A 47,620-nucleotide genomic window follows, 5' to 3' on the forward strand; every position below is an offset into this window, starting at 1 on the left:
AGCATGAAGTTGAAGATAAACAACTGTCGCTTCATGAGGTGTGAAGAGAGGGCTCTAAGAGTCCGAACTTAGTACGCCCCTATGGGGCGGAAAACAAAGCCGCCTTCTATGAAGGCGGATTTTTACTGCTGACCTTTTGCCCTCATCGATCCCTGAACCTTATCACTGGTAATCTCCCTCTGAGCCTTTACTATGCTGTGATCCCATTGCAACAAGGAGTACATGGTCATGAAACTGTTTTGCAAAGCAGGAGCCTGCTCTCTCTCTCCCCACATTGTCATGCGCGAATGCGGTCTCGACTTCACTCAGGTGAATGTTGATCTGGCCACAAAACTCACTGAGCGGGGCGATGATTTCCGCCAGATTAACCCTAAAGGCCAGGTGCCCGCGCTGCAGCTCAGCGACGGCAGCGTGCTGACAGAGGGCGTTGCCATTGTACAGTATCTGGCTGACCTGAAGCCCGATCGCCATCTGCTGGCTCCGGTCGGTAGCCTGACGCGTTATCACACCGTGGCGTGGCTCAGCTACATCGGCAGCGAGCTGCACAAAAGCTTTGGGCCGCTGTTTCGCCCGGGTTATTCCGACGAGGTGAAAGCGCAGACGCGCAGTCAGCTGGAAGCGAAATTCCGTTATGTCGATGCGTCATTGCGTGACAGACAGTGGCTGACGGGGATGCATTTCAGCGTGGCGGATGCCTATCTGTTTGTGGTGACGCGCTGGGCAAAAGCGCTGGGACTGGATCTGTCCGGCTTTACGGCGCTGGAGGCGTGGTTTGATCGGGTCGCGGAGCGTCCTGCGGTGCAGGCGGCGCTGAAAGCGGAAGGCTTAGCCTGAGTGAACAGGGCCGGTTAACCGGCCCTGATGCGTTACAGCTTTTCTGCCGTGAAGTGCTGCGTCGGACTGGCGATGGCATCCTGGGCCGCCACCAGCTGCAGCTCATACTCGCCCATCTGATGGGTTTTCAGCATCACCTCATAGACCGCCGCAGTGACGTGCTCCAGCGCATCCTGCAATGATTTACCGTGCAGCAGATTCACCAGCAGCAGACCGCTGGTGAGATCGCCTACGCCGACCGGCTGACGGACGCCGAAATCGACCAGCGGACGGCTGATGTGCCAGGCGTCTTCCGCCGTTACCAGCAGCATCTCAAAGCGATCGCTGCGACGCCCCGCACGCGCCAGGTGCTTCACCAGCACCACGCGTGGTCCCTGGGCAATCAGCGCCCGTGCAGCGTCGACTGCCGCGTCGACGTCGGTGACAGTGCGTTCGCTCAGCATCTCCAGCTCAAGCAGATTCGGGGCAATAATATCGCTGGCCGGCATCGCCATCTTGCAGTGAAACTCCGCGACGCCGGGTGCCACGATGCAGCCTTTCTCGGGGTGACCCATCACCGGATCGCAGAAGTACCAGGCATTTGGGTTAGCCGCTTTGACCTGCTGAACAATCTGCAGAATCTGCTCGCCCTGCTCTGCCGAACCCAGATAGCCGCTCAGCACCGCGTCGCAGGTCTTCAGACGGTCAATGTCTGCAATGCCTTTAACGATGTCGGTTAAATGCGTGGCAGGCATCACCGTGCCGGTCCAGTGGCCATATTGCGTATGGTTGGAAAACTGAACGGTATTCAGCGGCCAGACGTTTGCCCCCAGGCGACGCATCGGAAACTCAGCCGCCGCATTACCGGCGTGACCAAAAACAACGTGCGACTGAATCGCTAAAATATTTTTCACTTGTTTGCCCTGTCCTGCCTTGCCATAAAAAAGGGCCGGAAACCGGCCCTGAAATCTTACTGCCAGTTAATCAGGCAGTAATGTTTCTTGCCGCGACGCAATAGCGTAAAGCGGTTAAACAGTTTGTCGCTGTCGCTGAAGCGGTATTCCGCATCAGACTGCTTTTCACCGTTCAGAGAAACGGCGTTGGAGCCAATCATGGTACGCGCCTGACCGCGTGACGGCACCAGCTCTGCTTTCACCAGCGCCTGCTGCAGATCGTCTTCAGCGCCCAGGGTGATGGTTGGCATACCATCCTGTGCCAGTTGCTCGAAATCCGCTTCAGTCATGTCGCTCACGGAACCAGAGAACAGGCTCGCCGTAATACGCTTCGCTGCCGACAGACCCGCTTCGCCATGCACCAGACGCGTTACCTGCTCAGCCAGCACATACTGCGCACGCGGTGCGGTGCCGCTGTTTTTGTCCTCTTCTTCCAGCGCGTTGATCTCTTCAATGCTCAGGAAGGTGAAGAACTTCAGGAAGCGATAGACATCGGCATCCGCGGTGTTGATCCAGAACTGATAGAACTTGTACGGGCTGGTTTTCTTCGCATCGAGCCAGACTGCGCCGCCTTCGGTTTTACCGAATTTGGTGCCGTCAGACTTGGTGATCAGCGGAACGGTCAGGCCAAAGACCTGGTTCTGATGCAGACGACGGGTCAGGTCGATACCGGAGGTGATGTTACCCCACTGATCGGAACCGCCAATCTGCAGCGATACGCCGTGACGCTCGTTCAGGCAGGCGAAATCATAGCCCTGCAGCAGATTGTAGGAAAACTCGGTAAAGGAGATGCCCTGATCGTCACGGTTCAGACGCTGCTTCACCGCTTCTTTATTGATCATCTGGTTAACGGAGAAGTGTTTGCCGATATCACGCAGGAAGGTCAGCACGTTCATGCTGCCAAACCAGTCGTAGTTGTTGGCGGCGATTGCGCTGTTGCTGCCGCAATCGAAGTCGAGGAAGGGTGCCACCTGCTGGCGGATCTTCTCAACCCATTCATTGACGGTGTCGCTGGTATTAAGTTTACGCTCTGCGGCTTTAAAGCTCGGGTCGCCAATCAGGCCGGTTGCACCCCCGACCAGCGCCACCGGCTGATGGCCGGCATCCTGAAAACGCTTCAGGCAGAGCAGCGGTACCAGATGGCCCAAATGCAAGCTGTCAGCAGTGGGGTCAAAGCCGCAATAGAGCGAAATTGGCCCCTGCGCCAGTTTCTCTGTTAACGCGTCTTCATCCGTCACCTGGGCGATAAGGCCCCTCTCCTGCAATTGTTGTATCAGGTTACTGCTGGTCATCACTGACTCCAAATTGATCAGACTGCACCTATGCTGGTACACAGCTTTCCGCTGAGTTGCGGAATCGAAAAAAATGAGGGCTATAGCATAAAGCGCTGACGCCTTCTGTGCCAGCGCTGATAGGGGGAAATCATGCAGATTCAGGGTGCCAGACGGTCGATTTTCCAGCCGTCGTGATCGCGCTGATAGATGAAACGATCGTGCAGGCGATGTTCGCCTCCCTGCCAGAACTCTACTGTGTGAAATTTCACCCGGTAGCCACCCCAGAAGCTGGGCAGCGGCACGTCGCCCTGCTGGAACTTCTGCTTAAGCTCAAGAAACTTCCCTTCCAGAATGCCACGGGCAGAGATCCGGCTCGACTGCTTCGACACCCAGGCACCAATCTGACTGTCGCGCGGGCGGCTGTGGAAATATTTCAGCACCTCCAGCGGCGACAGTTTTTCCACTTCGCCCAGCACCATTACCTGACGTTCCAGGTAGTGCCACGGGAAGTGCAGGCAAATGCGCGGATTGTGCGCCAGCTGCAGCGCTTTGCGGCTGCCAAGGTTGGTGTAAAACACCATGCCCTGCGCATCAAAGTGTTTCAGCAGCACGATGCGCTGCCACGGCTGGCCCTGCTCATCCACGGTGGCCACGGTCATTGCCGTGGGATCGGGCAGTTTTGCTTCACACGCCTGGCTCAGCCACTGTTCAAACAGGGCTATCGGATCATCCGGCAGATCCTTACGACGCAATCCGCCGCGGGTATATTCGCGCCGCAGATGGGCAATGGTGTGTAGCGTTTCGCTGTCGCTCATAATGCTCGCCTTTTCAGATAAAGAGTCAGCTGGCAGGTTGCAGCTCACAATCATTCACGACGATTTTATCGTTACGTTCGATAAATGCGCCGTTTCCTTTGGACCAGAACACATAGGTGTTGTCGCTGTAGCGCGCGCCGGAGGCGGATGCCGTCTGCTTCAGCGTCAGGGGCTGGCCATCCATGATGAAGCTCACCTGCTCGTTCGCCTCATCCAGCGTCACGGTCAGGGGCAGAGTTCCGCAGCGATAGTGCAGGGTCTGCGGCGACGGTGGCTGTTTATGCATCAGGCTACAGCCCGAGAGCAGCAGCACCGCGGCAACGGTTAATCCTTTCAACATAAGCGGGTCTCCTTTATGAGTGAAGCTGGCATTATAAGAAGGATTTTGCGCGAAGTAAGTGGGAATCCGCGCCAATCTGGTGGATGCTGTCAGGCAGCCTGAATTATTGCGCGTTTTCAGGCGGTTGTCTGAATGCACAGGCCGCGTTCTCAGGCTACGCTCTATAGATCTTAAGCGAGGAAAACCAACATGAAATTTGATAACGAAGATGCATTTAAGCTGGCCGTGGCGTTTATGAACCATAAAGAGAATGCCACCGTCGCCAGCAGCTACTTTAAAACCTTTATCGACACCTACCAGAAATTTGACCGCTGGCTGAGCGCATCCGACCCGGTCAGCGCCATGAAAGCGGAAAAAGCGGCAGCCAAAGCCGGCGAAGACTCCATTCTTTGATCCCCTTCTTCACTGGCCCGGTAGTCATCAGGGTATCGGGCCAGCGGACATGATCAGCGGTTAACGCTGGTGCAGATGATTACCCCTGGGGCGACTCTGGCTTTAACGAACAATATCTGCTCTGGCTGCCGTGCTTATTTCCCCACATTGGCGTCACTTTTATTCCGGCCTGGTAATGCCTCTGCTGAAACGGCATAAACAGCCATGCTCATTTGCAATAAATGCTATTTCCCGCCGTCACTCCCGCAAATAATCGCTACACCCCCCTTTTTTGTCTAAAAAATCGGCAGCGAAGCGTGGCAGGCCCAGCAAACTCTATAAAGCCGTCTATGCTGTAAGCGTCTGGTTATACTTCATGGAGTTGAAAAAAATGAAAATGAAATCCCTGTCAGCCATTGCTTTGCTGGCGCTTTCTTTAGGTACGCTGGCAGGCTGCGCCTCGAATCAGTCGATTAAGACCACTGATGGCCGCACCATTGTCACTGATGGCAAACCGCAGATCGATTCAGATACTGGCCTGGTTTCTTATCGCGATGCTCAGACAGGAAAAACTGAGCAGATCAATCGCAATGAGATCAGTAATATGAGTGAACTCGACAACTAATATAAGGTGAATAAGATGAAAAAAGCGCTGATTTTACCTCTCGCCGCATTGATTGGTATGACCGTATTAACCGGCTGCACCCGTACCAGTTATGCGATTCAGACTAACGATGGACGCACCATTATTAGTGATGGCAAGCCTTCTGAGTCAGATGCCGGCCTGCTGGCTTACACTGACGCCAATGGCGTGAAGCAGCAGATTAACAAAGCGGACGTTAAAGCGGTCTCTGAAGTACCGAAGAAATAAACCTGGCGCTATCGTTCAGTAAATAAAGCCGCCCATGGGCGGCTTTATTTTTGCCTGCGCTTAGCACGACATGTGGCACCCACGAGGTTCCCCGCCACCTGCCGGTTTTAATCAGAAATATCCGTTATTCCTCGGCAATAATATGGCAGGCGGCATGACAGTAATCGTGATTCACCTGCTTATTACTTATCTGAATTTCAGGCAGCCTTTATCTTTTTTAACCAGCTTAATCGCTCAATATGATTTACCCGTAAAACAGATATCTGCTTTTATTCTTTATTATCAGACAGTTATCGCTTCGCTTAAAGGTTCATTTTATTTTTAATAACTTCAACTGCCTTTATCGGCGGTTTCCGATCTTTTAGTCCGGATTGCCTTTAACTAGACTATTCATTTCGTTATTCAATCAGGAGGTCGCTGATGGTTTACCATGATAAATCAATCGGTCATATGATTCTTGGTGAAGCTGCAATCAATCTGGCGTTTGAAGAGCAGGAGATTACACTGGTATCACTGATTCGCCAGCTGGGTGAGATGGCTGAAAACGAACGCAGCGATGAGCGCGTCGCGCAGATTGCTGATGCACGCAACTGGCTCAAAGGCTTTATCAAGGCCTCGACGCGCGACCGCGCCGAATTAAACTGGCTGGTCGAGACCGGACAGGCGCCGGTTTACCTTAAAGATTATCGTTAATGTGCTGAAGGATGACGCCGTCGGTTCAGGGTGCCAGGCCTTGCCTGGTGCCCTTCAGCATTTCTCAGCTCCACGTCAGTTTTGTATTTCCCTGTTTATCGCTAAGTGCTATGTAAATAGCACAAAAACTTCCCTCTTCTGCGCTGAAATAGCTGTACAGGCTCACTTTTTTTGTATAACTTTGCCGCGAACCGATCGCTTTTCCATCACCTGACAGGAAATCACCTATGTACCCGAACCAGAGACTGCCGCGGACGGCAGACGATATTGCCCGTTATTTTAATGCGGCAAGCCTGCCCTCACAGCAGGAAACGCTGGGCCAGGTGGTGGTGGAAATTCTGCATGCGGGCGGGAACGTAAACCGTAAATCGATCTGCACCAAACTTCTTCGTCGGCTGGAAACAGCGTCTACACAGGAAGAAGAGCGCCACTACCATGCTCTCATCAGCCTGCTGTTTGGTCGTTAAGCAGCGGACGCTCTCTGCCAGCGACTTCTGTTAGTGCGTCAGCGGCTCTCCGCTTTCTGTCACCTGCTGTTGCAGCGGGTGTTTCGCTGCGCGGGTTTCAAATCCCCCCTGGGCAGCAAAAACAGAGCAGCCAATAGCGGCTACGAGTGTCAGTAAGATTGAGGTTTTCACGAAGCAGACCTTAATTATTACGCTACAGAATAAAACGTAAAAGCCTGGCACATAAACAGCGTCGGGAAAAGCGTACTGCAAACTTTCTCTGTGCGAAAAACGCGGGCGGAGAAATGCAGGTGTATTGACCCGCCCCGTAACGATTACCCCAGTACTTTTAATGCCAGCGCCAGCGTCTGCTGTTCATTGGTCACATCGCTGACCTTGCCTGCAACCCGCATTCCGTATGCAATGCAGAGGATTAAACCGGCTGCCGCTTCATTGTCCAGCGTATTATCGATTGAGCCATCCCGTTGCCCCAGCTCCAGCAGCGAGACCAGGAAGCGCTGATTACGCCGAACCACCTCATCAATGCGCTGCGCCAGCGCCTGATCCATCGTCTGCAGAGCAATGGCGCTGGCAACGACCAGACAGCCGCGCCGCCCTTCAATGGCACGCGCCGAGTCCAGATAGAACTGCAATAGCTCAGTTATTTTTTCCCGTCCGCTGACACAGGTTGCCAGACGACGGCGCAGCTCGGTATTTCTGAGTAACAGATAACGTTCAAACACCAGCACAAAGAGCGAGCGCTTATCTTTAAAGGCCTTATAGATGCTGCCTGCGGAGAGGTTCATCGCCTCGCCCAGATCGCTTATTGATGTGGCGTGATACCCTTTTTGTCGGAAAACGATCATGGCGTGATCCAGAGCCTGTTCAATATCGAACTCTCTGGGACGTCCCCGCTCTTTGTTTTGTTGCACTGTCGCTGTTGTGATCATTGTTACCGGTCTGGGAAGTTCGTTCCTGTCAGAATCAGCCCGGATTCTATCCCAGGCACGGGTAACAAGTATAGATAGCGGCGATCGACCAGCGGTCTGGCACTGACGGATATCCGTTTCTGTCGCCTGATGATCCAGGGAAGTAACCGGTTGTGTCCTGAAACCCGACACAGGTTACAGGGCGAACCGGTCACGATTCACTCAGATAATAACGCGGTCTCTTTGCGGCGCTCTGCCCGTTGCTGCCTGCGTTGCTGGGCGTTTATTTTGATTAGCCATAACATAAACTGCTTAATGAGCAGACTGGCGTGGTGCTCATTGTCAGCAAAACATAAAAAGAGTCGGGTTTTTATATTGCTGTTGTCGTCGACCACATAAATCTCATAGTCGTCGTGGTGGCGGGATTGAATGATTGCTGTGAAATGTATTGCAGGCCAGAGCATCACTCTGGCTTCAAACTCTCTGAAATCCATTATATTTACCTGGTTATTTTTTTAAAATGCCCGATGAAAAACTACACATCGAGCCAGGTAAAGCATAACTTCCTGTTACTTAAATCGCGTGATAAAAAAAGCTTTTAACAGACGCTGCTACGTCAGCAACAGAGGAAGCCGGAGCCGCGCCTACTTCACCGCAGCTACCGGCAAATCCGTTACCCGTGTGGTATAGGCAGGCGACAGCATCTCGCGCTTCATCGCCCAGGCCTTATTGATCCCCTGCCCGGCAAACCACAGTTTTCCACTGCCGGTTTTGTTAATTGTATCAATCAGCTGCATCAGCTCCTGGCTGTTGCGGCGCGGCTGATGCTCGTCAAACAGATCAAGCTGGGCCACGCCCTGACTGAAAAAATCCCCCAGCACGATGCCCGCCTTGATATAGCGATATCCCTTAATCCAGATGTTATCCAGACACGCCATTGCAACATTGATGATGTCGCGGGTGTCCTGCGTCGGGATCAGCAACGTCTCTATAGACTGATTGCCATAAAAGGGTTCGTCAGTCGCGTGCGGGCTGGTGCGCAAAAATACGCCTATCTGACGGCAGTATTGATTCTCACGACGCAGTTTCTCTGCCGCGCGCTCCGCATAGGAACAGACGGCTTCGCGCATCTGGTCATAGTCGGAGATGCGGCTGCCAAACGAACGGGAACACATGATTTGCTGCTTATCCGGTGTCACTGACTCCAGTTCCAGGCAGGATTCGCCACGCAGTTCTCTGACGGTGCGCTCCATCACTACGCTGAACTGTTTGCGAATGGATTCGGTGCTTTGATCGGCCAGATCTTTCGCCGTTATGACGCCCATAGCGTTGAGCCGTTTGCCGATCCGGTGCCCCACGCCCCAGACGTCAGCCACATCAATCAGTGCCAGCAGCTTTTTCTGTCGTTCGGGGTCCGATAAATCAACAATGCCACCGGTTTTGCTCCACTTTTTAGCCGCAAAATTCGCCAGCTTGGCCAGCGTTTTGGTCTGGGCAATGCCGACGCCGACGGTCAGATGGGTCTCTTTGCGGATCCGTTGTTTGACCTGCCGGCCAAAGGTCTCCAGCGCCATGCAGTTCTGCACGCCGGTGAGATCCATAAACGCCTCGTCAATCGAATAGATCTCCACCGAGGGTGCCATCTCTTCGAGGATGGTCATCACCCGCTCACTCATGTCGGCATAAAGCGCGTAATTGGAGCTGAAGACCTGTACCGCGTGACGCGTCAGCTCTTCGCGCATTTTAAAATAGGGCGCGCCCATTTTTATACCGGCTTTCTTTGCCTCGGCGCTGCGCGCAATCACACAGCCGTCATTGTTCGACAGCACCACCACTGGTTTGCCTTTCAGATCGGGCCGGAAAACGGTTTCGCACGACGCATAAAAGCAGTTCACATCGACCAGCGCGAACATGGTCAGTGCGTCGATTTAATAACAAAGGTCACAACACCAAATACCTCCAGCGCATCTTCGGTCTGGATAGCGATCGGTTTAAATTTGGTGTTCATCGGCATCAGTTGCAGGCAGGGATGAAGCTGAAGACGTTTAACGGTAAATTCACCGTCGACGGCGGCCACCACGATATCGCCATGTGAGGCGGTGAGCGAGCTGTCAACCACCAACATATCACCATCATTAATGCCCGCCTCAATCATCGACTCGCCGCTGACGCGGACAAAATAGGTGGCGCTGGGATGCTGCACCATCAGCGCATTGAGATCGATACGTTGTTCGACATAATCCTGCGCCGGAGAGGGAAATCCGCACGGCACACGTTCGATATAAAGCGGTAAAGGCATAACGGCGCGAATGTCCGCAGGTTTAATGAATTCCACAATTTCACTCCTTGCTCAGATTACTGTATATAAATACAGTAATGGCTAATCCCCCTTTTAATCAAGTGACACGGAACATTTTTAAGTAAAGCAGTTGATGGTAATGCACTTTTTTAACCCTCTTTTTTCTTACTGCTGCGCGAGTAAGCGGAAACGGGTTACTTTTGCCGCAGCACGGGAATATCAGCGTTTTTTTCTTTCAGTAACTAATCTTATAAATTCACCCGCTGATTATTTTTACTTAAGGAAAATCTGACAACGTCTCTGTGGCATTTGCCGAGGTTTGAATATTCAGAGCGGGCTGGTTATTCTGCTTTTTTTAAGGCATGGAGGAGTTATGGCAGACGACGATCGAATTAAACATCTGGAAGAAGCCGTTGCGCAGTTAACGGTTGAGACCACGGTATTAAAAGCGATACTCGGTCAGCAAATTGCGCTGAATAATCTCAACTACAAAGGGAAGTTTGACGATGTGCTGGCCGCGCTGGCGAAAGAATATGCCGAACGCGGTCTGGAGGAAGGCAATAATCAGGCAATCCATGACGCCCTGCGTCAGTATATTAAATATGAGCCACCCGCGATGGAATAGGACTTTCCGGCAGCGTCCGCTCACCGGACGTTACCGGCTCCTGAACACTGCCATCTTCTGACCCGTCCCGGCAGCAGCCTGAGGCGCTGCGGGTTAGTCTTTAAGCCTGGCTATCACTCTCCAGCGCATCCTGAATCGCATCAGCCAGATTACCAATTTCATTCGCCACGGCCTGCAGGTCCCAGGAAGCTTTTGAACCGGTTGCTGATGTTGAAGCGCTGACTGACTCCTTTGCCACTGACAGCGCCGCTGCCACAGCCACTGAACGTTTATGTTGTTCCTGCGTCACGCCCGCAGGCGGAATCGCAAAATAGTCGTGAACCATGATCATTTCCTTGTGATGAATAAGGGCTCAACCTTAGCCTTCTGCATCAGGCGTGGGAAGTGAATTATGTGGCATGACCTGTCAGGCGGACAGGATTGCAGCAGCCGTGTTGCGTTGTCTGCTTTTCCTGCGCAAAAAACCTGTACAGGCTGTACAGGTTTTTTTGCTGAAATAACTGCCTGAACCGCTGTTGTATCATTTTTGCAGAGCCGCAAAGAAGAGGCGTTACGCACCAGCGGACGCTCTCACCCTGCAAAAATAATCCTTTAACTCTCTGAATTAAATCATATAAACACTAAAAACCCGACACACTTCCGTTGTCTGCCTGCCCCTCAACACCTCTGACCAGTGATTTTTTGTCAAATTCTATTGTACAACTTTGCCGTCTTTGTATAACTTTATCTCGTGATGTTAAATCACTTGTAACGAGGGTGCTTTGCACCGCATCTGAAGGTGTTGTGGATTTCCACCTTCAGATGCAATTTTTTTGCGTCAGCCGGTTACCGGATCTGAATCGACGCATTCCTCCCCAATTTCTTATGAGGCCTGACATGCAAACAACGATGAATACAGAGTCTCAGATTTCTGATTACTTCATGAACTCTGGTACAGCGCTGACCACTGAAAAACAGGTCATCGCCGCGGTCCATACTGAACTCGCGCGAGCCAAAGCCCATGTCTCCGATAAAGACATTGTGCTGGGCCTGATTCACCGCCTGGAGAGCGAGCGCGATGTGGTTAAGCAGGATATTTACCGTCAGGCTCTTGAACATGTTCTGCAGCGTGCAACGGCTACCAGCGAAAGCTAAAAACCTGTGTCTGTTATGACGGAACGCGAATTAGCACGGATGCTTTTCCACTACGGAATCGGCCCCTTTTAAAGGGGCTTTTTTATTTCTGCTGCACTGCATCACCCGCCTCTTTTTCATCTCACGCATTGCCTGCCCTGCCGGGCCACATATAGCTCTACTATTCACCTTTTTTGCCGCTTATTTCACCTTAAATTGCGATTAATTGCTCTCGGTTCGCTTTATTTATCCGATATCTGTGTCCAGGCTTTTTCTGCATCCACTGCAAACACAGACGAGGAAAATAACCATGTTTCATCATTCATCAAAACTTCAATTCCCGGTTCGTGTAGAGAAGCCCGATCCAGAGTTTGCCATGCTGTTACAGCAGGCCATCGGCGGCGTCGAGGGTGAGATTCGTGTAGCGATGCAATACTTTTTCCAGGCGATGGGCGCGCGGGGTGATGCGCGGATTCGGGATCTGCTGATCTCTACCGCCACCGAAGAGCTGAGCCATATCGAAATGCTGGGCTATGCCGTAGCGCTGAACCTTGAAGGCGCACCGCTCTCTTATCAGGAAGCGTCAGCGAAAGATCCGGTGGTTAATGCGATTCTGGGCGGCATGAATCCGCGCCATATTCTCTCTTCCGGTCTGGCAGCCATGCCGGTGAACGCCAACGGCATGCCGTTTGACATGAGCCACATCTACGCCTCCGGCAACGTAGCCGCCGATATGCTGGCTAACGTCACTGCAGAAGCCACCGGCCGCGTCCTCGCCACCCGCCTCTACAACATGACCGAAGATAAAGGCATGAAGGATTTCCTTTCCTTCCTGATCGCCCGTGACACCATGCACCAGCAGCAGTGGCTGGCGGTAATCGAAGAGATGGGTGGCCTGAACGCATCATTGCCGATCCCGAACAGCTTCCCGCAGGAACATGAGGCGCAGGAGCACTCTTACTACTGCCTGAATACCTCACTGGATAAACCGCTGCCGGAAGGACGCTGGAGCAGTGGCCCGGCTTACGATGGTCATGGTCAGTTCAGCGCGAAACAGCAGCCCGAGATTCTGGGTGATGAGCCGCTGCTCGGCAATGCACGTCCCGGCTCCGGTGCGCAGTCAGAGCAGATTGACGGCATCACGCCACCGAAACCTTAATTGCCCGCCTGTCAGGGAACGATGCCCTGACAGGTTTTTCCCATCTTTTTATGGAGGAGTCGTCATGTCATCCACTCAGCGTCCACAACCCCCTTTCGAAGAGCAGCAGCAGACGTGGCCTGGCAGTACCGCCGCGATGCAGCCACAGCCCGATCATGGTGAAGAGAGTTATCAGGGTTCAGGCCGTCTGGCGGGTAAAAAAGCGATTATTACCGGCGGCGATTCCGGCATTGGCCGGGCCGTGGCGATTGCTTTTGCCCGGGAAGGTGCTGACGTGCTGATCTCTTATCTTGATGAGCATGAGGATGCGCAGGATACCGCCCGACTGGTTGAGGCCGCCGGTCAGAAAGCCGTCCTGGTGCCTGGCGACATTACCGATGCGTCACACTGCAACGCGCTGGTCGATAAAGCCGTTGAAGCCTTTGGTGAAATTAACATTGTGGTGAATAACGCGGCGTATCAGATGACGCGCGAATCGCTGGATGAGATCGGTGACGACGAGTTTGATCGGACGATGAAGACTAACCTGTACGCGATGTTTTACATCACCAAAGCGGCCACTAAACATATGCCTGCAGGCGGGTCGATCATTAATACAGCCTCGATCAATGCTGACCAGCCGAAACCGAAACTGCTCGCCTACTCCGCGACTAAAGCCGCCATCGTTAACTTCTCCGGTGGCCTGGCAGCCCTGCTGGCGGAGAAAGGCATCCGTGCCAATGCGGTCGCACCCGGTCCCATCTGGACACCGCTGATCCCGTCGACCATGCCGGTTGAACAGGTGAAAAACTTTGGCAGTGAAGTACCTCTGCAGCGTGCCGGTCAGCCTGCTGAGCTGGCACCCACCTATGTGATGCTGGCCAGTGATGAAGCCAGCTACATTTCCGGGGCGACCATCGCCGTCACGGGCGGCGTGGCGATTATTTAACGTTTGCCGATTCCCTGGTCGCTTCGGCCAGGGGATTCCTTATCAGCTTCTGCGCTATCCCCCACTGATAAAGCGGTTCCCGCGCCAGATTTTTCATTTTCACTTCACACATGATGTCGAAAGCCTGAAACGACAACGCCCAGCCATTCAGCGTCGGATTGAAGAAGAAGTCTGAGTGCGCCCGCAGTTTGCTTTTGCTCACGCCCAGCTGCTGCTGATCGGGCCAGCCCTGTTCGGGAATCATCCCCTCCTGTGAAATCGAATAGTGAAGCACCGGTCGCACGCCGCGCCAGGAGTCGATGACCCTGGCCACACGCGCGTCATCCGGCTGAATAAACTCACTCTCTTTCACCCAGTGATGGTGGATATCCAGCACGACCGGACAGAGCGATGCCGCCTGCAGCACATCATCCAGCGAGCAGGAGATCTCATCATTCTCCACCGTCAGCATCAGCCGTGCCTCCGGGCTGAGCTGATTAAATGACTGTTTAAAGCCGTCGAATCCTGCCTTACCATTCATATGGATGTTGATTTTAAAATCCTGGAAGGTCTTGCCGTAGCCCATCAGACAGGCGCAGAGCGTGTGATACTCCACATCCTCCAGAGCACGCACCACGACATCGGGATTATCGGAGGCCAGCACGGTATATTGGCCCGGATGGAAGGAAAGCCGGATGTCATGCGCCCGCGCCAGCTCACCACAGCGGGCAAACAGCGGATAGAGTTCAGGCAGGAATTCCGCAAACAGCGGCGTCGCTTCGGGCACCGTATAAAGCGGCAGCAGATCGCTGCCGATACGCATCATTCGCAGCGGCGCGGGTAACGTAGCCAGATGCTCAAGCGTCAGGTAGAGATTATTGAGATTGGTAACGGTGATCTCATGAACCAGCTGATGACGTTCAGCGTGCGGTAAACTCAGAAATCGTTTACGGGTCGTCGCGCGAAACGGGAAAAACTGTTTGCCGTCGCTGTTGAGATACTTACATGCAAAGCCTAATTTCATGACTGCTCCTGATTGATGCTTATCAGAAGTGTAACAGGCCTCTGGCGACCAGCCAGTCGCGGGCCACAGAGGCAGAGTGAATAATGACAGGGAGAGAGACTATGCAGGGTCACGCGATCCAGCGCATCGCTATCGACGCGGCTGAAAGGCTGCCCGCCGCCGAATCGGGCTATCCGTTCGGGCCGGAACATCAGGTTTTTAAAGTGTGTGGAAAAGTGTTTTTACTGCTGACCGAACTGCGGGGCGTGCCAATTATCACCCTGAAATGCGAACCGCAACAGGCGGAGCTGCACCGGGTCATCTATCCCTCGATCACTGCCGGTTACCATATGAATAAGCGCCACTGGATTACGGTTTATCCCGGCGACGGCCTCTCGCCAGGTCTGATTCAGCAGCTGGTTGAGGAGTCATATCAGCGGGTGGTGCGCGGCATCCCCGCCTCACGCCGCCCGGTGTGGGTGGGATGAAGGCGGCCGGATGGGATGAGCATTATCCCGCGTCAGAGAGAAAGTGTGTTTGATGGCAGGAATAATCTATAGCAGGACCAGAATCAACGCCTGCCATCCTTAGTCAGTCAGAGGGAAATCTGAGGATTTTCAACGCCACAGGCGCGGGCATAGCGGGCGAGTGTTTCAACTGTGGCTTTATCTGCGCGACGTTCGGTGCGTGAGACTGCAGAGGGACTGACACCGAGTGCCTCTGCGACCTGGGCGCTGGTCATTCCCGCGCTTTCCCGCCATTTGGCTAACTGCTCGCGCAGGTGCTCTGCCCGAACCTCAGCCTCATAATGCTCGCGAACAACCGGATCAGATAAAATTTCTTTGCGGGCCGTCGTCCACGCAACTGATTTTTTACTCATCGTTTAACATCTCCTCTAAACGGTGCGCCGCTGCGATCATGACTGCTGCTGGCGTTTTTTTAGTCTCTTTCACAAAAGCTTTCAGGATAAAAATACGTCTGCCTTTCTGATAAACATACACCGCTCGCCCAATCTCATTTGCCTTCGCCCTGAGCTCAAAAAAACCCGACCCTAATGGTTTGGTATCAGGCTCTCTCAAATCAGTTCCACGGGTAGCCAGTTTATCTATTTGCCGGGCTAGCTTAGCCCGGAGCATCTCTGGCATTGCCTTAATTTCAGCGAGCGCTTCCATGTGTATCGTTATCTCAAACATAAATCCTCCGTTGGCGTTAAGTTAACTCATGAGTTAACTTAACTCAAGGATCTATATCTTTCACAGACGGGGTAAATGAATGCAGTCGCCATCTTTGCAAAAGAGCCCTGAATCGTGAGTCATCCTATCCCGCACGGCACTCAGTGGTGCAACATCTCATCCACCACCTCTGCATTCATCATCTGGTAGGGATAATAGGTCGGCCAGTTGTCCATCTCCGCCAGCAGGGCCTGCTGAGACGCGTTACCCATAAAGATATGGAAATGGGCGGACTTACGCGGCCCGATGGTGTGATCGCTGAACTGCACATATTTCGGTGCCTTGCTGCTGGCGTCCTGACACTCGAACAGGTAGCGCACCCCTTTCTTCCCGGACGTATAGGTCAGGATTTTGTGGCCTGCATAGTGATAGTGGCAGGCGCTGACCTTATCGCCGACATGGAACTCCATCACGCCATTTTCGATCCCAATGGTATCGACGTCGGTGGCGTAGCCTTTGCGATAGTAGGCCTTGTACTGCTCTGCCGTTTTACTCTTGTCCTGCTGCGCTTTCTTCTGCCAGACCGGGTCCAGTTCGCCACTTTGCAGCAGGGGATAGACCGACTGCCAGATTCCATCCCAGTCAGAGAGCGGACGATCTTTCACATCGCCGTCAGCGAAAACCCCTTCCGCCGCCTTCTGCTCCATCGCTGACAGCGGTTTGCCATGTGAATGCGTGCCGTGTGCCAGCGTCTGCGGGCTGATTAGCAGCGCGCCCACGATCCCAATCCATTTACCTGCGTGTTTCGTCAAAGCCAGATCCTCAGTCAACGTTACAAAATGAAATGTTATGATATAACATTTCTTATATCAACGTAAAATCTTGCCTGACTCTATTAATTTTATTTATTGGTTAGTGACCTCGTATGGCACATCACACGCGCCTGCAACGGGCAAAGCTGGCGTGGTATCAAAACGGGTTGCCCGCATAGCAGGCGCGGGCTGACAAGCCGCTAAGCCAGACGGCACAAGGTATGAATAAGCGAAGCGAGAATAAGCATTCAGTGATAAGCCCGGTTTTGCTGTCGGATGAAACAGGCGCTGTTACGACGGTTAAATAGCCGAATTAGCCTCAGTATTGTTCAGGTTGTTCTATATTTAGTGTCGCCGAACGTAAAATAACAGCTGGAGCATGGAATAATGTCGAAAGAAACCGAGAAGAAACCCCTGAGCGAACGCGCGCCGACCACCGGCCCGGAATCATCAGAGCCGGGGCTGGGATCGCTGGCACCGAAAGATGGTTCACATCAGCCCCCAGCCGAACCGACCCCGCCAGGCAAGCAGCCTACCGCCCCAGGCAGCCTGAAAGCGCCACAGACACACAACGCCAAACTTGACCAGCTTGAAGCCAGCCGTAAAAACGGCACCGACCGCGCCCTTACAACCAACCAGGGCACACGCATCGCCAACGATCAGAACTCACTGCGTGCCGGTTCGCGTGGTCCGACGCTGCTGGAAGACTTTATTATGCGTGAGAAGATCACGCACTTTGACCATGAGCGTATCCCGGAGCGTATCGTGCATGCCCGTGGCTCTGCCGCACACGGCTATTTCCAGCCGTATCGCTCCCTGAAAGATCTGACTAAAGCGCAGTTCCTCAGCGATCCCGAGCAGACGACCCCCGTCTTCGTGCGTTTCTCCACGGTTCAGGGCGGTGCAGGATCTGCCGATACCGTGCGTGATATTCGCGGTTTCGCCGCCAAGTTCTACACCGAAGAGGGGGTGTTTGACTTGGTCGGCAACAATACGCCGGTATTCTTCATTCAGGATGCGCACAAATTCCCTGACTTTGTGCATGCCGTGAAGCCAGAGCCGCACAACGAAATCCCGCAGGGCCAGAGTGCCCATGACACCTTCTGGGATTACGTCTCTCTGCAGCCGGAAACCATGCACAATGTCATCTGGGCGATGTCTGACCGCGGTATTCCACGCAGCTATCGCACCATGGAAGGTTTTGGTATCCACACCTTCCGCCTGATTAACGCCGAAGGCAAAGCGACCTTTGTCCGTTTCCACTGGAAGCCGGTGGCCGGTAAAGCCTCGCTGTTGTGGGACGAGTCGCAAAAACTGACCGGTCGCGATCCCGATTTCCATCGCCGCGATCTGTGGGAAGCGATTGAAGCGGGCGATTTCCCGGAATATGAGCTGGGCCTGCAATTGATCCCGGAAGAAGATGAGTTCAAATTCGATTTCGATATTCTGGATGCCACCAAGCTGATCCCGGAAGCCCTGGTGCCGGTGGAAATTGTCGGCAAGATGGTGCTTAACCGCAACCCGGACAACTTCTTTGCCGAAACCGAGCAGGTCGCGTTCCACCCAGGCCATATCGTGCCGGGTCTGGATTTCTCCAACGATCCGCTGCTGCAGGGGCGTCTCTTCTCCTATACCGACACGCAGATCAGTCGTCTGGGCGGACCGAACTTTCATGAAATCCCGATCAACCGTCCGACCTGCCCGTACCATAACTTCCAGCGTCAGGGCATGCATCGTCAGGATATCGACACCAATCCGGCAAACTACGAGCCGAACTCAATTAATGACAACTGGCCGCGCGAAACGCCACCTGCTGCAACAGGCGGCGGCTTCGAAAGCTATCAGGAGCGGGTTGAGGGCCACAAAGTGCGCGAGCGCAGTCCGTCATTCGGCGAATATTATTCCCAGCCGCGCCTGTTCTGGAACAGCCAGACTGAAGTTGAGCAGCAGCACATCATTGGTGCCTACTCGTTTGAGCTGAGTAAAGTGGCGCGCGCCTATATCCGTGAGCGTGTGGTCGATCATCTGGCACGCATTGATACCAAACTGGCGCAGGGCGTGGCGGATAACCTCGGACTTGCCCTGACTGATGAGCAGCGCAATCTCCAGCCGCCGGCTGCGGTGAACGGCCTGACCAAAGATGACAGCCTGAGCCTTTACGCTATCCCGGATGGTGAGATTAAAGGTCGTCAGGTGGCGCTGCTGCTGAGCGATGGTGTGAAAGCGGCTGATGTGCTGGCGATTTTGCAGGCGCTGAAAGCGGAAGGTGTGCATGCCAAACTGCTGGCACCGCATATGGGCCAGGTGCGCGCGGATGACGGTTCAGTGCTGCCGGTTGATGCCACCTTTGCCGGTCTGCCTTCTCTGACCTTTGATGCAGTCATCGTGCCGAATGGCAATATCGATGCTCTGCTGTTAAGCGGCGATGCCCGTTACTTCCTGCTGGAAGCCTACAAGCACCTCAAGGTGATTGGTCTGGTGGGCGACGCGCGCCGCTTTAAAGCGCAATTCGGCCTGGAAGATGCCGATCAGGAAGAAGGCATTGTACAGGGCGACTCGGCGGAGATCGCACTGATGTCGGATTTCACGCAGGCGATGAAAGCGCACCGCGTCTGGTCCCGCAGCCAGAAGGCACAGTCCGTTCCGGCCTGATGCGTTGAGTAAATAAAAAACCGCCTCCAGGGGCGGTTTTTTTATGCCGGAAAGCGTAGCACAGTCGCGTGCGCGGTGATCCGTCAGACGTTCCGTTATCAGAAGGTCTGCCAGTTCTCATTGTCCGTCACAGCAGCAGGCTGACGTTTTGGCACAGCAATCGCCTTCGCAACCGGTGTGGCGGAGAATGCCGTATGCAGACTGCCGGTTTTAAATACCGATACCGTTTTACGCAGGTAGCTCGCCTGCTCTTCCAGCGAGGCGGCGGCAGTGGCGGACTCCTCCACCAGCGCGGCGTTCTGCTGCGTCACCCCATCCATCTCAGAAACCGCAATGCAGACCTGCTCAATGCCCCGCGTCTGTTCGGTCGAGGATGCCGCAATCTCTTCAATCAGCTGCGTCACACGACTCACCGACTTCACGATGCTCTCCATCGCGGTGCCCGCCTGCGCAGCATGACCAGCACCGGTTTTGATCCGCTCGGCTGAGCGGTCGATCAGTCCGCGAATTTCCTGCGCGGCGCTGGCGCTGCGTCCGGCCAGCGAGCGCACTTCACCCGCCACCACCGCAAATCCACGCCCCTGTTCACCGGCACGCGCGGCTTCAACCGCAGCGTTCAGCGCCAGAATATTGGTCTGGAAGGCGATGCTGTCGATAATGGCGATAATACCGGCAATTTGATTCGAGCTTTCGCTGATCTGATCCATGTTGGCAATCACCCGGGCAACGGTCTCGCCACCCTGCAGGGCCGTCGCTGACGCCTCTTTCGAGACCGTGGTCGCCTGCTGCGCATTGTCTGCGTTGAGTTTTACCGTCGAGGTAAGCTGCTCCATGCTGGCGGCGGTCTGTTCCAGAGCAGCTGCCTGCTGTTCGGTTCGCGAGGAGAGATCGGTGCTGCCGGCGGAAATTTCCGCTGCACCGGTGAAGATAGAGCGGGTTGCGTCATCGACCGAGGTAATGGTGACCACCAGCGCATCACGCATCTGCTGCAGCTCCTGAATCAGCTGGCCCATCTCGTTGCGGCCTTCCTGCTGAATCGCAGAAGTTAAATCCCCTGCCGAGATAGCGCGCATATGCGCGGTCAGCCTGGCCAGCGGGTTAATCAGCAGCTTCTGCAGTCCTATCCAGACAGCAACCCCAATCACGCCGGTGATCAGGCCGATGGTCAGCAGCGCCCAGAGTGCATCCGTCAGGCTGCGCTGATTGTGCAGAGAGGTATCTTTCATCAGCTGGATGTTCACCGCACGCCAGGCCTCATAGGCCGTGTCGAGCTGATCCTGCGCCGCCTGCGCTTCGAGGTTGCCATACGCCGGGTAGTTGCCCTGCTTCAGAAAGGTAATTGAGGCCAGCATAGTGTCACGCATCTGCTGATAAGCCGTCTGAACCTGCGTTGACTGGGCGTCGCCCTGTCCTGCTTTACGCGGCATTGCCTGCCACGCTTTAAAGTCTGCATCCGCGCTTTCCGCTGACTGACCCGCCTGCTCCAGCAGCGCAGCCATCGCCGCAAGGGATTTTGGGTCCTGCTGATTTTTCAGGAAACGGATTGCCACGCGATTGATGGTAACGCGGGTTTTAATCAGGGTTTTCACCGCATCGCTCAGGTGCTGCTGCTGCAGCGTCAGCTGCTCGGCCGCCACGAAGTTTTTGTCGGCTTTTGACACGCCGTTGTAGAACAGAAATCCGGTCAGGGTCAGTAACGTAATAAAGACGGCAAGCACCGCCAGAATACCGTGAGTTATTTTAAGATTTTTAAGCATGTCCGCAGACTCATATCAGAGGAGGTAAAACGGTTATCGGCCAGCAAGACATTTATCTGAGTGCAGTTGCAGAGAAGCCTGCTCTCCGCAACACGCCGGATGCAGCCAGCACGCCGTTTACGGCAGAAAAACGGGGCCGACGGAGCCTGGACGCATTCGGTGCTTAACAAGCGCCCCCGTGCTGTGGTTGAATTCGCCCCTTACATTTTTCGCACGTGGTTAACATGCATTACATTCAGAGTCTGATGAGTTTTATTGAGGGAAACCGGGTGCTGTCGATCGGCTTCAGCCTGCTGCTGCTGATTATGGCGGGGATGGTCACTCACCTGATCTGCAAATTTTTCATCGTCAAAGTGATCAGGAAGGTCTTTTTCAGCAGTCATAAAAAAGATGTTCCGCTGGATAAAGATGTCCGCCTCTCTCAGAAGCTGTCAAATTTTGTGCCGGTGATTGTGGTCTACAATTTCCTGCAATTCATGCCGGGCCTGCCTGAAAACCTGAAAGTGGCGATTCAGACCATCTGCGGCATTCTGTTTTTTGTCTATCTGTCGATCTTCTTCAACGAAGTGCTGGAGATTGTTAACAACTCCTACTCACGCAAATCGAAGCGCAAGAATCACTCGATCAAGGGCTATATCCAGATTGGCAAAATCCTGGTGCATATTATCGCTGCGATCATGATTCTGGCGATTATGTCCAACAAGTCGCCCGCGATTATTATCTCCTCGCTGGGTGCGGTCGCCGCGGTGCTGATGCTGATCTTCCAGCATACGCTGCTGTCGCTGGTGGCGAATATTCAGCTCTCCTCCAACGATGTGCTGCAACTGGGCGACTGGATTGAGATGCCGGACAGAAATATCAGCGGCGAGGTGATCGATATTGCGCTGCATACCATCACTATCCGCAACTGGGATAACACCATTTCGCGTATCCCGACCAAGAACTTCCTGACCGAAACCTACACCAACTGGCAGGCGATGTTCTCCTCGGGCGCGCGCCGCATCATGCGCAGCTTTTATCTTGACCAGAAATCGATCAGCTTTGTGAATCAGGAGATGCTGCAGGCGATGAGCCAGATCCGCCTCGCGGGCGAAACGATCACTGAGCTGCTGGATGGACGGGATATCAATGCCGTCGGCGACCGCTGGTTTATGGAGAACGGCATCACTAACCTCATGGTGTTCCGTAAATTCCTGAGTGCCTGGCTGGCCCAGCGTGATGATATTAAGAAAGAGATGTATATCGTGGTGCGGCCGCTGAAACCGTCGCCGGATGGGTTGCCGGTAGAAATCTACTGCTTCACCTCATCCATTTTCTGGGCCGATTATGAAAATACCCAGGCGGCAATTTTTGAGTATATCTATGCCATGGCCCGGTTATTTGAATTGCAGATTTACCAGCATCCTGCCGGTTCTGATTTCGCCCGTCTGGCGCAGCCGCGTCCCATTAGCGGGGATGCAGAGCCCAACGGCATGCCGTAACCGGCGACCTGCTGTGGCGGTCCCGCACCGCCACAGCAGGTCATTAACTCTTACTCAGCGCATAGTTCAGCACTTTGTCATTCTTCATCTGCACGGTCAGCGTCTGCCCTTCGGTGGTATTCAGGGTGCGCGCCTCACTGTAGGTCAACTTCAGCAACCGCTGACCGTCCGGGTAAGGCGTCTCACTGTCAGGCTGACCAAACAGCGCGATCAACTGGGCTTTGGTCGTCTGACCCGCATGAATCTGCTGCAGATTACGGTTGTCCAGCCGATGTCCGACCCGGTTAGAACAGGCGGAAACCAATAGCAGCAGCGTGACTAACAGAACGCGTTTCCTCACGTAATATCCTTTTGAAATGTTCAGCGCCGCAGATCCTCCAGCGTGACCTGCGCGATCGCGCTTAAGCTTATAGTGAATCCGCGCCATCCGGCAGGATTTTCTGGGCCAGCCCCCCATGATTTTCCCCTGCCAGAGGCCGATTCAGAGCAATTAACGCAAATTAATGCGCCTGAACCGCCTGCCGCCCTGCGACTGCAACATCTTAGTCTATGATTACTCTCTGTATGCCGCGTGGAAGCGGTCTCACTTTTTCTCTTCCCGCCGCATCACGCTGAATACCAGTCCAGCTTCCTGGCTGAAGAGGCGCGCCAGCCCACCTGGCATCCGGGTCTCACTGATAGCTTTACGATTTTTTGACGCTTGCGTCATCGACATCCTATTCGCGCGGTGGTCACCATCGCGTATTTCCAGGCTAAATGAGGCAACTGAATGGAATCCAAATCTTTTTCTAAAAGTTGGGGCGCTGAACGGGTTGCCAGTGACGAGGTGCGTTTCCGCCTCTGGGCAACCGGTCAGCAACGCGTGACGCTGCGTCTCGCCGGTAAAGACATTGAGATGACACCGCAGGCTGACGGCTGGTTTGAAGCCCGGGTCGCCGGTGTGGCTGCGAATGCCGAATATGATTTTGTGCTGGCGGATGGCACGGCAGTGCCCGATCCCGCCGCCCGCGCCCAGAAAGCGGAGGTCAACGGTCCCTCACTGGTGATCGATCCTGACGCGTATCAGTGGCAGAACACGAGCTGGAAGGGGCGTCCGTGGACAGAGTCAGTGGTCTATGAACTGCACATCGGCACCTTTACCCAGGAAGGCACCTTCCGGGCGGCGATTGAGAAATTGCCAATGCTGGCTGAGACCGGCATCACCATGATTGAAGTGCTGCCGGTGTCGCAGTTTGGCGGTAATCGCGGCTGGGGCTACGATGGCGTGCTGCTCTATGCACCGCATGCCGCCTACGGCTCACCCGATGATTTCAAAGCCTTTATCGATGCGGCGCACGGTCACGGCCTGTCGGTGGTGCTGGATATTGTGCTGAACCATTTCGGCCCGGAGGGCAACTATCTGCCGCTGCTCGCGCCAGACTTCTTCCATAAAGAGCGTCAGACGCCGTGGGGCGCCGGTATCGCCTATGACGTTGATGCGGTACGCCGCTATATCGTGGAAGCACCGCTCTACTGGCTGCAGGAGTTTAATCTGGATGGCCTGCGCTTTGATGCCATCGATCAGATTGATGACCCGAGCGAAAAGCATGTGCTGGTTGAGATTGCCGAGCGCATCCGCGCCACTATTACCGACCGCCCCATTCATCTCACCACCGAAGATTGCCGAAACGTTACCTTCCTGCATCCGCGCGACGAAAACGGAGACGCTCCGCTGTTTACCGGCGAATGGAACGATGACCTCCACAACGCCGTGCATGTGCTGGCAACCGGTGAAACTCACGCTTATTACCAGGATTTTGCTGACCAGCCGGCGCAGCGGGTAGCGCGAGCGCTGGCAGAAGGCTTTGTCTATCAGGGCGAAGTCTCAGCACAGTCGGGCGAGCCGCGCGGCGTGAAGAGCAGCAGCCAGCCGCCGGTCGCCTTTGTCGACTTCATCCAGAACCATGACCAGACGGGCAACCGCGCGCAGGGCGAACGGCTGGTCTCGCTGGCGGGTGCAGAGCGGACGCAGGTGCTGCTGGCCATGCTGCTGGTCTCGCCACACATTCCGCTGCTGTTTATGGGCGAAGAGTATGGCGAAACCCGACCGTTCCTGTTTTTCACCGATTTCCACGGCGATCTGGCTAAAGCGGTGCGTGAAGGTCGCGCCCGGGAGTTTGAAGGCCATGCCGGTCACGGCGAAACCGTGCCGGATCCTAACGATATCACCACCTTTGAACAGTCGAAACTCGACTGGCAGCGTACAGAAACGCCGGAAGGTCAGCAGTGGCTGGCGCTGACACGTCATCTGCTGGCGCTGCGTCAGGAACATATCGTCCCGCTGCTGCAGACCGCCGGCGGTGATGCCGGTCAGGTGGTGAAAACCGCAGACGATTTCCTGGCGGTGCGCTGGGACTTCCCGCAGGGCACGCTGTCACTGGCGCTGAACGTCGGCGACAGCACGCAGCCGATCCCCGATTTGCCGGGTGAAACGCTGTTTGCCTGGCCGCAGACCGCAACCGAACTGATTCCCAACGCTATCGTGGTGCGTCTGGCTAAGAGAGAAGCAGAATGACTATTCCAACCGCAACGTACCGCATCCAGTTCCGTAACGGCATGACCTTTGACCGTGCGGCGGCGCTGGTGCCCTACCTGAAACAGCTTGGCATCAGCCATCTTTATGCCTCGCCGGTCTTCAGCGCCACCGCTGAATCAACCCACGGCTATGACGTAACCGACGTTAACCAGATTGAGCCATCGATTGGTGGCCGGGAAGGTTTTGACCGCATGGTGGCCGCGCTGAAAGCGGCCGGGCTGGAGCTGATCCTCGACATCGTGCCGAATCATATGGCCGCCTCGCTGGAGAACCCGTGGTGGCGCGACGTCATTGAACATGGCGAACAGAGTCGCTATGCCACTTATTTCGATATCGACTGGTCTCGCCGCCTGACGCTGCCGTTCCTCGGTGACACCTTTGAGGCAGTACTGGAAAACGGTGATATCAGCGTGCAGCGCGATCCGCAGACTGGCAAACCGGCGCTGGCCTACTTCGACAATTTCTATCCGCTGAAACCTGAGACCTGGCAGGATCGGGAAGAGGCGGTGCTCGCCCTGCGCGATGCCGCAGAGATCGCCGAACTGCACGACCAGCAGCCGTGGCGACTGATGTCCTGGCGCGACGCGCCCAACGACCTCTCCTACCGCCGTTTCTTTGAAGTGACCGGTCTGGTGGGCGTGCGCGTGGAAGACAAAGCCGTCTTTGATGCCGCCCATCAGCTGATCCTCGAACTGGTTCACAGCGGCGCGGTGCAGGGATTGCGCGTCGACCACGTGGATGGCCTGGCCGATCCGCGCGGCTATCTGGAGCAGTTACGCCAGGCTGCCGGTCCCGACTGCTATCTCACCGTGGAGAAGATCCTCGGCGACAATGAACAACTGCCTGAAGAGTGGCCGGTTTCCGGCACTACCGGCTATGAGTTTATGGCCGCGCTTGCCAATCTGCTGGTCGACAGCGATCGCCTGAGCGGACTGCGTAAAGCCTATCAGGCCGTGATTGGCAAAAGCGTCGACATGAAAGCGGAGCTGCGTGCTGCCAAGCTGCTGATGGCGAACCGCAACTTTGCTGGCGAATTTAACCGGTTACTGCAACTGGCACTGAAGATTGCTGAGGCAGAAGGCACGACTCAGCCGGAAGCGGAGCTGAAAAATGCCCTGCGTGAGCTGCTGGTCGCCTTCCCGGTTTACCGCACCTATGGCACGCCGGAAGGCCTGACGCCAGCCGATACTGCACTGCTGGACCAGGTGGTCAGCGACGTAAAAGCCAGCGACCACGCGCCTGATACGCAGGCGCTCGACTTCCTGACCCGCATTCTGCGTGCAGAGGTGGGTGATTCCGCCCGTGACGATGCCACGCAGTTCCGTACCCGCTTCCAGCAGCTGACCGGCCCGCTGATGGCGAAATCGGTAGAGGACACCCTCTTCTTCCGGCAGCACATGGCGCTGGCCTTAAATGAGGTGGGTGCTGAGCCGCTGGCGCGCCACTTCTCGCTGGATCAGTTCCACGCGGAGATGCAGGCAAGGCGTGAGCATCAGCCCGATGCGCTGTCGGGCACCTCAACGCACGATACCAAGCGCGGCGAAGATGCCCGTGCGCGGCTCTATACCCTGACCGAAGCGCCACAGCGCTGGGCGGAGTGCGTGAGCCGCTGGCGGGAGATGAACGAGGATCACGTCGTACGCCTGAAAGATGGCCCCGCACCGGAACCGGCCGTGGAATGGATGCTGTACGAAGCGCTGGCCGGCGTCTGGCCGACCACGCTGCAGCCGCAGGATGCGGAAGGTCTGGCGGCGCTGGAAGCCCGCTTTGTGGTCTATGTTGAGAAAGCGATGCGTGAAGCCAAACTGCGCACCGACTGGGCCGACAATAACGATGACTATGAAGAGGCGGTGCTGAGCTATGCCCGTCATCTGCTTGCGCCCGGCAACCGCACCTTCCTGACTGATTTCTGTCAGTCGTTGCAACCCTTTATGCGCGCCGGACTGGTCAACAGCCTCACCCAGACCGTAGTGAAGCTTACCGCACCAGGCGTACCCGATATTTATCAGGGCAGCGAGGCGCTGGACTTCAGCCTGGTCGATCCCGATAACCGCCGCGAGCCTGATTTCGACGCGCTGGCGGCGATGCTTAACGCGCCACAGCACGATGACAGTGAGACGCACTGGCTGCGCGGTCAGGTCAATCAGCAGGCGATTGTGAAACTGCTGGCGCTACGACAGCAGCAGCCTGCGCTGTTCCGCTACGGTGACTACCTGCCGCTGTCCGCAGAAGGGGCGCAGCAGGATAACGTGCTCGCCTTTGCCCGCACCCGTGAGGATCAGGCAGTCATCGTGATTGTCTCACGCCGGGTCTTTAACGCATTGCCAGAGAATCTCGATCAGCCGTCTGAGGCACGCTGGGCTGATACGCATATCGCTCTGCCCGCGGCACTCGCTCAGCGCGGCTATCAGGACGTGCTGAGCGGTAAAACCTTGAATGCAGGTGACCAGCTGCCGCTTACCGCACTGGCGTCGCAGTGGTGCGCCGTGCTGGTGGCACAGTGAAGTCGGGAAGAATTTTGTTTATTACGCGTCAATCTGTTCATTGAATAACGAGGCATAAATGTCAAACAGTCAGCGTTTTGAAATTACGGCGGGTTACAGCCATGTGCTGGGGGCCAATTTTGATGGCCAGGGCGTAAACTTCGCCCTGTTCAGCGCCCACGCCGAGCGGGTTGAACTCTGTCTGTACGATCCCAGCGGCAAAACGGAAATTGCCCGGCTGGAGCTGCCGGAATATACCCATGAAGTGTGGCACGGCTACATTCCGGGCCTGAAGCCCGGCGCGCTCTATGGCTATCGCGTCTATGGCCCTTATGACCCGGAAAATGGTCATCGCTTTAACCCGAACAAGTTGCTGCTCGATCCCTACGCCCGTGAACTGGCGGGCGACATCGCCTGGAACGAGGCGCACTTCGCGTACGATCTCTATCACGATGATAAAGATCTGACGTTCGACACCCGTGACAGCGCGCCGTTTACACCTAAGTGCCGGGTAATCGACCCTGATGAATTCGACTGGCAGGATAAAAACCGCCCGAATGTGCCGTGGCCGAAAACCGTCATCTATGAAACCCACGTGAAAGGTTTTACGCAGCTCAACACCGCACTGCCACCGGAGCTGCGCGGCACCTTTGATGGTATGGGCCATAAAGCGACCGTCGACTACATCAAAAGTCTGGGCATTACCTCCGTCGAGCTGCTGCCGGTGCACTGGTTCCCGGACGATCAGCACCTGCTGGATAAGGGGCTGAAAAACTTCTGGGGCTACAACACGCTGGGCTTCTTTGCGCCCGCGACCCGCTACTTCGGGCCGCGCGGCATTCAGGGCTTCCGTGACATGGTGCGCGCCTTCCACGACGCCGGTATTGAGGTCATCCTCGACGTGGTCTACAACCACACCGCCGAGGGTAATGAGCTGGGTCCGACGCTGTCATTTAAAGGCATCGATAACTTCTCCTATTACCGTACGATGCCCGACCAGCATCGTTACTACATCAATGATACCGGCACCGGCAACACCGTGAACACCTCACATCCGCGCGTGCTGCAGATGGTGCTCGATTCGCTGCGCTACTGGTCTGAGTCGATGCATATCGACGGCTTCCGTTTCGACCTCGGTACGATTCTGGGGCGCGAACCGGATGGTTTCGACCCGCGTGGCGGCTTCTTCGATGCCGTGATGCAGGACCCGATCCTGTCGCGGAAAAAGCTGATTGGTGAACCCTGGGATATCGGTCCCGGCGGCTATCAGGTGGGCAGTTTCCCGCCAGGCTGGGCAGAATGGAACGACCAGTATCGCGACACGGTGCGTGACTACTGGAAAGGTAACAACGTCTCTACCGACTTCGCCGCCCGCCTGCTGGGTTCCGGTGACCTCTACGACCAGCACGGTCGGCGTCCGTGGGCCAGCGTCAACTTCATTACCGCCCACGACGGCTTCACGCTCAACGATTTGGTGTCGTACAACGACAAACATAACGATGAGAATGGTGAAGATAACAACGACGGTCACAACGACAACCGCTCTTACAACTATGGCGTTGAAGGCCCGACCGATGACGAAGGCATTAACGCGGTGCGCGAGCGACAGAAACGCAACTTCCTCGCTACGCTGATCTTCTCCCACGGCACGCCGATGCTGCTGGCAGGCGACGAGTTTGGCCGCAGCCAGATGGGCAACAACAACGGCTACTGCCAGGACAGCGAAATCTCCTGGGTACACTGGGATAACCTGCCGGAATCCGCAGAGGCGCTGCGCGAGTTCACCCGTCAGATCCTGACATTGCGTGCTCAGCAGCCGTTGCTGCGCCGTGAAAACTGGCGCGACGGCATGGATATTAAGTGGTTTAACGCCGGTGGCGGCTTCCAGCAGAGTGAGCAGTGGGATGAAGGCTCAACGCTGGGCGTCTATATCGGCCGACCGGATCTGCAGACCGAGGAAGGCATCTGGCATGACGTCCTGATGCTACTTAACCCGTTCGAAGGCAATGTGCCCTTCCGCATTCCGCAGTTTGGCGAAGGCGGCTGGGTGCTGGAGCTGACCACCAGCGACGTGACGAAGCGGGGTCTGGTTATCACCAAAGAAAAAGATTTCGAGCTGGAAGGACGCAGCTTCGCCCTGTTCAGACGTCCCTAGTCGCTGAACAGGTTAACGATCAGGCATCAGGCGCAGCGCATTTCGCGCTGCGCTTGTTTTTTTGCCGATCGCTGCCAGGCTTAACCGGTTGTTAACAGTAAGGATTGATGCTGATAAGGAGGCATAATGTCCAGATTTACACAGAAAGTTGTGGTTGTGACAGGTGCCGGATCCGGCATTGGCGAAGCCAGCGCAAAGCGCTTTGCTGAAGAAGGGGCATCCGTGGTGCTGGTGGGACGCACCCGACAGAAACTGGAAGAGACGCTGGCTGAAATGACGGCGGGCGATCACCTGGTGGCGGCCTGCGACGTCTCAGAAGCCGAACAGGTTAAACAGCTGTCAGAAACGGTACTGAAGAAGTATGGCCGTGTAGATGTGCTGGTAAATAATGCGGGCGTTATCGTGCAGGGCCGCATCCATGAAGTCGACCTCGACGCATGGAAAACCCTGATGAAAACTGACCTCGACGGCGTTTTCCACGGTGTTCACTACTTCATGCCAGCGCTGCTGAAGAGCAAAGGTAATGTCGTCAACATTTCCTCCGTTTCCGGCTTAGGCGGTGACTGGGGTATGAGCATCTACAACGCCGCTAAAGGGGCGATTACCAACTTCACCCGTGCGCTGGCGATGGATTACGGTGCGGATGGCGTGCGGGTCAATGCCATCTGCCCTGGCTTCACCTTTACCGATCTGACTGAAGATGCCAAACAGGATCAGGAACTGCTGGAGCGTTTTTACGATCGTATTCCGCTGCGCCGTGCCGGTGAAGCGGATGATATCGCTCACGCGATTCTCTTTATTGCCAGCGATGAAGCCAGTTATATTACCGGCGTCAATCTGCCGGTTGATGGCGGCATTACCGCCTCAAATGGCCAGCCTAAACAGGCATAAGTATCAGGGCAGCGTATTACGCTGCCTTTTTTATTTTCGACGCCCCGCCCAGTTAATTCCCTTTATTCTCTTTTACTGCTGCCATTTAATTTCAGTGAATTAATGTTTTGGCGTGTGACGGGTTGGCGTGGCCGCCCGGGCCGGTTTAATTGCCGTGCTGGTCGTGGTCGGGCAAATAAAGGTGCTCAGGCAGGCATTACACAATATGGCATTGGCGTGATGGACTTTCGCCACCGCCAGCGCCTGCTGTCGGGTATAAAGCGAACCAATAAAAACGCGTTTATCGTTCTTTGACAGATTAACGCAACCTTCTTTGTGTAAAATCCATCCACCCATGGGACGCGGGCACAGATAATAATAGCTGGCTTTGAGCATGGTAGTCATCCTGATAGTTGCTGTATGTATCGTAAAAAACGAACCAAAATTCGTAAGAGTTTTTATTTGTAATCTGAAGTTTTATTAAACTAACTGAGAATTATCCCTAAAACCACTTTATTGCGTAACTCAAACCGACTTTGAGAATATGCCCTTTTCAGCCACGATTATCGCTTCAGGCATTCAGCGCGCTTAAACTTCCCGTCCCGCTTTACAGCTCCGCTTACATTTAGGGTTCTAATGCATCAATAAAAAAACAGCAGCCAAAAAAAGCATTATAAAATAATTACTTATAAATTTCCCTGCTGTAGCCAGCCTGATATGTCACGGTCGTTATGATTAGAGCCACAACAAACGACATTAACCGCCGCAGGGGTACTTATGAGTATTGATAAACTGAGGCTGATAAAGCGTGAAAGCGGCAGAGCGCCTCTCTTTTAGCGAAGCGGTGAGACAGGCAAAGTCAGGGGTTTATCAATAACGGCGGGAGTAATTAACCGTAACTGGCTTGAAAAAGTAAAACGATCGGTTTACTTTTAAGAAATGAAAAAGAGAGACGATATTCTTCAGGCCGCCGAGCGGCTCTTCTATACCCATGGCTTCCACGCCACCAGTACCGATCAGCTCTGTCGCGAAGCGGGCGTCTCAACACGCACGCTTTATCATCATTTCGCCTCTCGCGAAGCACTTACCGCCGCGGTGCTTAACGCCCGCGAGCAGCGTTTTATGGCGGCGCTGCTGCCAGCGCAACAGCCTGAGGCAATCGCGCATCTGTTTGCCGTGCTGGTTGAGTGGACGATATTAAACGGCGCGCGTGGCTGCTTCTTTCTGAAAGCCTGGGGAGAGTATGCCGAGCGGGATAGTGAGCTGGCATCTCAGGCACTGGCCTTTCGCGCCACGATGCGTGCTTACATTACGCAATGCGTGACGCATCTGCGCGGCGACGTTAATCAGCAGCTGAGTGATGCCATCTGGATACTGTTTGAGGGGGCGATTACCACAGCGCTGATTACCGGTCCTGCCGCTGTGCGGCAGGCGGAACAGGTCGCCAGCCAGTTATTGAAGTGTGGTGCGGTCAGATGAGGTCACCCGCCGCGCTGGCGCTGACCGGCTTTAGCCTGATTGCTGTGACTTACGGCATGGCGCGCTTCTCGTGGGGGTTGATGCTGCCTTCGATCTCAGCAGATATTCCGTTCAGCCCGCAGCAGGCGGGATTACTGTCAGCCTGTAGCTTTGTGGCCTACTGCCTCACTATTCTCACCGCAGCCGCACTGGCAGACCGCTATGGTGCCCGACTGACTGCGCTGCTGGCGGCCCTGAGTGCAGCGTCAGGGCTGCTGCTGCTCGCCTGTGCCTCCTCACCGCTACTGCTGGCGACAGGTCTGTTTGTTGCCGGATTGAGTTCAGGGCTGGCATCGCCCGCTCTGGCCGCGGCAGTCAGTAACCGGATTGCGGCTGCCGATCAGCCGCGCATCAATACCCTGATCAACGCCGGCACCAGCGCAGGTATCATTCTGACCGTGGTGATCCTGAGCGTGCTACCTGGCGGCTGGCGTGCCGCCTGCCTGCTGTTCGCCCTGCTGTCCCTGGCCTGTCTGCTGCCGGTGATGCGCGTGCTGTCGGTTCATGCGGCTGGTCGCGCCGCCCGCGTCAGCCGCGGGTTCCCGCGTCTTTACGGTCACGCTATGCGGCGACTGATGGGCATAGCGCTGGTTTCAGGGCTGGTCAGTGCAGCCTGGTGGAGCTTTGGGTCGGCGCTGCTGCGCCAGCATGTCGGCGTTGATGCAGAGACCGCCCGTTTACTCTGGCTGGTTGCCGGAGGTGCAGGCATTGTGGGTGCCGCAACCGGCCCGGTCGCTGCCCGTATCGGGCTGAACGCAGTTTATCGGCTGTCATTGTGCGGGATGGCATTGCCACTGCTGGTTCTGGCCTTCAGTCACGGTGAATCTGCCGGTTTACTGATTGCGGTGGCCTGTTGCGGCGCAGGTTACGTCACGCTGTCGGGCGTCTTGCTGGTATGGGGAGCACAGGCCACGGCGGAAGAGCCGGCGACAGGCGTCGGTATCCTGTTTTTTATGCTGGCAGTCGGTCAGGTTGCGGGATCGCTGCTGTTTGGTCAGCTTTACGCCGCGCTGGGTGCCATTACGGCTTTAGCGCTGTTTGCACTCAGTGCCCTGATCCTGCTGTTTATTACACCGTCGCAGAATAGTGACGCCTCAGATGAATAAGCCGTAAATAACGCACAGCATCGTAAAGCGTGGCGGGAATTAACTGATGATGTTATTTACCAGACAGCGTGAAACATAACTGTCCGGCTCATCAGGAATGATCATGTCAGTTTTATAATTAAATGGATAAAGGCAGCACCGAAGCTTTTCAGATCGCGCGGATATTGTTAATCCGTGGATTGACCTTCTGCTGAAGTAAATCTTCATCGGGCCCCAGATAATAAGGCACCGCACACTGTTTACCATCTTTGGTAAAAATAATCTGATTATCCTGCAGGAATAACGCCGTAAAATGGCCCAGTACTATCCCATTTAATTCGAAGCAATGATTTCGTGCTGCACGCAGCCCCTGCTTACTATTCAGAAAATCAACAAATCGCATCACGCTGCGCCTCCCGTCAATTAATTAACTCTATCGGAACGGCACAGATAATAGCCTTAAGCCCGGGACGGATCATCCGGCTGACGCTGTTTTCAGAATAGGCTTAACCGCCATTCAGTAGCGGGACTCAATCGGCAGGAAGGCGTCTCTCTGTTTCGCCAGGCGTTCTCCTGGAGGAAGCGCCCATAATAAAATTGCTAACGCGCACGAGAATTATATTGCACGCTCTGAGCGCCCGCTATACCGTTGTTTTCCAACAGGTGCAGACGATCAGGGCAAAACCACATGATGGAAATTTTTGATGCAGATGAACGCCATATCCCGGCGATACAGCAGATCTACGCCTGGCATGTCCTTAACGGCACCGGCTCATTTGAGACCGTGCCCCCGGACGCTGTAGAGATTGGCGAGCGGATGCGCAAGATTCAGCAGGCGGGGCTGCCGTGGTTCATCGCTGTCAGCGACGGCGACGTACGTGGATTTTGCTATCTCGCACCTTATCGCCCGCGCTACGCCTATCGGCATACGCTGGAAGACTCGATTTATACCGATCCCGGTTTTCAGAAGCGTGGTGCCGGCTCCCGTCTGTTAGATCATGCCATTACGTGGGCTGAACAGGCAGGGTTTCGTCAGATGATCGCCAACGTGGGCGACAGCGAGAACCGGGGTTCGATTGCTGTGCATCAGGCAGCAGGTTTTGAGATGACAGGCATCCTGCGATCGGTGGGGTTTAAACAGGGCCGCTGGCTGGATACCGTTTTCATGCAACGTTCTCTGGGAACCGGCGATACCACGCCGCCAGTTGATTAAAATAATAGCGTCATAATAAGAAAGTCATACTGGCCCTCGTTTTCCCCAGGAGAAGCTTCTGGTAAGGTGCCTTAACAAAAAGATAAAAAATTCCGGAACCCTTTATGTTGTCGACACTCATCTATCGCAGCCACATCACTGAACATGTGCAGCTCGAGACCCTGAATGATTTGGCGCGAAAAGCGAATAAAATCAATAAATCGTCCGATGTCACCGGAATTTTACTGTTCAATGGCACGCATTTTTTCCAGCTTCTGGAAGGCCCGGAGGCCGCCGTGAAGGCGGTTTATAGCCGGATTTGCCAGGATCCGCGCCACCACAATCTGGTCGAACTGCTGCGCGATTACGCCCCGGCGCGACGTTTTGGTCATGTTGGTATGGAGCTGTTCGATCTGCGGCTGCACGATCAGGAAACCGTGCTCGAGTCAGTGCTGGAAAAATGCACGACGAAATATCAGATGACCTATGCCGATCGCGCGCTGCAATTCCTGCGCACCTTTGTTGAAGCGCGCGAAAAAGAGAACTATTTCGAAATCCCTGCCGCCAGCGGCTGGACGTTTATTCGTAACGAGACAGAGCAGCGTGAAGGCGATGCGGCGCTGGTGGCTGCGGATGAAGTCAGCTTTGCGTTTCAGCCTATTGTTGATCCCTTCGCCTGCGAGATCGTTTCGCTGGAAGCACTGCTGCGCGGTCCGCAGGGGGAATCGCCGCTCGACTATTTTGCCCGCCTGACACGCGAACAGCTTTATCAGGTCGATCTTCGGTCAAAAAAGATCGCCTTCGCTCAGGCGAAGAAGCTGGGGATTGAGGGGATGACCCTGTCGATCAATCTGCTGCCGATGACGCTGGTAGAAGTGCCCGACGCTGTCTCCTTTTTGCTGGATGAGATGGCGGCCCAGGGACTGGTGCCAGAGCAGGTCATGGTTGAGTTCACTGAGAATGAAATCATCTCACAGCCGGAGGCATTTGAAGCCGCCATCAGACAACTGAAAGCGGCCGGGATCAGCCTGGCGCTGGATGATTTCGGTGCCGGTTTTGCCGGGCTGTCGCTGCTGACCCGCATTCAGCCCGACAAGATTAAGATTGACCGTGCCATCATCTCTGACGTGCATAAAAGTGGGCCCAAACAGGCGATCATTCACGCCATTCTGAAATGCTGCGCCTCTCTGGAGATCGGTGTGATCGCCGAAGGCATAGAACAACCGGAAGAGTGGATGTGGCTTGAAGCCGCGGGCGTGACCCAGTTTCAGGGCTTCCTGTTCTCTGAGCCTGAACTGAATGGCGTTGCGGCCGTCGCCTGGCCGGAGCTGATTTAACCCCTGCGATTTGGATGAATTTACACTTCCCTGCCTTGCTGGATCATCCGGCTGCTGCTAAATAATTTACAGCGCCGGAGGATCATCTTTCTGTCATCTCTCCGCGTCACAGTCAGTCATGAACCCATCAGTGATTAAATGTTTAGCAGTCAGATGTTCAGTGTTTAGGCCAGCGCTACGCGCCATTACGTGCGACGTGACTCCAGGGACAGCATTTGAGGAACTGAATGAAGCAAATCATCCGCGGTGATAAAGAACCCTCCCATATCCTGGCAGCGACCCGTGCGCTCGAAGCGCACTACGCCCGCTACGGAGAAGGTAATAAGTACCACCCCATCATCTATTCCATCGCCTACCGCAGCCGGTTTTATCAGGTTGAGGTGATTACCCGACGTGAAACCATGGTTGCCACGGTGATTACCGGGGTTCGTAATCTGACACATCTCTCCGGTGCCGCCTGACGGCCGCCTGTAACATCAGGGGGCAAAACCTGCCCCCGACCTCCCGCTTAGCGTTGATAGAGAACGTTGGCCGGATAGATTGCGCCAATTACGCTTTTTTCCCGTGCGCCTGTCACCGCAGGCAGATTGCCCGGCAAGCCGGAGAGCGTGCGAAATGCCAGCCACGCAAACGCCAGCGCTTCCATATCATCACCACTGATACCCGCCGCATCGGTGGTCGCCACTTCCGTTCCGGGAAGGTGCGCCGCCAGCCGCGTCATCAGCAGTGGATTGCGACTGCCGCCGCCGCACACCAGCAGACGATCGCAGCCATCATTGAGTAACACCTGCTGTGTGATGGTGATAGCGGTCAGCTCCACCAGCGTGGCCTGCACATCCTGCGGTGCCAGACCCGGAAAATAGCGCAGATGTTGCTCCAGCCAGCCCAGGTTGAAGTGTTCGCGCCCGGTGCTCTTCGGCGGCGGCAACGCAAACCAGGGTTCACGTAACAGCGCCTCCAGCAGTGCCGGGATCACCGATCCGCTGCGCGCCCACTGCGCATCTCTGTCATAAGGCTGCCTTTGATTCCGCCAGATCCAGGCGTCGAGCAGCATATTGCCGGGACCGGTATCAAAGCCACGTACCGCCTGACCCGGGATCAGCAGCGAGAGATTGGCAATGCCACCAATATTCAGCACCATGCGGCGTTCCGTGGCATCCATCAGCAGCGCCTGATGAAAAGCGGGTACCAGCGGCGCGCCCTGCCCGCCCAGCGCCATATCACGACGGCGGAAATCGCCCACCACGGTGACGCCGGTTACCGCGACAATCTGGTTATTGTCACCAATCTGCAGCGTGTTCGGCGCGTCACTCTGGGGCTCATGCCAGACGGTCTGACCATGACAGCCAATCGCTGTGATATCGCTGGCCTCCAGCGATTCGCGCTTCATTAATGTCACCACAGCTTCTGCAAACAGCTGGCCGAGGCGGGTATCAAGCTGGCCGAGCTGTGACAGCGTCAGGGATTGTCCCTGGCAAATCCCCAGAATGGCCTGACGCAGCGCAGGTGGCATCGGATGGCAGTAACTCGCCTGCTGCGCCACCATATTCTCATCAATGGCGGCCAGCACAACATCCACGCCATCCAGGCTGGTGCCTGACATTACCCCGATATAGCGTCCTGATTTCATAACCATTCCTTACTTCCGGCGGGAAGTGCGATTCATCTGCGGCTAGCCTGACAAATAATGATCGCTAATTCTATGATTAAATTCTTTTTATCCGAACGTGCTAACCCGTAACGTTGCGGGACTATTTTTAAAAGACAATTGAATTATTGTTGATCTTACATAGTCTATGCTTCGTCCAACCGTGTTTTATTCGGACAGGGATTAATTTGCCAGTTTTGTGTCTTATACTGTGTGCAGGATACAGCGATAAACGTGGCGCCTTCTCGACTAAAGGAGTTTCAAATGATTAAGCGTGTAATTGTGGTCGCTCTGGCCGGTGCGATGCTGGCAGGTTGTAGCAATACCAGTACGCTGTCGGGTGATACCTACAGTGCCAGTGAAGCGAAGCAGGTGCAGAGCGTGTCGTACGGTACTCTGGTCTCTGTGCGTCCGGTGAAAATCCAGGGCGGTGATGAGAGCAACGTCATCGGTGCAATCGGTGGTGCGGTGCTGGGTGGCTTCCTGGGTAACACCATTGGTGGCGGTAGCGGACGTAGCCTGGCGACAGCCGGTGGTGCGGTTCTGGGCGGCGTAGCAGGCCAGGGCGTACAGGGCGCAGTCAATAAAACCGATGGCGTTGAGCTGGAAATCCGCAAGGATGATGGCAACACCATCATGGTAGTTCAGAAGCAGGCTGCCTCACGTTACTCCGTTGGCCAGCGTGTAGCGATGGCGTCCAACGGCAGCCAGGTGACGGTTTCACCTCGCTAAGGCTGCAAAACAAAAAACCGACGCGCAGGCGTCGGTTTTTTTATTTCTCTTTGTGCTGAAGTTCGAGAATGTTTTTCTCAAGTCGGGCAATCAGCGTCACCATCTGACTGATCTCTTCCCGACTGATGCCGGACAGGATGTCATCCCGCGTCTCATCAATCACACTCTCAACCTGTTCAATAATCGGCTCAGCCTGCTGCGTGAGCTTAATGCGTTTAGCACGACGATCGTTGGCGCAGGTCGAACGGGTAATCAGTCCTTTCTCTTCCAGCTGATCCAGCGTCCGCACCAGAGAAGGCTGTTCAATACCAATCGCCTTGGCTAACTGAATCTGCGACTGTTCGGGCGGCAGTTGATGAATATTATGCAACGTCACCCAGTGAGTCTGAGTCAGCTCAAGCGGTTTGAGCCGCTGATCAATCAGCGCGCGCCAGATGCGCACCAGGCGAGATAAATCCGTTCCGAGAGGCGTATCCATTTCATCTCCTTATAATTAGCTTGCTAGCTATCAAGCCAGATTTTACACTATTCTGCGAGTTTACAGGACAAATTACAAATCCCGGACCAGGCTACGATTACGCGGTAGCGCGTTCAGTCTGCCGTTTGGGTTAACGAAGGATGTTATCACGTGATCACTCCTGCTTTTTCAGGTGCGAAACCGCTAACCGAACTGGTCGTGGGCGCCTCGCTTTTTTTCCCCCCGATATTCAAAGCGGTACTGCTCGGCTTCTTTTTCTGGCTGCTGATTCACCCGCTGGTGCGCGGCTGGATCTACTCCGGTGATGTCTGGCATCCCACCCTGTTTGATCTCTCCCTGTTTGTGCTGTGCGTTACCGCCGCACTCTGGCTTATCGGTCACGGATAATCGATATGAAATTTAACGCGATAAAATATTTCTCAACGCTGATTGTTTTTGCGCTGGCGCTGCTGGCTGCTGGCTGGCTGTGGAACTACTACATGCAGTCGCCCTGGACGCGTGACGGGAAAGTACGGGCAGAGCTGGTGGATATCACGCCTCAGGTGTCGGGCCGGATTACGCAGCTGAAGGTCAAAGATAATCAGTTCGTGCATCAGGGCCAGCTGCTGTTAACGCTGGACCCGGTGCCATGGCAGATTGCGCTCGACAACGCTGCCGCTCAGCTTAGCAAAGCGCAGGCGGACCTGGCGAAAGCCCAGCATGAATATAACCGGCGCAGCAGCCTGCCGCGCAACATCATCTCCGCTGAGGATCTCGATGCGGCACGCTTAAGCGCGGAAGCCGCCGCCGCCAGTGCCAAAGCCGCACAGGCGGAGCTGGAGCGGGCGCGCTGGAATCTGCAGCAGACGACACTGACCGCACCGACAGATGGCTGGATCACGAATCTTATGCTTCGTCCCGGCAACTATGCGACGGCGGGATCGCCCCTGTTTGCGCTGGTCGACACTCACTCTTACTACGTCATGGGCTATTTCGAAGAGACCAAGCTGCGCCATATTCACACCGGGGCGGCGGCTCAGGTGGTGCTCTACAGTAATGGCATGCGGCTGCAGGGCCAGGTGGACAGCATTGGCCGCGCTATCTATGACCAGAGCATTGAGACTGACAGCGGCCTGGTACCCGATATCAAACCCAATGTGCCCTGGGTGCGGCTGGCGCAGCGGGTGCCTGTGCGCATTCGTCTCGATACGCTACCGGCTGATGCCGATCTGGTGGCCGGCACCAGCTGCACCATCACCATCCAGCCATGAATTTTCAGTGGCTGGCCTGGGATCAACTGCCCTGGATTAAGGCGAACGCCGGTCAGTGGCGCTATGCGTTGCGAAATGCTATCGCGATGTGTCTGGCGCTGAGCATCGCCTATGGGTTGGATCTTGATGAGCCTTACTGGGCGATGACCTCTGCCGCCGTAATCAGCTTTCCTACCGTGGGCGGCGCAATCAGTAAAAGTCTGGGCCGCATCGTCGGCAGTCTGCTCGGGGCCAGCGCCGCCCTGCTGATTGCCGGACATACCCTGAATGAACCCTGGCTGTTTACCTTTGCGATTGCCGGCTGGCTCGCGCTCTGCACTGGCATTGCAAACCACTACCAGAACAACGTCGCCTACGCCTTTTCGCTGGCGGGCTACACCGCCGCTATTATCGCCTTCAGCAGCGTCAATATCACTGATATCACCTCATTGTGGACCATCGCCCAGGCACGCGTCTGTGAGGTGATCTCCGGTATTCTGTGCGCCGGTTTGATGATGATGGTGCTGCCGAGCACCTCCGACGGCGAAACGCTGATTACCTCACTGAAACAGATGCATGCGCGATTGCTCGAACATGCGCTATTACTGCTGCAGCCCTCGGCCAGCGACACTATTCGCACCGCACATGAAAACGTCATCAGCCAGATCCTGACCATGAACCTGCTGCGGATTCAGGCGTTCTGGAGCCATTACCGTTTTCGCCGACAGAACAACGTCCTGAACTATGTGCTGCACCAGCAGCTACGACTTACCAGCGTGCTCTCCAGCCTGCGCCGCATGTTGCTGAACTGGCCCGACGCGCCTGAGGCGCTGTTTGAGGCAGTGCAACAACTGCTGGCGGAGCTGGCGAAACCGGCGTGTGATAAATATCGTCTGGCGCAAATTCTGCGCAGCGTGACGCCTGCGGCAGATGGGGACTACCGGCAGCGTGCCTTTTGTCAGCGGCTGCGCTACTTCTGCTGGATGTACCTCAACGTGCTGCGCTGGATCCGTCTGCTGGAGCGCGCCGATGCCGATACCCGCTTTCAGCCGCCGCCGGTTCCGGCGCTGGCGCGTGACAGTGACAGTGCCGAAGCGGGCTGGAGCGCCCTGCGCACTTTCTGTGTGATTGTACTGGGCTGCGCCTTCTGGATTAACACGCAATGGTCTTCCGGTGCCTCGGCGCTCACTCTTACCGCCATTGCCTGCGTGCTCTATGCCTCTGCCCCCTCACCTGGCGGCAGCGTCACGCTGCTGCTGAAAACGCTGCTGTGGCTGTTTGCATTTAGTTTTGTGATGAAGTTTGGCCTGATGGTGCAGATCGGTCAGCTATGGCCGTTTTTACTGTTTCTGTTTCCGCTGCTGGTGACGCTGCAACTCTTCAAGCTGCAGCAGAAACAGCGCGCCGGGATGTGGGGGCAGTTCATCGTATTTATGGGCTCGTTTATCGCGGTGACGAACCCGCCCACCTGGGATTATCAGGACTTTTTTAACGATAACATCGCCAAAGTCTGCGGGGTGCTGCTCGCCTGGCTGGCGTTTCAGATTCTGCGGCCCAGCTCCGATGCACGGCGCAGCCGGCGGCATATCCGGGCGCTGCGGCTGGCGTTTCTCGATCAGCTGCGGCAACGGCCACGGCTCAGCGAGAGCCGCTTTGAATCGCAGATTTATCATCGCATCAGCCAGCTCAGCCATAGCCGGGATGAGCAGGCGCGCGTCTGGCTTCTGCGCTGGGGCGTGGTGCTGCTCAACTGTTCGCATATCGTCTGGCAGTTACGTGAATGGCGTGCCAGTTCGGTAACGCTGATGACATTTCGCGATAACAGCCTGCAGAATTTACAGCAGATTATGAGCAGCCGCGGCGTACGGCACAATTCACTGGATCAGATGCTGTCGGAACTGGAAGCGACGATTACCGCGTTGCTGGCACTGGAGAACAACGAAGCCAGCGAACTGGCGGGGATTATCTGGCGGTTACGCTGTTCGCTGGCCCAGCTGAAGCAGGCTGTGCCAGCGTAATTACTGGCAGTATTGCTGTTGCTGCCGGTTAAAATCATCCTGCAGCTGTTGCAGCGTTTTGTGGCCCTCGAAGCGGGTTTTATCCATCTCGGTCATCGGTTCAATCACCAGCGCTTTCTCATCAGGTGAGAAGATAAAACGGCGTGTCAGTTCGCTGCCGGTAAAACTCTGACCGTGAATGCCACCGCACACCATGGTCATGGTGCGGCGATAGATCGTGGTGTCAGTGAAATTGGTTTCAGTGGCACTGCGAAAGACCTGATCGCACCCCTGCGCTTCCAGCTTGCGCACCATGTTGCGGCTGAGCCATTCACGACCTTTGGCGATCTTTTCACAGGTGACACGCATCTTGCTGGTATCAATGGTGCGCTGAAGTTCCCGTCCGGTTTCAGTGACCAGTTGCGTATCATTGGGTTTATCGCATCCCACCAGCAGCAGACACAGCAGTAATGCGCCCTTGAATTTCATTTTCCTGCTCCTTCCCCATCACGCTTTCTTACCTGAATCAATATCATAGGGTGGAAATGACGGGGATGGTATAACAATTCATAAACAGGCGGGATAAAAAAGGGCGGCTATCGCCTGCCGCCCGGTAATTCAGATAACGCCGCAGGCATAACGCGCCCCGCCGCCGCCCAGCGGTGCAGGATGATCGGCATGATTATCCGCGCCGGCATGCACCATCAGTGCTTTACCTTTGATCTCTTTTAAGGACTTCAGCCGTGGTGCCAGCACCGGATAGGTGGCGTTGCCTTTCTCATCAACATAAATCGCGGGCAGGTCGCCCAGGTGACCTTCAGCATAAGGCCCCAGATGTTTGCCGCTGTTCGCCGGATCAAGGTGACCGCCAGCCGCACCGGCGACGACCACTTTGCCTTCAGATTCGCCTGGCTCACAGCTGCCTTTAGCATGAACATGAAAACCGTGAATGCCTGGCTTAAGTCCCTGCAGATCCGGCGTAAACTGCAGACCATACCGGGTCTCGTCAATCTTAACGGTACCCAGCGATTTTCCAATCCCTTCAGCGGTAACCTGATGGATCGTAACCTGCTCACTGGCAGCCTGCGCTGAGCCGCAGGCGATTAGTGCAAAAAGCGCAACTGCTTTCATTTTCATGGTGTCTCCATTTGTCTCCCAGGGTTTGAGATAAGTCTGGCCGCTGTTGCACTATTTTGCCGAAGATTGACGCAGTTTTACGCTTCAGGGAACATCAAATCCCAGCGCCGCTTTGCGAATACGGAACCACTGCTGCCGGGACAGGGATAAATTCAGTGACCCGGCGGCTTCAGTGACCCGCGCAGCTTTGCCTGAACCAATGATGGGCAACGGTTGCGACGGCAGCATCAGTATCCAGGCATAAACCACCTGTTCCAGACTGGTCGCACCGGTTTCCTGCCGCACCACCTCCAGTTCGTTACGCAGTGGCTGGAAGTGAGGATCGTTAAACAGACGGCCGCCGCCGAGACAGGACCATGCCATCGGACGAATGCGCAGTTGCTGGCACTGATCCAGGGATCCATCCAGCAGCACGCTTTGCTGCACGGGTGAAATCTCCAGCTGGTTAGTGACCAGCGAGAACGGCAGACGCGATTGCAGCAGTGAAAACTGGGATGGCGTGAAATTCGAGACGCCAAAATGCAGCACTTTTCCGCTTTGATGAAGTGCCATAAAGGCTTCAGCTACTTCGTCAGCCGCCATCAGCGGATCGGGGCGATGGATCAGCAGCAGATCGAGACGATCGGTATGGAAATGGCGAAGCGAGTTTTCAGCACTCTGCACGATATGATTTTTGTCGGTAATGTAGTGCCCAATATGATGCTCAGGCCGGGCGCGGGTGGCGATGCCGCATTTGGTCACAATCTGTAGCCGATCGCGCAGTCCGGGAGCCAGCTTCAGCGCCTCACCAAAAGCTGCCTCACATTGGTAGTCGCCGTAAATGTCCGCATGATCAACGGTGGTAATGCCAAGCCTCAGATGGTGCTCAATAAACGCAACCCGCTCCTGCGGCGACATGCCCCACTCCATCAGACGCCAGTACCCCATAACCAGCGGTGAAAAATCGGGGCCCTGTAAAGCGATGGCTTGCAGTTCTGACATGACGTTCTCCCTGTTGCGCGTTGGCTGTAATTAATGTGTCAGAGAGTATAACGGAAAGCGGAAAGTCGTCAGAATAACTCCGGCTGTTGTGGCTCTGGTGGCTCGTCGCTTTTCTGCTGCCGCAGCAGGCGCAGACGACGCTGCTGACAGAGACGAATGACCTCCCGCTTTTGCGCATCGCTGAAGCGAAGCCAGTTAAACCGCTCATCGCGGCTGCGTAAACATCCCAGGCAGTAGCCGCGCGCATCCGTCTGGCAGATGCCGCGACAGGGGCTGGGAACCGGGAAAAACTCAAGCTGCTCGGCCACCATGACTCCGGATTAACAGAATAAACAGACCAGTAAAAAGCGTAGCCTGGATGCGCAGGAATTAAGCTATGCCCCGTCAGAATTATCCTTTTCTCTCACGGGTGAGTGAACACTCTGTGCCAAATGTACGGTGCAGCGTTGCATTAGACCAACCGGTCTACTACTCTCTCTGCCATGAATAAGACGCTACAACGCAACGAAACCCGCGAACACCTGCTCCAGACAGGTGAACAGCTCTGTCTGCAACGCGGCTTTACCGGAATGGGACTCAGCGAACTGCTGACGCAGGCGGCGGTGCCCAAAGGCTCCTTCTACTACTACTTCCGATCTAAAGAGGCGTTTGGCGTGGCGTTACTGGAACGCTACTTTGTGCGTTATCTGCAGGATGTTGAGTTACAGCTCAACCAGACAGACGGCACGCCGCGTGAACGTCTGCTTAACCATTTTCGTGCTGCCGTTGAGCTGTTTGTGCAGCAGGGACATATTGTCGGTTGTCTGGGCGTGAAAGTTTCTGCGGAGGTCTGCGACCTTTCAGAGCCGATGCGTGATGCACTGCAGCAAGGTGCAGCAAAGATTACCGCGATCTATGCCCGGACGCTGGTTGCCGCAGAGCAGCAGGAGTCACTGAGCCTGCCGCATCCCCCCGCGCAGATGGCTGAGTTACTGTCGCTGCTGTGGCTGGGTGCCAGCCTGCAGAGTAAAATTTCCCGCGAGGCGCAGCCACTGCGTCTGGCACTGAGTACCATCGAACAGTGGCTTAAATGCCACTGATTTTTAAAAAACATGTTTGTAGACGACTGGTCTACTAATCAGGAGCTATTATGGCGAGTACCCAGCTGTTTCGTCCGCTGAAAGTCGGCGCAATTACCGTCCCAAACCGCGTATTTATGGCACCGCTGACCCGTCTGCGCAGCATTGAGCCTGGCGACATCCCTACCCCGATGATGGCGGAATATTACCGTCAGCGCGCCACTGCTGGTCTGATCATCACTGAAGCGACCCAAATCTCTTTCCAGGCAAAAGGCTATGCCGGTGCGCCAGGCCTGCATACTCAACCGCAGATTGCGGCATGGAAAGCGATTAACGAAGGTGTCCATCAGGCGGGCGGTCATACCGCAGTGCAGTTATGGCACACCGGTCGTATCTCTCATAACAGCGTACAGCCGGAAGGCAAAGCACCGGTTGCACCATCCGCCATTGCTGCGGGTACCCGTACCTCACTGCGTGCTGAAGATGGCAGCGTCTATCGCGAAGACACGTCTGTACCGCGCGAACTGACAGTGCCAGAGATTCAGCAGATCGTGGCTGATTTTGGTCAGGCTGCGGCGAACGCACGTGAAGCAGACTTCGACCTGCTTGAGCTGCACTCCGCGCACGGCTACCTGATGCACCAGTTCCTGGCACCGGGTTCAAACCAGCGCACCGACGAATATGGCGGCAGCATCGAAAAACGCGGTCGCTTTGCGCTGGAAGTGGTCGATGCGGTGATCGCCAACTGGTCAGCCGATCGCATTGGTATCCGTGTCTCGCCTATCGGCAGCTTCCAGAATCTGGACAACGGTCCGGACGAAGAAGAAGCAGCGCTGTGGTACATCGGCGAGCTGGCAAAACGCAACATCGCCTATCTGCATCTCTCAGAACCAGACTGGGCCGGCGGCAAGCCTTACACCGACGCATTCCGTCAGAAAGTACGCGATCTCTTCCCGGGTGCCATCATTGGTGCCGGTGCTTACACCGTTGAGAAAGCGGACGATTTGATTGGTCGCGGTCTGATCGATGCGGTTGCGTTTGGTCGTGATTACATTGCTAACCCGGATCTGGTTGAGCGTCTCCAGCAGGATGCCCCACTCAACCCACAGCGTCCGGAAAGCTTCTACGGCGGCGGCGCGGAAGGTTATATCGACTACCCGACGCTGTAATCCGTTTGGGCTGCCGTCCGGGACGATGACGGCAGCCATTATTCAATGGCGATTTTCGTCGCTATACTTAGCGCCTGGGTCATCCGGCGATGGCGTTTTATTTAAAAGAGGATGTTATGCGTTTACTTCATACCATGCTGCGCGTTGGCGATCTGCAACGTTCAATCGATTTCTACACCCGCGTGCTGGGCATGCGCGTGCTGCGTCAGAGCGAAAACACCGAATATAAATATACCCTGGCATTCGTGGGCTACACCGACGAAAGCGAAGGTGCTGTGATCGAGCTGACCTACAACTGGGGCGTTGACAAATATGACCTCGGCGATGCTTATGGCCATATCGCGCTGGGCGTCGATGACGCAGCAGCAGCCTGCGAACGTATCCGCAAAGATGGCGGCAACGTGACCCGTGAAGCGGGCCCGGTCAAAGGCGGCTCCACCATTATTGCCTTTGTTGAAGATCCCGATGGTTACAAAATCGAGCTGATCGAAAACAAAGATGCCGGTAACGGCCTGGGCAACTAAACCTGCCTCTCAGTCCGCCTGAACAGGTGGGCTGAATCCCTTCTCTGCGCTTCATCTGCTGCACCCGGCCCTGTTTTTTGCCATAATACGCGCTGCCCTTTTCCTGCAACGAGATCCTGATGTCTGAATCGAATTCCCCTAATGCACTCAATCAACGTTTCCGTGGCTTCTATCCGGTGGTGATCGACGTTGAAACCGCTGGTTTCAATGCGCAAACCGATGCGTTACTGGAGATTGCCGCTATCACGCTGAAAATGGATGAAGAGGGATGGATTCAGATTGACCAGACGCTGCATTTCAACGTCGAACCCTTTGTCGGCTCGCTTTTGCATCCGGAAGCGCTGGCCTTTACCGGTATCGATCCGAATAATCCGCTGCGCGGCGCAGTCAGTGAATATGAGGCGCTGCATGCCATTTTCAAAATGGTTCGCAAAGGCATTAAAGACAGCGGCTGCAATCGCGCCATTATGGTGGCCCACAATGCCACGTTTGACCTGAACTTTATGTCAGCAGCAGCAGAACGTGCCAGCCTGAAGCGCAATCCATTTCATCCGTTTGCCACCTTTGATACCGCGGCGCTGAGCGGACTGGTGCTGGGTCAGACGGTGCTGGCGAAAGCCTGTATTGCGGCGGGAATGGAGTTTGACAGTACGCAGGCGCATTCTGCGCTGTATGACACTCAGCAGACAGCGACACTGTTCTGCGAGCTGGTAAACCGCTGGAAACGGTTAGGCGGCTGGCCACTCCCCTTTGCCGAGGGCGACGCAGACGCCTGCGCCTCCGCATAAGGGATGCCGTAACGAAAAAGGCCGACATTGCGTCGGCCTTTTTTTATTCTGTGACCCGTCCTGAATAGCGTTGACACATTTACCCGGTGTTTTCAGGAGAATGTGATGAAACAGTATGTTAAACGTACACAACGCGATTACTCTCTGTCTTTTAAACTGGCTGTCGTTGAGCAGGTTG

General features: G+C 55.3%; 55 protein-coding genes. 30 read left to right on the forward strand and 25 right to left on the reverse strand.

Going from position 1 to position 47,620, the window contains the following annotated elements:
* Window positions 1–228: 228 nt before the first annotated feature.
* Window positions 229–834 (forward strand): glutathione transferase GstA, encoded by a 606-nt coding sequence (gene gstA, locus F3I44_RS21710; protein WP_150012922.1) that lies wholly within the window; start codon window positions 229–231, stop codon window positions 832–834.
* Between the two features lie 32 nt (window positions 835–866).
* Here gstA and pdxY read toward each other — a convergent pair whose 3' ends face one another.
* From pdxY to F3I44_RS21730, 4 genes are all read right to left on the reverse strand, one after another.
* The gene (pdxY, locus tag F3I44_RS21715; RefSeq protein ID WP_150019634.1) at window positions 867–1,727 is read right to left on the reverse strand and encodes a pyridoxal kinase PdxY; all 861 of its coding nucleotides are present in this window, start codon (window positions 1,725–1,727) and stop codon (window positions 867–869) included.
* A gap of 56 nt (window positions 1,728–1,783) precedes the next feature.
* On the reverse strand, window positions 1,784–3,058 hold the full coding sequence (tyrS, locus tag F3I44_RS21720; RefSeq protein WP_150012918.1) for a tyrosine--tRNA ligase: 1,275 nt from the start codon (window positions 3,056–3,058) through the stop codon (window positions 1,784–1,786).
* A gap of 140 nt (window positions 3,059–3,198) precedes the next feature.
* The gene (pdxH, locus tag F3I44_RS21725) at window positions 3,199–3,855 is read right to left on the reverse strand and encodes a pyridoxamine 5'-phosphate oxidase (RefSeq protein WP_013357759.1); all 657 of its coding nucleotides are present in this window, start codon (window positions 3,853–3,855) and stop codon (window positions 3,199–3,201) included.
* 25 nt (window positions 3,856–3,880) lie between these two features.
* The gene (locus F3I44_RS21730; protein ID WP_150012916.1) at window positions 3,881–4,195 is read right to left on the reverse strand and encodes an MliC family protein; all 315 of its coding nucleotides are present in this window, start codon (window positions 4,193–4,195) and stop codon (window positions 3,881–3,883) included.
* 189 nt (window positions 4,196–4,384) lie between these two features.
* On the opposite strand from F3I44_RS21730, the gene F3I44_RS21735 reads away from it, so the two are divergent.
* The 5 genes from F3I44_RS21735 (at window position 4,385) to ycgZ (ending at window position 6,598) form a co-directional block, all read left to right on the forward strand.
* Window positions 4,385–4,588, forward strand: a complete 204-nt coding sequence (locus F3I44_RS21735; RefSeq protein WP_061062381.1) for a hypothetical protein — start codon at window positions 4,385–4,387, stop codon at window positions 4,586–4,588.
* 370 nt (window positions 4,589–4,958) lie between these two features.
* A complete protein-coding gene (locus tag F3I44_RS21740; RefSeq protein ID WP_010245442.1) occupies window positions 4,959–5,192 on the forward strand; it encodes a YgdI/YgdR family lipoprotein in 234 nt (77 codons plus the stop codon).
* Window positions 5,193–5,207: 15 nt separating this feature from the next.
* The gene (locus F3I44_RS21745) at window positions 5,208–5,438 is read left to right on the forward strand and encodes a YgdI/YgdR family lipoprotein (protein WP_010245445.1); all 231 of its coding nucleotides are present in this window, start codon (window positions 5,208–5,210) and stop codon (window positions 5,436–5,438) included.
* Between the two features lie 420 nt (window positions 5,439–5,858).
* A complete protein-coding gene (locus F3I44_RS21750) occupies window positions 5,859–6,131 on the forward strand; it encodes a hypothetical protein (RefSeq protein WP_150012914.1) in 273 nt (90 codons plus the stop codon).
* 227 nt (window positions 6,132–6,358) lie between these two features.
* Complete coding sequence (ycgZ, locus tag F3I44_RS21755) at window positions 6,359–6,598, forward strand: regulatory protein YcgZ (protein WP_150012912.1); 240 nt, start codon at window positions 6,359–6,361, stop codon at window positions 6,596–6,598.
* A gap of 30 nt (window positions 6,599–6,628) precedes the next feature.
* Here ycgZ and F3I44_RS21760 read toward each other — a convergent pair whose 3' ends face one another.
* The 5 genes from F3I44_RS21760 to umuD all read right to left on the reverse strand — a co-directional run bounded on the left by F3I44_RS21760 (window position 6,629) and on the right by umuD (window position 9,841).
* Entirely contained in the window at window positions 6,629–6,769 is a 141-nt protein-coding gene (locus tag F3I44_RS21760; RefSeq protein ID WP_223811730.1) for a hypothetical protein, read from the reverse strand.
* 143 nt (window positions 6,770–6,912) lie between these two features.
* On the reverse strand, window positions 6,913–7,443 hold the full coding sequence (locus F3I44_RS21765) for a TetR/AcrR family transcriptional regulator (protein ID WP_223811731.1): 531 nt from the start codon (window positions 7,441–7,443) through the stop codon (window positions 6,913–6,915).
* Window positions 7,444–7,724: 281 nt separating this feature from the next.
* Complete coding sequence (locus F3I44_RS21770; protein ID WP_150012908.1) at window positions 7,725–8,000, reverse strand: hypothetical protein; 276 nt, start codon at window positions 7,998–8,000, stop codon at window positions 7,725–7,727.
* Between the two features lie 150 nt (window positions 8,001–8,150).
* The gene (gene umuC, locus F3I44_RS21775; protein ID WP_150012906.1) at window positions 8,151–9,419 is read right to left on the reverse strand and encodes a translesion error-prone DNA polymerase V subunit UmuC; all 1,269 of its coding nucleotides are present in this window, start codon (window positions 9,417–9,419) and stop codon (window positions 8,151–8,153) included.
* Window positions 9,420–9,421: 2 nt separating this feature from the next.
* Window positions 9,422–9,841 (reverse strand): translesion error-prone DNA polymerase V autoproteolytic subunit, encoded by a 420-nt coding sequence (gene umuD / locus F3I44_RS21780; RefSeq protein ID WP_013357748.1) that lies wholly within the window; start codon window positions 9,839–9,841, stop codon window positions 9,422–9,424.
* Between the two features lie 337 nt (window positions 9,842–10,178).
* Here umuD and F3I44_RS21785 point away from each other — a divergent pair, with 337 nt between their 5' ends.
* Window positions 10,179–10,430: a hypothetical protein gene (locus tag F3I44_RS21785; RefSeq protein ID WP_033779254.1), complete on the forward strand. Its 252-nt coding sequence runs from the start codon at window positions 10,179–10,181 to the stop codon at window positions 10,428–10,430.
* A gap of 100 nt (window positions 10,431–10,530) precedes the next feature.
* On the opposite strand, the gene F3I44_RS21790 is transcribed toward F3I44_RS21785, so the two are convergent.
* Window positions 10,531–10,755 carry a hypothetical protein gene (locus tag F3I44_RS21790; RefSeq protein ID WP_033732545.1) on the reverse strand — a complete coding sequence of 75 codons (225 nt, stop codon included), beginning with the start codon at window positions 10,753–10,755 and terminating at the stop codon, window positions 10,531–10,533.
* 551 nt (window positions 10,756–11,306) lie between these two features.
* Here F3I44_RS21790 and F3I44_RS21795 point away from each other — a divergent pair.
* The 3 genes from F3I44_RS21795 (at window position 11,307) to F3I44_RS21805 (ending at window position 13,630) form a co-directional block, all read left to right on the forward strand.
* Window positions 11,307–11,564, forward strand: coding sequence for a biofilm development regulator YmgB/AriR family protein (locus F3I44_RS21795; RefSeq protein WP_150012904.1), 258 nt, complete (start codon window positions 11,307–11,309; stop codon window positions 11,562–11,564).
* A 289-nt stretch (window positions 11,565–11,853) separates the two neighbouring features.
* Window positions 11,854–12,702, forward strand: a complete 849-nt coding sequence (locus F3I44_RS21800) for a manganese catalase family protein (protein ID WP_150012902.1) — start codon at window positions 11,854–11,856, stop codon at window positions 12,700–12,702.
* 64 nt (window positions 12,703–12,766) lie between these two features.
* Window positions 12,767–13,630, forward strand: coding sequence for a glucose 1-dehydrogenase (locus F3I44_RS21805; protein WP_135908952.1), 864 nt, complete (start codon window positions 12,767–12,769; stop codon window positions 13,628–13,630).
* Here F3I44_RS21805 and F3I44_RS21810 read toward each other — a convergent pair.
* Entirely contained in the window at window positions 13,623–14,633 is a 1,011-nt protein-coding gene (locus F3I44_RS21810; RefSeq protein ID WP_150012900.1) for a UV damage endonuclease UvsE, read from the reverse strand. The genes F3I44_RS21805 and F3I44_RS21810 overlap by 8 nt on opposite strands.
* A gap of 101 nt (window positions 14,634–14,734) precedes the next feature.
* Here F3I44_RS21810 and F3I44_RS21815 point away from each other — a divergent pair, with 101 nt between their 5' ends.
* Window positions 14,735–15,100, forward strand: coding sequence for an MmcQ/YjbR family DNA-binding protein (locus F3I44_RS21815; protein ID WP_150012898.1), 366 nt, complete (start codon window positions 14,735–14,737; stop codon window positions 15,098–15,100).
* A 107-nt stretch (window positions 15,101–15,207) separates the two neighbouring features.
* On the opposite strand, the gene F3I44_RS21820 is transcribed toward F3I44_RS21815, so the two are convergent.
* From F3I44_RS21820 to zinT, 3 genes are all read right to left on the reverse strand, one after another.
* A complete protein-coding gene (locus F3I44_RS21820; protein WP_150012896.1) occupies window positions 15,208–15,492 on the reverse strand; it encodes a helix-turn-helix transcriptional regulator in 285 nt (94 codons plus the stop codon).
* Window positions 15,485–15,805, reverse strand: coding sequence for a type II toxin-antitoxin system RelE/ParE family toxin (locus F3I44_RS21825; RefSeq protein ID WP_150012894.1), 321 nt, complete (start codon window positions 15,803–15,805; stop codon window positions 15,485–15,487). The genes F3I44_RS21820 and F3I44_RS21825 overlap by 8 nt, the downstream gene beginning before the upstream one ends.
* 140 nt (window positions 15,806–15,945) lie before the next feature.
* Entirely contained in the window at window positions 15,946–16,596 is a 651-nt protein-coding gene (gene zinT, locus F3I44_RS21830) for a metal-binding protein ZinT (RefSeq protein ID WP_150012892.1), read from the reverse strand.
* A gap of 387 nt (window positions 16,597–16,983) precedes the next feature.
* Here zinT and katE point away from each other — a divergent pair, with 387 nt between their 5' ends.
* Window positions 16,984–19,248, forward strand: coding sequence for a catalase HPII (gene katE / locus F3I44_RS21835; protein WP_150012890.1), 2,265 nt, complete (start codon window positions 16,984–16,986; stop codon window positions 19,246–19,248).
* Between the two features lie 98 nt (window positions 19,249–19,346).
* On the opposite strand, the gene F3I44_RS21840 is transcribed toward katE, so the two are convergent.
* Window positions 19,347–21,005, reverse strand: a complete 1,659-nt coding sequence (locus F3I44_RS21840) for a methyl-accepting chemotaxis protein (protein WP_150012888.1) — start codon at window positions 21,003–21,005, stop codon at window positions 19,347–19,349.
* Between the two features lie 224 nt (window positions 21,006–21,229).
* Between F3I44_RS21840 and F3I44_RS21845 the strand changes: the two genes are divergently transcribed.
* Window positions 21,230–22,486 carry a mechanosensitive ion channel family protein gene (locus F3I44_RS21845; RefSeq protein ID WP_150012886.1) on the forward strand — a complete coding sequence of 419 codons (1,257 nt, stop codon included), beginning with the start codon at window positions 21,230–21,232 and terminating at the stop codon, window positions 22,484–22,486.
* Between the two features lie 43 nt (window positions 22,487–22,529).
* Here the strand turns inward: F3I44_RS21845 and F3I44_RS21850 are convergent, their stop codons facing one another.
* Window positions 22,530–22,826, reverse strand: a complete 297-nt coding sequence (locus F3I44_RS21850; protein WP_150019635.1) for a hypothetical protein — start codon at window positions 22,824–22,826, stop codon at window positions 22,530–22,532.
* A gap of 243 nt (window positions 22,827–23,069) precedes the next feature.
* Window positions 23,070–23,195, reverse strand: a complete 126-nt coding sequence (locus F3I44_RS24165; RefSeq protein WP_255467298.1) for a hypothetical protein — start codon at window positions 23,193–23,195, stop codon at window positions 23,070–23,072.
* A gap of 60 nt (window positions 23,196–23,255) precedes the next feature.
* On the opposite strand from F3I44_RS24165, the gene treZ reads away from it, so the two are divergent.
* From treZ to F3I44_RS21870, 4 genes are all read left to right on the forward strand, one after another.
* Window positions 23,256–25,040, forward strand: a complete 1,785-nt coding sequence (gene treZ, locus F3I44_RS21855) for a malto-oligosyltrehalose trehalohydrolase (RefSeq protein ID WP_150012882.1) — start codon at window positions 23,256–23,258, stop codon at window positions 25,038–25,040.
* Entirely contained in the window at window positions 25,037–27,565 is a 2,529-nt protein-coding gene (gene treY / locus F3I44_RS21860; protein WP_150012880.1) for a malto-oligosyltrehalose synthase, read from the forward strand. The genes treZ and treY overlap by 4 nt, the downstream gene beginning before the upstream one ends.
* 58 nt (window positions 27,566–27,623) lie before the next feature.
* Window positions 27,624–29,699: a glycogen debranching protein GlgX gene (gene glgX / locus F3I44_RS21865; protein WP_150012878.1), complete on the forward strand. Its 2,076-nt coding sequence runs from the start codon at window positions 27,624–27,626 to the stop codon at window positions 29,697–29,699.
* Between the two features lie 126 nt (window positions 29,700–29,825).
* Window positions 29,826–30,590 (forward strand): SDR family NAD(P)-dependent oxidoreductase, encoded by a 765-nt coding sequence (locus F3I44_RS21870; protein ID WP_150012876.1) that lies wholly within the window; start codon window positions 29,826–29,828, stop codon window positions 30,588–30,590.
* A 99-nt stretch (window positions 30,591–30,689) separates the two neighbouring features.
* Here the strand turns inward: F3I44_RS21870 and F3I44_RS21875 are convergent, their stop codons facing one another.
* Complete coding sequence (locus tag F3I44_RS21875) at window positions 30,690–30,965, reverse strand: hypothetical protein (RefSeq protein ID WP_033732518.1); 276 nt, start codon at window positions 30,963–30,965, stop codon at window positions 30,690–30,692.
* A 543-nt stretch (window positions 30,966–31,508) separates the two neighbouring features.
* On the opposite strand from F3I44_RS21875, the gene F3I44_RS21880 reads away from it, so the two are divergent.
* Window positions 31,509–32,048 (forward strand): TetR/AcrR family transcriptional regulator, encoded by a 540-nt coding sequence (locus F3I44_RS21880; RefSeq protein ID WP_150012874.1) that lies wholly within the window; start codon window positions 31,509–31,511, stop codon window positions 32,046–32,048.
* Window positions 32,045–33,193, forward strand: a complete 1,149-nt coding sequence (locus F3I44_RS21885) for an MFS transporter (RefSeq protein WP_150012872.1) — start codon at window positions 32,045–32,047, stop codon at window positions 33,191–33,193. The genes F3I44_RS21880 and F3I44_RS21885 overlap by 4 nt, the downstream gene beginning before the upstream one ends.
* Before the next feature lie 148 nt (window positions 33,194–33,341).
* Here F3I44_RS21885 and F3I44_RS21890 read toward each other — a convergent pair whose 3' ends face one another.
* Window positions 33,342–33,575 carry a hypothetical protein gene (locus F3I44_RS21890; protein ID WP_150012870.1) on the reverse strand — a complete coding sequence of 78 codons (234 nt, stop codon included), beginning with the start codon at window positions 33,573–33,575 and terminating at the stop codon, window positions 33,342–33,344.
* Between the two features lie 288 nt (window positions 33,576–33,863).
* Here F3I44_RS21890 and F3I44_RS21895 point away from each other — a divergent pair, with 288 nt between their 5' ends.
* The 3 genes from F3I44_RS21895 (at window position 33,864) to F3I44_RS21905 (ending at window position 36,162) form a co-directional block, all read left to right on the forward strand.
* Window positions 33,864–34,385 (forward strand): GNAT family N-acetyltransferase, encoded by a 522-nt coding sequence (locus tag F3I44_RS21895; protein WP_150019637.1) that lies wholly within the window; start codon window positions 33,864–33,866, stop codon window positions 34,383–34,385.
* A gap of 104 nt (window positions 34,386–34,489) precedes the next feature.
* Window positions 34,490–35,701: a diguanylate phosphodiesterase gene (locus F3I44_RS21900; RefSeq protein WP_150012868.1), complete on the forward strand. Its 1,212-nt coding sequence runs from the start codon at window positions 34,490–34,492 to the stop codon at window positions 35,699–35,701.
* A gap of 227 nt (window positions 35,702–35,928) precedes the next feature.
* The gene (locus tag F3I44_RS21905) at window positions 35,929–36,162 is read left to right on the forward strand and encodes a DUF4060 family protein (RefSeq protein ID WP_013357724.1); all 234 of its coding nucleotides are present in this window, start codon (window positions 35,929–35,931) and stop codon (window positions 36,160–36,162) included.
* 47 nt (window positions 36,163–36,209) lie between these two features.
* On the opposite strand, the gene anmK is transcribed toward F3I44_RS21905, so the two are convergent.
* Window positions 36,210–37,331, reverse strand: a complete 1,122-nt coding sequence (gene anmK / locus F3I44_RS21910; protein WP_150012866.1) for an anhydro-N-acetylmuramic acid kinase — start codon at window positions 37,329–37,331, stop codon at window positions 36,210–36,212.
* 282 nt (window positions 37,332–37,613) lie between these two features.
* On the opposite strand from anmK, the gene slyB reads away from it, so the two are divergent.
* Window positions 37,614–38,081 (forward strand): outer membrane lipoprotein SlyB, encoded by a 468-nt coding sequence (gene slyB / locus F3I44_RS21915; protein ID WP_150012864.1) that lies wholly within the window; start codon window positions 37,614–37,616, stop codon window positions 38,079–38,081.
* 40 nt (window positions 38,082–38,121) lie between these two features.
* Here the strand turns inward: slyB and slyA are convergent, their stop codons facing one another.
* Window positions 38,122–38,559 (reverse strand): transcriptional regulator SlyA, encoded by a 438-nt coding sequence (gene slyA / locus F3I44_RS21920; RefSeq protein WP_010245551.1) that lies wholly within the window; start codon window positions 38,557–38,559, stop codon window positions 38,122–38,124.
* Window positions 38,560–38,709: 150 nt separating this feature from the next.
* Here slyA and F3I44_RS21925 point away from each other — a divergent pair, with 150 nt between their 5' ends.
* From F3I44_RS21925 to F3I44_RS21935, 3 genes are read left to right on the forward strand one after another with little or no spacing between them, the layout of a single operon-like run.
* Entirely contained in the window at window positions 38,710–38,946 is a 237-nt protein-coding gene (locus tag F3I44_RS21925; protein ID WP_150012862.1) for a DUF1656 domain-containing protein, read from the forward strand.
* Between the two features lie 5 nt (window positions 38,947–38,951).
* Window positions 38,952–39,809, forward strand: coding sequence for an HlyD family secretion protein (locus tag F3I44_RS21930; protein ID WP_150012860.1), 858 nt, complete (start codon window positions 38,952–38,954; stop codon window positions 39,807–39,809).
* A complete protein-coding gene (locus tag F3I44_RS21935) occupies window positions 39,806–41,806 on the forward strand; it encodes an FUSC family protein (protein ID WP_150012858.1) in 2,001 nt (666 codons plus the stop codon). The genes F3I44_RS21930 and F3I44_RS21935 overlap by 4 nt, the downstream gene beginning before the upstream one ends.
* Here F3I44_RS21935 and F3I44_RS21940 read toward each other — a convergent pair whose 3' ends face one another.
* From F3I44_RS21940 to F3I44_RS21955, 4 genes are all read right to left on the reverse strand, one after another.
* A complete protein-coding gene (locus F3I44_RS21940) occupies window positions 41,807–42,274 on the reverse strand; it encodes a hypothetical protein (RefSeq protein WP_150012856.1) in 468 nt (155 codons plus the stop codon). It abuts the gene before it with no gap.
* 129 nt (window positions 42,275–42,403) lie between these two features.
* On the reverse strand, window positions 42,404–42,922 hold the full coding sequence (gene sodC, locus F3I44_RS21945) for a superoxide dismutase family protein (protein ID WP_150019636.1): 519 nt from the start codon (window positions 42,920–42,922) through the stop codon (window positions 42,404–42,406).
* Window positions 42,923–43,006: 84 nt separating this feature from the next.
* Window positions 43,007–43,903, reverse strand: a complete 897-nt coding sequence (locus F3I44_RS21950; protein ID WP_150012852.1) for an aldo/keto reductase family oxidoreductase — start codon at window positions 43,901–43,903, stop codon at window positions 43,007–43,009.
* A gap of 68 nt (window positions 43,904–43,971) precedes the next feature.
* Window positions 43,972–44,211 (reverse strand): DUF1289 domain-containing protein, encoded by a 240-nt coding sequence (locus F3I44_RS21955; protein ID WP_150012944.1) that lies wholly within the window; start codon window positions 44,209–44,211, stop codon window positions 43,972–43,974.
* A gap of 174 nt (window positions 44,212–44,385) precedes the next feature.
* Here F3I44_RS21955 and F3I44_RS21960 point away from each other — a divergent pair, with 174 nt between their 5' ends.
* The 4 genes from F3I44_RS21960 (at window position 44,386) to rnt (ending at window position 47,442) form a co-directional block, all read left to right on the forward strand.
* Window positions 44,386–44,982, forward strand: coding sequence for a TetR/AcrR family transcriptional regulator (locus F3I44_RS21960; RefSeq protein ID WP_150012850.1), 597 nt, complete (start codon window positions 44,386–44,388; stop codon window positions 44,980–44,982).
* Between the two features lie 50 nt (window positions 44,983–45,032).
* A complete protein-coding gene (locus F3I44_RS21965) occupies window positions 45,033–46,130 on the forward strand; it encodes an alkene reductase (RefSeq protein WP_150012848.1) in 1,098 nt (365 codons plus the stop codon).
* 116 nt (window positions 46,131–46,246) lie between these two features.
* Window positions 46,247–46,654 (forward strand): lactoylglutathione lyase, encoded by a 408-nt coding sequence (gene gloA, locus F3I44_RS21970; RefSeq protein ID WP_010245580.1) that lies wholly within the window; start codon window positions 46,247–46,249, stop codon window positions 46,652–46,654.
* Between the two features lie 119 nt (window positions 46,655–46,773).
* Window positions 46,774–47,442 carry a ribonuclease T gene (gene rnt, locus F3I44_RS21975; RefSeq protein ID WP_150012846.1) on the forward strand — a complete coding sequence of 223 codons (669 nt, stop codon included), beginning with the start codon at window positions 46,774–46,776 and terminating at the stop codon, window positions 47,440–47,442.
* The last annotated feature ends 178 nt before the right edge of the window (window positions 47,443–47,620 follow it).

This window comes from Pantoea sp. F_5, from assembly GCF_008631595.1.
Taxonomy (GTDB): domain Bacteria; phylum Pseudomonadota; class Gammaproteobacteria; order Enterobacterales; family Enterobacteriaceae; genus Pantoea; species Pantoea gossypiicola.

Coding starts and splice junctions, on each gene's coding strand:
- F3I44_RS21745 (WP_010245445.1), top strand. CDS start 5,208: ATGAAAAAAGCGCTGATTTTACCTCTCGCCGCATTGATTGGTATGACC.
- F3I44_RS21870 (WP_150012876.1), top strand. CDS start 29,826: ATGTCCAGATTTACACAGAAAGTTGTGGTTGTGACAGGTGCCGGATCC.
- F3I44_RS21900 (WP_150012868.1), top strand. CDS start 34,490: ATGTTGTCGACACTCATCTATCGCAGCCACATCACTGAACATGTGCAG.
- F3I44_RS21905 (WP_013357724.1), top strand. CDS start 35,929: ATGAAGCAAATCATCCGCGGTGATAAAGAACCCTCCCATATCCTGGCA.
- F3I44_RS21770 (WP_150012908.1), bottom strand. CDS start 8,000: ATGGATTTCAGAGAGTTTGAAGCCAGAGTGATGCTCTGGCCTGCAATA.
- katE (WP_150012890.1), top strand. CDS start 16,984: ATGTCGAAAGAAACCGAGAAGAAACCCCTGAGCGAACGCGCGCCGACC.
- F3I44_RS21930 (WP_150012860.1), top strand. CDS start 38,952: ATGAAATTTAACGCGATAAAATATTTCTCAACGCTGATTGTTTTTGCG.
- tyrS (WP_150012918.1), bottom strand. CDS start 3,058: ATGACCAGCAGTAACCTGATACAACAATTGCAGGAGAGGGGCCTTATC.
- F3I44_RS21785 (WP_033779254.1), top strand. CDS start 10,179: ATGGCAGACGACGATCGAATTAAACATCTGGAAGAAGCCGTTGCGCAG.
- F3I44_RS24165 (WP_255467298.1), bottom strand. CDS start 23,195: ATGACGCAAGCGTCAAAAAATCGTAAAGCTATCAGTGAGACCCGGATG.
- anmK (WP_150012866.1), bottom strand. CDS start 37,331: ATGAAATCAGGACGCTATATCGGGGTAATGTCAGGCACCAGCCTGGAT.
- gloA (WP_010245580.1), top strand. CDS start 46,247: ATGCGTTTACTTCATACCATGCTGCGCGTTGGCGATCTGCAACGTTCA.
- F3I44_RS21885 (WP_150012872.1), top strand. CDS start 32,045: ATGAGGTCACCCGCCGCGCTGGCGCTGACCGGCTTTAGCCTGATTGCT.
- F3I44_RS21815 (WP_150012898.1), top strand. CDS start 14,735: ATGCAGGGTCACGCGATCCAGCGCATCGCTATCGACGCGGCTGAAAGG.
- sodC (WP_150019636.1), bottom strand. CDS start 42,922: ATGAAAATGAAAGCAGTTGCGCTTTTTGCACTAATCGCCTGCGGCTCA.
- F3I44_RS21800 (WP_150012902.1), top strand. CDS start 11,854: ATGTTTCATCATTCATCAAAACTTCAATTCCCGGTTCGTGTAGAGAAG.
- F3I44_RS21790 (WP_033732545.1), bottom strand. CDS start 10,755: ATGGTTCACGACTATTTTGCGATTCCGCCTGCGGGCGTGACGCAGGAA.
- F3I44_RS21965 (WP_150012848.1), top strand. CDS start 45,033: ATGGCGAGTACCCAGCTGTTTCGTCCGCTGAAAGTCGGCGCAATTACC.
- F3I44_RS21805 (WP_135908952.1), top strand. CDS start 12,767: ATGTCATCCACTCAGCGTCCACAACCCCCTTTCGAAGAGCAGCAGCAG.
- F3I44_RS21960 (WP_150012850.1), top strand. CDS start 44,386: ATGAATAAGACGCTACAACGCAACGAAACCCGCGAACACCTGCTCCAG.
- treZ (WP_150012882.1), top strand. CDS start 23,256: ATGGAATCCAAATCTTTTTCTAAAAGTTGGGGCGCTGAACGGGTTGCC.
- umuC (WP_150012906.1), bottom strand. CDS start 9,419: ATGTTCGCGCTGGTCGATGTGAACTGCTTTTATGCGTCGTGCGAAACC.
- pdxH (WP_013357759.1), bottom strand. CDS start 3,855: ATGAGCGACAGCGAAACGCTACACACCATTGCCCATCTGCGGCGCGAA.
- slyA (WP_010245551.1), bottom strand. CDS start 38,559: ATGGATACGCCTCTCGGAACGGATTTATCTCGCCTGGTGCGCATCTGG.
- ycgZ (WP_150012912.1), top strand. CDS start 6,359: ATGTACCCGAACCAGAGACTGCCGCGGACGGCAGACGATATTGCCCGT.
- F3I44_RS21840 (WP_150012888.1), bottom strand. CDS start 21,005: ATGCTTAAAAATCTTAAAATAACTCACGGTATTCTGGCGGTGCTTGCC.
- slyB (WP_150012864.1), top strand. CDS start 37,614: ATGATTAAGCGTGTAATTGTGGTCGCTCTGGCCGGTGCGATGCTGGCA.
- F3I44_RS21845 (WP_150012886.1), top strand. CDS start 21,230: ATGCATTACATTCAGAGTCTGATGAGTTTTATTGAGGGAAACCGGGTG.
- treY (WP_150012880.1), top strand. CDS start 25,037: ATGACTATTCCAACCGCAACGTACCGCATCCAGTTCCGTAACGGCATG.
- F3I44_RS21735 (WP_061062381.1), top strand. CDS start 4,385: ATGAAATTTGATAACGAAGATGCATTTAAGCTGGCCGTGGCGTTTATG.
- gstA (WP_150012922.1), top strand. CDS start 229: ATGAAACTGTTTTGCAAAGCAGGAGCCTGCTCTCTCTCTCCCCACATT.
- F3I44_RS21935 (WP_150012858.1), top strand. CDS start 39,806: ATGAATTTTCAGTGGCTGGCCTGGGATCAACTGCCCTGGATTAAGGCG.
- F3I44_RS21740 (WP_010245442.1), top strand. CDS start 4,959: ATGAAAATGAAATCCCTGTCAGCCATTGCTTTGCTGGCGCTTTCTTTA.
- glgX (WP_150012878.1), top strand. CDS start 27,624: ATGTCAAACAGTCAGCGTTTTGAAATTACGGCGGGTTACAGCCATGTG.
- F3I44_RS21820 (WP_150012896.1), bottom strand. CDS start 15,492: ATGAGTAAAAAATCAGTTGCGTGGACGACGGCCCGCAAAGAAATTTTA.
- F3I44_RS21940 (WP_150012856.1), bottom strand. CDS start 42,274: ATGAAATTCAAGGGCGCATTACTGCTGTGTCTGCTGCTGGTGGGATGC.
- F3I44_RS21750 (WP_150012914.1), top strand. CDS start 5,859: ATGGTTTACCATGATAAATCAATCGGTCATATGATTCTTGGTGAAGCT.
- F3I44_RS21795 (WP_150012904.1), top strand. CDS start 11,307: ATGCAAACAACGATGAATACAGAGTCTCAGATTTCTGATTACTTCATG.
- F3I44_RS21950 (WP_150012852.1), bottom strand. CDS start 43,903: ATGTCAGAACTGCAAGCCATCGCTTTACAGGGCCCCGATTTTTCACCG.
- F3I44_RS21880 (WP_150012874.1), top strand. CDS start 31,509: ATGAAAAAGAGAGACGATATTCTTCAGGCCGCCGAGCGGCTCTTCTAT.
- F3I44_RS21730 (WP_150012916.1), bottom strand. CDS start 4,195: ATGTTGAAAGGATTAACCGTTGCCGCGGTGCTGCTGCTCTCGGGCTGT.
- F3I44_RS21825 (WP_150012894.1), bottom strand. CDS start 15,805: ATGTTTGAGATAACGATACACATGGAAGCGCTCGCTGAAATTAAGGCA.
- F3I44_RS21875 (WP_033732518.1), bottom strand. CDS start 30,965: ATGCTCAAAGCCAGCTATTATTATCTGTGCCCGCGTCCCATGGGTGGA.
- rnt (WP_150012846.1), top strand. CDS start 46,774: ATGTCTGAATCGAATTCCCCTAATGCACTCAATCAACGTTTCCGTGGC.
- F3I44_RS21810 (WP_150012900.1), bottom strand. CDS start 14,633: ATGAAATTAGGCTTTGCATGTAAGTATCTCAACAGCGACGGCAAACAG.
- F3I44_RS21895 (WP_150019637.1), top strand. CDS start 33,864: ATGGAAATTTTTGATGCAGATGAACGCCATATCCCGGCGATACAGCAG.
- F3I44_RS21765 (WP_223811731.1), bottom strand. CDS start 7,443: ATGATCGTTTTCCGACAAAAAGGGTATCACGCCACATCAATAAGCGAT.
- F3I44_RS21890 (WP_150012870.1), bottom strand. CDS start 33,575: ATGCGATTTGTTGATTTTCTGAATAGTAAGCAGGGGCTGCGTGCAGCA.